This is a genomic window from Candidatus Omnitrophota bacterium (assembly GCA_003598025.1).
Taxonomy (GTDB): domain Bacteria; phylum Omnitrophota; class Gorgyraeia; order Gygaellales; family Profunditerraquicolaceae; genus Profunditerraquicola.
On the sequence record QZKH01000005.1, the window covers coordinates 1 to 57,671 of the forward strand.

General features: G+C 41.3%; 1 protein-coding gene (running past one end of the window). It reads left to right on the forward strand.

Annotated elements, in window-relative coordinates:
- On the forward strand, window positions 1-57,671 hold part of the coding region annotated (locus tag C4533_05260) for an HAD-IIIC family phosphatase (GenBank protein RJP28364.1) (this coding region is incomplete at its 5' end). Its footprint extends 18,329 nt past the window's final position; 57,671 of 76,000 annotated nt are visible.

Here is a 57,671-nt window from a genome sequence, read left to right on the forward strand (position 1 = left end):
TTATGACAGTAAAGCCTCTGCATCCGAAATCATATTCAGCAAATCATTTATAAATAAGCTATTATCCTTACCAAATAATCAAGCTATTCTTATAATTGCCGTTAGGTTATTGCATCTCTTTGGCCAATCAAGATTCGAAGGCCAGTACGGCTACTACCGCAAAGAATACGAGCTTATAAAGAAAGACTTAAAGCTATTCCAGGTATTGCTTAATACTTACTCAGAAGAAGATATCCTGGCGGTATATCCTCAGCATACACTTAGCATGTTAAAGGCATTAATTGATAACCCTTCAGTATTGGTTGATTTAGATAGTGTAATTGAAGAAATTGAGCGCGATGAGCAGGAGCTAAGGGATATCTACTCTCAAAGAGCTGCTATAAGCCTTGAAGACGAAAGCGTGCTTGCCGCAAGAAGAGACCGTATGCAAAACCGTATATTCCATATTGCTGATCCAGATGCTCCGGGATCCACGTTATCTAAAGTAAGAAAGCTTAACCTCTTTAATGGTACATTCCTTGGAGAATATATTGAAATCCTTGCCCACAGGGGTATTGCCGCAGGAAGAGAGTCATTTTTCTTCCTTAACAAAGAGCAGTTAGGCAGGATCCCTTTTAGTCAGCTTAAGAATCCGAGAGTCCCCTGTCCTTTGAATGCCTCCTGGAAACGCCAGTATTTTGCATTCCATAAAGGAAGGCGCTTCTCTGATGGTATAGGAGTAACCTTTGCCGAAGATAAGCCTGCATATGTGCAGACAATGCACAGCCACCCGACATTTGAGCGCACCGTATACCTCTGTGACAATAAAGGTGTTTATTTTAGCGCTGACAGTTCGGTACAGGCAAAGATAAAAGCATTCCTGGACGCAAAAGACCAGGCAGGGCTGCTTAGATACATAAGGGAGACAGGGATATATATTAATCCCGCATTTGCCGATGTAACTATTGTCCCTCCTGGATTGAAACATTCGTTATTTACCGATGATGAATTAAAACGCAGCGCAGACTTTACCATAAAGGACCCGGTGACCCAGATCATTAAGGAATTCGTGTCCGATATAGAAGAGGATGTTGAAATAGAGGCCGATAAGGTAACTATAAGTACAGATGAGGTCTCTACAGTTGTAAGAGACGGGGTTACCGTTTACAGGAGAGGATACGGTACATATAATTCCAAGCTTTTAATCGATGAAGAAACCGCTGATATGTTTATGGCATCTGATGGTAGCGGAAATCCCGTTCCTTTTATGTACAGGCCGATTACCATCGCTAATAACATAATAGTCTTGGAGCCCGGTGCAGTTACTCCTCAAGATATGGATATCTTCAGGTTCGCCCCTATATATCCCGAAGAGAAAGCCCAGGTGATACATATCATTCCTTATCCCCGAAGGCTCCCTGAAGGTTACCAGGATAAATGGTTCCTTGATTTTGATGATGCCGAACAAGAGAAATGGCCATGGGTACATGAAGATAAGCAGACAGGCGAGCAGCATGCTGCCGAGATATCTAAGCTTAAAGAAGCAGGTTACATTGATCACTCTTCCATAAAAGCCGAAGTAACCGTATATGATGCCCAGGGCAGGCCTATAGTCGTCACATACGATGAAGAGGGCAGGCCTGTAGTCACAAAGGAATACAAAGGTGGTGATACCATTATTTTAGATAATTCTGTTGGCCAGGGTAATATCGCCAGCTTCAGCGTAAGGAATATATCAAGGCGCCCTGAGCTTGAGATAGCATTTTTTGTGGTAGAGGTGACCAAGAGATTACCTGAGACAAAGGCTATCCCGGAAATACTGGATAGGAACTCAGGTGTGGTGCAGGCGGCTAGCAGCCCGGTTGATAAAAGCAATAGATCTTATGGCGTGATGACTACTGATAAATGGTTAGCGCATACAGATAGGATGGAGCAGGTTCTTCATGGCGATTTTTATGGGGTAAGACCGGTTACAGTCCAGGTTGTTCCTTCGTTGTTGTGTGATTACAAATGTCCAAGTTGCAGTTATGGACATTCAAAAGAAGAAATCAGGGCATTGATGGAAGGTGATGATTTTGAGCGCGATACGCTAGTAATGGATGAAGAAGAGATAAGGAGCATATTGTTACGCCTTAAAGAAGGAGGGGTTAAAGCTATAGTAATTACTGGAGGCGGTGAGCCATTTGTTAATCGTAAAGTAACTTTAGAAGGTATACGTTACGCAAGAGAAATTGGTTTAAATGTCGGTGTATTTACCAATGGTAGCTTGTTAAACGAAGAAGCATGTGAAGAGATTATTAGGGCTGGTATCAATTTTATTCGAATCAGCCTAAATGCAGGTACGCCTGTTATACATAGATTATTTCATGGTATAGGATCAGAACAAGTATTCTATCGCGTGCTTGATAATATTTACTGTCTCGCAAAGGCTAAAGAATCAATTGGTTCTTCTGTTGGTATTGGTGTAGGTGTTATTGTTAACCCTTTAAATATTATTGATTTAGTCGAAATCGCTAAAAGGGTTAAGGAAATTGACAATCGCGTACCAGGCATGATTAATTCTCTTGCTTATCGCCCTACGGTACGTTATGTGGGTGGCTGCCAATTTACCCCCAGTACATTTGAAGCGATAGAGTATGTAAAGAATCATGTTAAATTACAGCGTTATTATCAAGCTTATTATGATTTCTTCTATAAAGGGGCTCAGTTACCAGATGAATTTTTCGTAGAAGCTTTACAAATCCTTCAACATGAAGTTGAACCTGTGTTGCGCGGAACGAGTGTTCAGGTTCCAATACCAGTTGATAGATTCCAGGGTGTAAGTAATGCCGGTAAACCATTTAAAGAATGTTTAGCTTGCGGATGGGTTAGTTTTATAGTACCTGGTGGGAATATGTATCATTGCGTTGAGCTAGCGCTAAATGAGCGTTTGGTTATTGGTAATTTACATGATCATACTCTTGATGAGATTTGGCAAGGTCAAAAGCGTCAGGATGTAATAAAGTACATCAATGAAGAAGGGTTATTTACAATATCACCCGCGGTTTGTATGTTGTATGAATACAATCGCACACTACATCAGCTTAAAGAAGTCTTTGAGGGAGATCCTGTCCGTGGAGAAGCGGTAAAGGAAGAAATTAGATTAAAAAGCCAGCAGTTTAGGGCCGATATCCAGAGGAAGGTACAAGAAGAACATTTTGAACCCGGATTTGAGAATTTTATGTATCCGCTTGCCGTGCCGCAATACGCTCAGCAGCAAACCGAAGCCAAATACGGAAAGGAGAGAGCTATTATCGATATACAGGTATCAGGTTTGACCTTGAATCACTCTAACTTCCTTGACAGCCACTTCGAAGCCTTAAGCCAGAGGTTACAGGAATTAGAGCGTCTTTTAGGTCGCGCACCGCCTGTTCTAAATCCACAGTCCACAGTCCACAGTCCACAGTTAAAATGGAGATTAGTGATTACTACTAATCTGGAATTAACCCGGGGCAATGTGGCTGCCTGCAATATCAATACCCGGAGCGTATTTATCCATCCTTACTTCTTCGAGTGTCCGAATACCAAACAATTTGAGATTATTTATCATGAAGTTGTAGTTCATATTGCGAAAGGAATCTTAGATGAAGATAAGGCTATGCAGGAAACAAGAGATTTCTCTACTAGCAGAGCAGATGTTTTAATAGCCAAGAAAGTAAGCAAGAACGGTAACGAAGAAATCTTGGCTAGCAGCCCCATTGGCACAATCAAATCTGGTAATATCCTAGAAGGTTGGCTTACGCTCGGAGAACTTATTAATAAGCTTACAACTAACAGGGAGAGTGGTAATCCGTTTAAAGTTCTTTTGTGGGGATATCCGGGGAATTTTAAGACCAGAATAGCTTCTTTGATTAAAAATTTTGGTATTGGCCAAGTTTCGGCTGAAGAGGTGGATGTTTATATTGAGGCTAAAACCGATCAGTTCTTGGGTGATTTAAGAGATGCACAAGGCAAGAAATTAATTATAGCCGAGGGATATTGGGCGCCTTATTGGTTTGTAAGGAATGGTTTATTTCCGGATTTATTTGTTCTTCTGAGGTCTAAGAGAGCCGAAGATATAGCCGATCAGGAAGCCTTAGAATACTTCTTAGAAAGAGTCAGGCCGTTTGTTGTAGCCTTTGTCCGCCATCTTGGGAAAGACCCGAATCTCGATTCAACATGGGATATGATTATTAATACTGAAGATGTAGGTTACGCTACAATGTTAGAGGCACGCATGAGGCCTAGGAATTATGAAGCAGCACAATCTTCCAGCCCCATTGATAATAACCCTACTAACAAGGAGAGTATAAAATGCACGCATTTAATCTACAAGATCTTGAAGTGGTTGAAGTATTTGCCTCAAATTATGGTATTTACGTCTTTGCAAAATATCCGCAATGGTTTCACGTTTATAATTTCTTCATTGACTCACAAGGTAAGGTCAAAGGTAAGGCAGATTCAGGCGAGTGGCTTGACCTTACTTCAGAATCTGGCAGTTTCATCCAAGCGAAAGTTCAGTCAAGGCTTCTTGAGGGTTACGAATTTCATTAATGAACATAGGTTCTTAATTACATTAGTTGGAATCGATATCATGGTTGCAGTTTTTGCAATATTCTGGAACAATAATCATCCTCTCAAAGGACCGCCAGCAGTACTTAGCCAGGGTGGGAAAGAAATTAAGGTCCAGCCAGAGCAAAAGCCACAAGGAAAAGTTTTTATTTGGCCGCAAAAGAAAGCGTTTTCCATATACGCTTTAAGTATTTTTGGCATATCAACCCGTTTATTAATTATCGGTGTTACTTTTTCCAGCATGCCTTTTATTGCTCTATTGGCTTCAGTAAGCTTGATACTCAATACTATATATTATGTACGTTTAATCCGTATTTATAACAAAGAATATACAAATTTAAATAGAAATTCCAGTAGCGATAGCGGGAAATCTTCTAGCCCTATATCTAATTCGCCATTCGAGAATAATAGTCCATCGCTGCCGCCATTGGGAGGGCCTATTTTGAGCCATGATATGAGCGAGTATTGGATCCTTGATAAGGAGAAGACAGAAAAAGATTTTATTGTTTTGGGGTTTGGTTTGAAAAAAGGAGTGTTAAATTTAGGTAACGCCGAAGTTATTATTACGCCATGGGCAGTAAGCATGAACTCCTGTTCGCTATATTCAGTTTACCGAAGCCAGAAACTTGCTCAAGAGATAGTCGTTCGTGCATATCAAGGAGCCTTACATATTGCGCGTAGGCTATGGTTGGACCCACCGCTTGTACATCGTTTCTTCGGGCTTTCTTATACAGAATACATTAGGTTTCAAAATGACGAAGGTGCAGTTGAACCTGAATGGGCAGAATATCCTACTTATCCAATATTTAAGCACATAGGGTTATCCTATGGGCAAGATTTCCACGAGATATACGGTAACGCTGATATTATTAATCTTGATACTATTTTTGAGCAAAAGATTGGATTCTATCATCAGGGCGGGAATATGTATATGCGCACAGATGAATTTGAGCGCGTAGTTGAAGCATCTTGGAGGCAATGGTTTTATATCGATAGGGCTCATGCTGTGTATGGTAATAAGGTTGACCAGTATCCCTATCTTTCTACTTGGCCGGCACCTATACTGTTAATAAACGCAAGAGAAAAGGCAAAAGACCATAGAAACCATTTCTTAAAAGATAACGAGGATGATTTTATGCGGTTGCTTCCTGGTTCAGTTGATTTTAGTTCTATCTCCTCAGATATTCTGCATAGTCATTTAATGAGAGAAGAGTGGAAGATTGAAAAACATGCAATCTCGGAAGAGAGGAGGATATCGGCAGAAGGAGATTTCTATTATGGCGTTATATATATTGGCTCTATAAGTATGGTTATTACTGATAAAGCAGTAGAATTTTATGTTTGTTCTGATATACATAGAGGGACTAATGCGGTAGGCGCGGGCAGAGAGATGATCACGCGGGCTTTCATTACAAGTTATTTTATTGGTAAATACTTAGGTTTGAATCCAAAATGGGCGGTTGCCTATTATACTGTAGGCGAGAATGATGAGCGCGAGGAAGATAAGAATCCAGAATATCTCAACAGGCTTATTCGGCCTTGGTATGAGTTATTTTCCGAGCTCGGTTTTATGGTAAAAAACTTAAATGATAATTTAGCCAGAAGCTTTTTTGGAGATTCTGTAAGAAGGGGTCAATATTGGTATCGCGGCCTGGAAGATTTTATATACGATGCAGCAAACAATTGGATAGTTTGGTTTTATACAAACAAAATAAGAGCTTTTGAGAGAAAGACCGGAAGTACTTCTATCAGCCATGATACGACGATGTCTGATTCTGATGTTGCTACTATTAGGAATGAGCTGGATGAGAATTTAAGAAGAGTGTTGCGTAGGTTAAATTTTGTCGAAGCAAATACTGTATCGTTGTTCTCAAGTGGGAGTTCTCCCTGTGTTTCTAATCATCCTGAGCGAAGTGGAGGATCTATTCATCGTCGAAATTATTCGGCCTTCGGTATTAGAATGATATTAAATTCGGAGCTTCGCAGTAATTCTGTTATAAATATAAGACCATTGCTTAATCCACAGGGTAGTTCACCTTCCGTGCCCCGTTGCAAGATATTTTGTATTCGGTTATATTCTACCTTCCGTGGCTGGTGGAGAATATTTCCAATTTTGCAACGGGGCGTGATTGGTGGGGAGCATTTACTCTCTTTACAGAGAGGGCGTTTCGGTACGCAAGTATGGCTGCCCGCCTACCGGGCAGGCAGGCCTGCCTGCCGGACCATCGGCTTCGCCGAGAGGCGAGTAGGTAGGGTGGAGGACAATTGCGAGTTCTCAGCGGGTTCATCAATTTCATCATCGCCAATATCCGGATTAAGAATGCATGTATGGTTGGAGTGGCGTGCTTTCCTTGCCGGACTCCCTAAAGTTAAGCTAATCAGTAATGACCCCGTGTCTATGGAAATTGCCTTACGCAGGTTAAATCACGGAGAGTACCCTGATCCATGCGGAATTGTTACTACATTCTCAAATCATCTTAAAATAGCAGCTTTAAAGTTAGCAGCGATAGATAGTGATGAATCAAGAGATATATTAAGAGACCTTCAGGAGAGCATTGATTTCTTTAACATTATTTCAGATACAGCTGCGGATATAAAAAACATAAGCGCAAGGTTTATACATTACCGCCGTTATTCGCGCAGGTATTTACCACAGTTATGGAATGAGCAGGCAAGATTAATTCGGAATTTAATCAAATGTACTCTAGCCTATCTTGAGAATAATAGAGAATTAACCATGCAGGTTTTTAATTTAACCGGTTTTTCTAATGAGATTCCGGTATTAGAAAGGGCGTTGTTGTACTTTCAGGATACCTTAGCACTGGCCCAAGGCCAGGCAATGCCGATAGAATGTAACGTGGAAGGCTTAAAGGCACAATTTAAAGACTTAGTTTCGGAGTATTCAGGTAGATGTGATAAGTTGAAGCTGAGATTTAGGACTTACCATGGTGCGCGCCCTTTATTCATAAACGTCCCGAGAGTAATAGCTGTTGTTGCTAACTTGATTGAAAATGCGCTGGATGCAAGAGTTGAGGGAAGGCCGTCTAAAATAGGGATCACTGTTAGTATGGATTATAAAAATGGCATTATAAGAATCGCCTGTAAGGATAACGGCAACGGGATGGATAAATATGCCCTTACCCGGGCAAAGCACAGGGATTTTACCACTAAGGCCGAAGGCACAGGCTTAGGCCTAGCTGAGGCTCTGAATGTAACAGAAAAAGCACATAACGGCAAGCTTATTATCAGGTCGTTATTCGGAAGGTGGACGAAGGTAATATTAGTTTTGCGTTCATCAGATCCACTTGATTCTATATTACATTCTTCGGATGATGAATTTTCTAATGACTATGAGTTAGGGGAAGCTTCTTCGCCGATATCCTATATGGATAGAGAGCAGAAGGCAGGGATGCAGAAAGAAATTAATGATACCGGTGAGAGAATAAGCGTAATTCTAAAAGCCATTGGTATCAATAAGGTGTTATTAACGCTTCAAAGCGAGTTTGAGCATTGGAGGATAATTGGCTGGCTGCATGATTTAGGACTAATGCATACAGATGAGGTTATAAATCTGGCAACGATAGATTATCATTCCGATACTTACGATGGCCTTGATTTAGCATCAGGAAATTGGGTAAGGTTTTTAATAACCAGGTATCATCCTAATATAAGATTATTTTGGTTGAGAGATAAATTTCACAGCGAAGGAAGAGAGTCTGATAGTTTCTTCTCTAAAGTTTGGGCGTTGCCATCTGAATGGGAATATGGTTGGGAGGGTTATGTGACCCTTGATCTGGATTATTTTATGCCAGTGGCTGCTATTTCTGAGGAGGCATTAAAGGCAGAAGTAAATAATCTTGTGGATGCCTGGGTAAATAATCGGATAAGAATTATTGGCTTGCATATAGATAGAGGCGAAATAAGGCTGGAGCATACTCTATCGGCCTTAATATTTTTGGCAGAGGCGATTGAAAGAAATGCTAAAGAATTATCTCTGGCACATACAGTTTCTTCCCCTGTAACTATACTTGCCTCAAGCAAGACAGCCAAAGATTATTTATTTACTTCTCCCGGGCAATTCGGCAACTTAACCCAGGAATTAGTAAGGAACCAGGGCCTTCATGGCGGTAAGGGGAATATCTTCTCTAATCATAGAGGAGTAACTCCTCCGGGTACAAAAGTAGTAGATTATAATGGCCGGTCATTCCAGATTGACGGCGTAAATCTTTACAGGACACCCCGTATAATACCCCCTACTTCAAATAAGAGCGATTCCAAGCTTTCCTTAGAGCGCTTTCTTGAGTTGATTACTTATAGCCCGTATCAATTATACGTCTGGGTGCATAATAAACCGCGAATGGCAGTTGCTCAGTGTTTGACCGATAAGACTATCCTTGAATTATCCGAAGGTTCAGTTGCTATGCAGCAGGCAACCGGTTCAACCAATGAAGAGATAAAGATATTATTAGGTAAGATAGGGTTTCAGGCAGATATAGATTGGTGGGATTTCCTTGATGATTATGTTTTCTGGGTTAAATTCGGCAAGCGCCTGTTAGCAGAGAGAAGAGAAGCTTCTTATTACAGGATACACCGTTCAGCAGTTATTGACCCTCTTGGTTTTGACCCTGCCACTATCATTGCCCCAAGGCTTGACGTAGAGATAGATAAATATCTTAACGCAGGGTTTAATCTTGAGATGGCAGCAGCAATGGCCGGCTATGAAGCAGTCCAGGTATTCTCTAAGGAACTCAGCGAGCGCCTAGGCCCGGATAAGACCGCAGTCATTGTGCTCAATGAAGGGATCGGTATGGAAGGCCATGTCGGTTTTAGCCACAGCGTATTAGTATTTGTTTATACGGATCCGGCTGCCGCTGAGATATTCCTTAATGCAATTCGTAAAAATACAAGGATAGACAGGGACCGCATATTCCGGTTTGGCCTGCGCTTATACGGACTTATCTTGCGTTACAACCGAATCCTTGATGCATGGTTTAGTTTATATGGCAAGAATATGCATAGCCAGCTTCTACGTCCTGATTTCATGGCGCCGATAATGTTTGCTACCGCAATAAATAACTTCTGGGACTTCCTTAAAGACGGTGAAAAAGATATCAACCCTTCAATCAAAATTCTCATTGAAGAATATTCACTTTTCAGATTTGATGATTTCTTGCGTTTCTGCGCTAACCCTACATATAAGGCAAGGGCAAGGATAGAAGAAGCCTTTGGTTCTTGGGATGCATTTTATGAAGAGCTAATGCGTGTAATTGAAATACTTGAGCGTGTTCCTGAATTCGGTCCTACTCAAGGGCCTTTAAGCGCCCTGTCCCGCGGAAGAGGTAAAGTTATCCTTGTTGCCAACGGGCCGCACAAATACAGAGTTGCAATCAATTCCATGTTCGCAGAATCAAGCGCAGAGCATCCTTCAGGTACGAGCGGGCAGGTTGGCGATCGCGTGGTTATAATCACCGAAGATATACTTGAGACTCTGGCCAAGAATGACCTTCCACTTTACAGAGAGTCTATGCCTTATATATGGCACCTTGATTTTGATTTCCCGAAAGAGTTAGATCCTGATTTGGCGGTGGCTCAGTGGAAAGCTGCCGGTTACCATGAGAAGATATATGAGCAGGCCCCGCTTAAGGAGGCGAGAACAAGTAAAACAATAGCCATACCGAATCCCTCAGAGATAGCAGCTTTTGGGCATAGCTCATCAAGTCCTATTGAATCCAATGCCCTTATTTTTGACATTATTGAATTAATAGAAGATGCTGAATCGGAATCAGCTACTAAGTATGATTGGGCAGGCAGGCTTTATGAAGAATATAAATCAAGAAGCCAAGAACCCGGGTTTGATGTTGCATTCAAGGAAGCCATGCATATCCTTTTATTCCATAAGAGCAGTGATGTGCGTATGGGTGTTGCTTGGATTATTTCGCACGATGAATTTCTAGGCCCTGTACCTCATCCTTCTGTAAGCGGTTATTCTGATAGATCTGTAATCAACGTTATGATGCATTGCCCTTCAACGGAGACGCCGCGTATGATTGTTGATTTCTTTAATAGCGTAGACTCGAATGAAAAAAGAGATTGGATTGTTGACCAGCTGATAAGCGCAACAAGCATAAGCCAGAACGACGGGGTAAGAGAAAGGATCCTTGATACGATAATAAATATATTTGAATTCAAATTATATCCTTTAAATACATCTGTGCATGATGGCCATCTTTATGAGGCTTTAAGCGCGGGGCGCTTTCATCCTCAAGAAGAAGGGAAAGTCGCAGTTACAAAATATGACCCATTTAATATAGAATTAAGGCATAAGGTAATAAATGGTTATACCCCAAGGGTCTATGTAAATGCGCTTACTGCAAATGGAGCAAAAGTGAGGCTTCCAAAGAATGCCGCTGTTGTCCAGGAGGGCAAGACAAAAGTTTATTCTTGGAAAATAGATACTTACCGATTTGAAGATTATATAGACGTTGAATTAATCCTGCTTGATTCTTCCGGTAAATTCAGGCTGATAATAGAAAACAGGCACTTTTTTTATATTGATAAGATACCTCCTGTTAGTATACCTGAACAGAAGGTCGATTATGCGCCATTCTCTCAATTGACCGGTAAAAATGTGCTCGTATGCAGCATGGAGGCGACTTTACTTATGCATTGGCTTTATGGTGCCATGGGTGGAGGCTTGGGTGTATTAATGGGGAGTTTTTTAAGGGCTCTGCGTTATTGCGGAGCCACATTTTATTTTCCTTTGCTTGTTTATCGTGTCGGGCCGCAACAGGAAATAGCTTCAGGTAAGGCAACAATGAATCCAAAATCAAAGTTAGATTATTCTGTAATACTGAATGGCTTTGAAGATGATTTAGAGAAATGGGAAAGAATTGATTCTAAGGAAATATCGCTTAATCTACAAGGCAGAGCTTTCAAGACAAATGTAATATTAATGCGCCTGACAGTTAAGGAGATAGAAGTTGTTTCATATGTTCCTTTTATAGAGATACCTGATGGCATTGCTGATCGTTTATATCCGGGAGATTCAGCCTCTTTGGAAAGATTCATACAGGCATCTTTCTATTCAAGAGCGGTATTGAAGACAATGGAGGCGTTTGATATCACCCCGGATATTATTCAGGTACATGAATCTTTTCCAGCCGTATCTTTAGTGCCTGATCTCTTCTATAATCCAGAGTTTAATGCTGACCAGCGTTTTGAAAGAGGCAGGCAAAATCTGGTAGGATTTGCACATACAGTAGTCCCGCAAGCTTTTCCGTTCTATGAGCCGTATTTCATAGATATGGTTCTGGGTATGAATGTAGATCAGTATGAAGGTTTACTGACGGATAGGCTAGTAGACGGTAGGCCGCGCAGGTCTTATGATTCATTTTATGCGCTAAGCTTAAAAGCTAAATGCGTCGGGACTGTAGGGCTTGAACACCGTGGAGTTATGGCTAATACTTTTCCTGAATTTAAGAAGAAATATTTCGCAATAGAGGATTCAATATGGCCATTTTTCTGGATGTTAAAAGCACAGATCGCAGATGGCGGACAAGTCTTGCCTCAGAGTGTGCTTTGGGAGCAAAAAGAGGCAGCTGAAGCAGAGATGGTAGAATATATAAAGTTTATCTTTGGAATTGAATTAGAGGCTGGTAGGCCTACTATAGTACAAGCCAGAAGGTTTGCAGATTTTAAGTGGAATACGTTTGTAACTGGTTTGCCTGGTTTCTCGGACTTAACAGGTATATATTATTTATGTGCTGATCCAGCAGAAGGAGGGTTAGGCTTTAATTTTATTGTTGGCGGCAAAGCGCATGAAAGAGACAAGCTTTGCCAGGACTGGATTGAAAGATTAAGGAATTTTGCTAAAGATGAAAGTCTTAAAGGCAGGTATGCATTTTTGAATTGGACTACCGAAGACTCTCAGGTCGTGATAAGAGGAGCAAAAGCAAGCCTTCAAACTTCAATACCTCCTTATGAGGCAGCAGGCATGAAAGATAAGAAAGATTTAATTTGCGGGAACATTCCTGTATCAAGTTATACCGGAGGGCCTGTCCAGCAACTAACAAACATCATGTCGCATGGGTTAAGAGGCAACGGCTATCTATTTGAACCATTTTCTCCGGCAGAGTTGCAAAAAGCCTTAGAAGATCTTTCGGCACGTTTCTATGCGCATATTTTTAGCCAGAAAGGCTTATCTTTCGAAGAAATACAGAATTTGCCTAATAAGAAATGGGTAGAGTTGGTTCTTAAATATATGCAGGAAAAGCCCGATGGCATTGTCGACATAATGCATAACGCAACCCGTATGCTCCCTGTTGCTGATAGCCGTACTGCAGCAATGAAATTTGCTTTAGTTTATGCAAAGTTGCTCGGAGAGCAGCTTGATTATTCTCAATACCCGAGTTTTATGACCAGGATGCTTGATAGGTTTAATATGAGGATTGAGAATATCAATGGGGCTTCTTCGCCTTTAGAAGGAGATAGTAAATTTAATATCGATAGAGAGATAATTAAGATTTGGAAAACTTTGAGGGGTGGGAAGATAGTTGAAGCAGGCAGGATGCTGGATGAGCTTAAAAGGAGAAATGATAGTTTTCATTTCTGGTTGATGACTGATTTTGAAAGGTTCGTTGAGCAGCCGCAAGGCGCGCATGAAGAAAATACAATAATTGCTACTCGTTTTACACGCGATGGAGCATGGTTACTTAATTCTATTATCGGGGTTATTGAAAAGATGCAGGAAGATTTAAGAATTCTTGTTTATCGTGATAATGTTGAATTATCCAGCCCGGGAAAGTTTGCAGCATCTGAGATAATTTCAAATATGTGGAAATTTGCACACTCAGGAGTTTTTGTTGCTTACTATTTATTAGGCATGGACGGTAATATTTCAGGGTTAAGGCTTATTGGCTTAGATAAAGGGCCCGGGATCAAAGACATAGAGTCTGCTTTAAGGTTAGGGTTCTCAACATACGGTTCGAATGGTAAGGGTTTGTATATTTTGAGTAATATCACAAGCGCACAATTTACTGATTTTAAGATTGAATCAGTTGCCGGAGAGGGTATCATGGTTTCAGTTGATATATCAGTACCCGGATCATCAAGCCCTGTTACCAGCTTAGGATCTCTGCCCAGACTAATAAAGTTGAATCCGGATATTTCGGCGAGCAGGTTGTTTGTTGATGTCCACAGATTAAGCCGTATAGGTTTGATGGGATATGCTTTGATACGCGCTCCTCCGGCAGCAATCTATTTTGTTCCCGCATTATTGAGCCAACCGCAAGCACGTAATATTAGCATCTCCTCCAGCCCATTAACTAGCAGGGACGGTTCTCAAACTAAAGCAGAAGCGTCCCCTATAGAAAGGGACAGTTCTCTCATGATTTCAGAACCGTCCCTTCCTAGAAAGAGTTCCAGCCCGATAGACCCAGAGAGATTACCATCAATCACAGTTAATAGATTAATTTCACATGAGATAAACTCGGATATAACCGATTGGTTGAGGAATATCTTCTCATCATACGGAATATTTATAAAATACGGAATATCATATCTTGAAATAGACAGAATTCACATAGTAGGTTTAAACCGAGAGCCCGGAAGGGAGATTCTCCTGGTTGATCTTTTCACCGGGGAGCGCATTCTCCGTTTCCATGTTGTTTTCTATAAATCAGGGTATAACCTTGATTATGGTATTGATGACGGGTTTGAGAGGATAAGCACCAGGCTTATAGATATGCACAGAAATTTTAAGTTGATGAAATATTCCGAAGAATTAGCCGTATCGGGCATAGATACAGCCGAAATCGTCAGATTGAATAATGAAGCATTCAGGGAGTGGATTGCCGGGCAAGAGTTTACATATTTCAACGGAGGCGGAGATGCTGCAGTCTATATAAATGATGAACGCACTTTAGTGGTAAAAAATGTGCATGATTATAATAAGGAATTACTCAATATGCCTGCGCCTTTTAAGGGATACCTTCTTGCAGCAGAAAGATTAGGCCATTTAGTCGTGCGCTATGTGACACTGGAAGATTTGGTTGTTAAGGTCAGGAATAAAGACGGAGTGGTTGAAGAGAAACTGTTTAAGAAAGCAGTAATACAAAAATTCGTTTACGTGTTTTTCAAAGAAGGAGTCTTTGATTCTTCTTTAGGCAAAAGAAGGTGTGAAGGTATATTGGCCGATACTATTGGGCAGGGCGATATGCAAACAGCGAAAATGCTGATTGATGAATTCTTATCCAGTATAAGGGCGATTATGGCAAGAGGAATCGCTGACTGGGACATTAAAGCCGAGAATTACGGATATGACCCTTCCGTGGGTTATGTCTGTTCTCTGGATATGGGTAAATTTATTGAAGCTTATAACCTGGATTTTCGTATGGCCAGAGTTTTTATAAGAAACCTTCAGAGGACAAGAAATGAGATATATTCCTGGACTAAGGATGTTTTAGGGGAGAGAGAGGCAGTTGAGTTGCGCGATCATTTTACGGAAAGGGCAAAGGAAGTTTTTAGAGTCAGAAGCGATTTTACCTTTGACATAACAAGAAGTGTCGATGATCTTGAAGCAGAGAGCGAGTTGGAAGAAGATATTAAAGATATGTCTGATTACGAATTGAAAGAATGCCTTCCGGTCTGTTATACCGGTTTACCTGATATAAGAAGGATTGCCGTAAGAAATATCGCCGGGTACTTAAGGGGGTTAGGCAGGGCTCATAGAGGGTTAGCATTTGTATTAGCAAAGATTGGCTTTAACGAGAACGCAGCTACGTATGCAATGTTTCAGAATCTGGAGGTAAGATTTGTAGATTCTAAGATCCTGTATTTGCCAATTTATGACAATGATACTTATTGCGGTGTAAAGTTAAGAATGCTTGATAATGTTGCAACCGTTGAGGATATACATGAGAGAAGGATTTGGGATAGGCTCAATGTAAGGCGGTATACAGAGGTGCTTAAAGAGGCAGTTAAGACGATAATAAGGTTTTATTATCCACAACAGGTCGTTTATAACACATTAGCAAGCGAATTCAGTCTTAAGATGGTAGACGTAGCTGACAGGCTTGATACGGCAAATCAGCTTGGCCGGATTAGCGGCGAGCTGGTGAATACTGAGCGCAGAAAAATATTGCTTAGTAATCTGTTTGGTATAACTGATACAAGTAATTTGGGCCCAAGGGTAAGATTAGCTTTTGATAACTTGAGGGAGAGAAGAAGGTACCCCTTTGATGTAGAATTACGGGATATATATGTCCGGGAAGAGGCAGGCAGAGTGCATACAGAACTCGTTGCTTTTGGTATGACTACCAGAAAATGCCTTGAAATAGAGATGTTTTCTGACCTTATTAACCGCCTGAAAATACCAGAGAATATAGTTTTCCTTGCCATTGAGGAAGAATTAGGCCAGAGGGGAGGAGCAATATTCCTTGAGAAAGTTTATTTCCAGGGTACCCACGATGATCCTATTGTTCAGTCTGTATCAAGGCAGTTAAATTCTCTGTATTCAAGGCAAAGAATGGGTATAGTTTCAGCGCTATTAGTAAAAATGGGATTAATTCCAGCTGAGCCAGTGGAGGTAACCAAGGCCAAAAGGCTGCAAAGAGAAAGATTAGCTGGTTTGCTTGAGCATTTAAAGAAGGTTAACGGAGGTAAAAATGGGAATGGTAAAACTTCGTCAAGCCCGATAAATAGTGTTATAAATATTTTAGTTGTCAGGAAAGCGTTTTCTAAGTTGTTTGTATTATGGCCGTTGCGTGTAATTAAAGGATTTTTGTCTACCTTCTCCTCCTTCGCCCAGCATTTATCATGCAGTGCTCCGGAGGACAAGATTACAGGTGCGCCTGAGTGCCGAAACAAAATGTTCTACCTTCCGTGGCTGGTGGGGAGCATTTACCTTCTTTTACAAGAAGGTGTTTCGGCGCTCAGGCGTGGCTGCCTGCCTACCCGACCATCGGCTTCGCCTAGAGGCGAGCAGGCAGGGTGGGAGCGAAAACCTCGTGCAACCGCGATATTTGCAACCACAATAGGCAGCCTCATAGCTGAAAAAGCAGGAGTTTCTCTTGATGCGCAATATATAGGTAAAGGATTATGGTTGCCTGTAGTGTTAGAGCGCATGATAGAGGGTCATAACATATTAAATGGTTGTAGATGTCCTTTATGCACTTCAAGCTCTAGCCCGATAAACTCCAGTATCAGGCTTGATGATACCACAAAAGGGAAAATCTGCCGCCTTATGCGCCTTTATAAACAGAGTAAGATCACTATTCAAGAATTATCATTCGGGTTAAACAGGCTCACAGATATAAGGAGGTTAACGGCTTATTTCTTAAGCGGGATACAACTGGCAAACCAGCTTGGTGATTGGCGCTCAAGAGATACAATGGAGCAAGTTATCTTTATGACTAACATACAGGCCGGTGTTGGTAAAGGAGTGCATTATTTCGTAAGGCTTTTACATTCCGAATATAAAGAGGATATCGCATCAGCCCGCCGGGTATTTAAAAAATGGATGAAGCAAGGGGGCTGGATTACTACAGAGGCTGTAAGGGCATTGACCGATAAAGGAACCCGCGACAGCCACGAGCATACAAGGGATGCTTGTTTTAGGCTTTTAGTCGAACTGGTCAAAGATGATGCTGGCGCATACGGCCTTATCAGCGCTTATGGCGATTATTTGCACTATGAAACAATGAGGCTAAATAGCGAGCAGGATAGAATAAAGTTTATACTTGATGCGATTATTGCGGTAGAAAAAGAAGGCATTAGGAACATACTTGAAGAAATTGGAAAAGGGCAGGTTTTACTGGATGCTTTAAAGGAATATAAAACAAAGAGTGGCGGTGTTGAGTCAATATCTTCTCCTGTGCCGCAGAAAGAAGCTGCCGGTTCCTATCCAAGAGTAGCTATTTGGGATATGGATGAGACTCTGGGTTATTATGATTCTGCAATTAACGATGTTGTATTAAGAAGGGATATTTTTCTTGCGCTGGGCTGGTTAGGAAAAACAGGTGTAATGAATGTGCTTGCTACATCTGCGCCGGAGAAACACATGAATAGGTTTTTAGACAAAAGCGGGTTAAGGGGCTCTTTTAGCTTGCTTTATTCCAGGAAAAAAATTATGCCGTTTAAAGGGGTTAAATATTACTCCGAAATATTCACAGAGTGTGGTTATCCCGGCATAGAGTCATCTGATCAAGTAAAGAGGGAAGCAGCCAGAAGGTCTATCGTTATAGGAGATAACCCGGGATTGGATATCGGATGTGATGTTATCGTAGATGACTTGGGTCCTGTTTTTATTCATCTTGATGCGCTTAGTAAGACCGTTCCATTGATGCAGGCTTTTGGGACAGATTTAATCAGCGTTTGTGATGTGCTCTTAAGGGAAGGTCGTGGATTTTTCGCAGATGGGTTCAACAGTATTTTAAGGAAAGTCTTGAGTGAGCATTATTGGACTTGGAGGGTTTTCCATAATCCTACTTATACTACTGATCATGTCCAATTTAAGCTTAGCTACGAAAAATTAGAAGGCGATCACATTCCGGTTATCTCTGCAATTAATAGAATAGGGCATGAGAATAATACGGACCAGGCCAGCAATAATAGCTCAAGCCCGGTTTCCGATGGGCATCCACAGGAATATGTTATAAATCTCTGGGAGCGTTTATTGGATACGGACAAATCTAAACGAATGACAAAGCCAGAAGCCATGTCTGAATTAATAAGGCTGATCAAGAAAGATTTTAATGTCAATATTGGAGAAGAAGGTGTTAGCTATGACTCCGAAGAGTCAAGACAGCGGATATTTACGGATATATACAAGGCTGATTTTCCTGAAGCAACCAGTGTTGCTTTTATGCCATATGCTATTCTCCTTGGCTATCTTGAGCAGCCTGAAAGATTACTGCTTAAATTCTTTGACAGCACGGTCGGAGCAAGACAGCCTTCAAGCATAAGCTTATTGGCAGAGCGTTCTATTAGTCAGATTGTCGGCAGTTCCGTCCATTTTCATAGCCATAAGTTATTATGGGAAGGAAGAGAGCCAGTTTATTCAAGAGCAGCCGCTAATATTACAAAAGAAGAAGATATCGAGCTTTCCTGCGATAAACTAGCTATGCAGAAAATACATGGGGCAATCGAAATCATCAAAAGAAGAGTGGCGCATTTGGGAAAACAGAGTTATGAAGAAGCCTTATCAAATGCCTTAACGCATATGACTATTATAATGCTTGGCGGGATAAGGCTTGTTTTCGTAGATTTTGACAACATGATCGTACGCCCTATACATGCCGGCAGGAGAAGGCAGGTGTTGTATTTACCTGAAGGGTTCTTATCAGATTTTGATTTAGATTCGGATGGTGATATGAATGAACTCGCAGAATATATTTTCCATACAATGCTCTGGTTGAATACTTACCGTAAGATAGCAGAAAAGAAGAGGCGTGGGAATATGAGGCTTGCGCTTAACAATATCGTAAGGACCTTTACGGAAGATGGAGGCTGGTTGGGGTTAGTCGAGGAAAGCCAGATAAAGAACAGATTATTATATCTGATGCGTGAGACTGCAGTTGATATATCCAGGGAGGTGGCTCATGCAATACATATTCATGACGAATGCCTTACCAGGTTTGACCAGATGGTAAACAGCTTAGAGTTTGGTAAAAGGAGCGTATATGATAAAACTTTCAGAGAATTCGCTAATTCTTTAAGAAGAAGGTATGCGAGAGCCGGATTTTATTGTGAATTATTAGGCGCAGATAAAATTGCCGAGACTTGCTATGAGCGCATGAGGGAATCAGTAAGGCTGATACAGCGCTTTGAGTTAGGTGTAAATCCGGTACAGTTACAATACAATTTGACTATGTTTTATCTTAAGAGGGGGATGTTTAGCGAATTCTTAAGGGAGCTTGATACATTGTTAACCGGGAAAGATTATCCGGAAGCTGATATTTCGGTGAACGTTTTTGATGCGGCCAGGCAGGTAGTCCTTGTTATGCCGCTTTTAGTATCCGGAATGATTGAATTCCTTGAGAAAGAGATTGATTACACATTTACTTATTATAGATCTCAAGTTAAAACCAGCCAGGAGATCCAGCGGTTAAAAGAAATACAGGAGAAGGCCAGAGCGATGATTTCTGATTTCCATAAATATAGCAAGGCTGTCGAGGAGTATCAGGCAAGGCACCCTAACAAAGAAGCGACATCATCTCCTTTGACGAATTCAAATGAGTTTAATAAAGCCTTTACGGCAATATCAAAACTAGACCCTGGCCAGTGGTTAGGAGAAAGATTAATATCTGCTGTTCTTTCCTGCAATAATAAACAACCGCCTTTCGTAATTAAGATTTCTAATGCCGATGATGTAAGGATCCATAGCCATCTTGCCAAAAGATGCCAGGAGAGGCCCGAGCTTGATCACGAAATAATTGTGCTTGAGGTAGTAAATGTTGAAAGCAGGGCAAGGGCAATTATACGTCTGATGGCCGGGACACGTTCTGATATTGAGGTATTATTCAGCGACATCCCGGACCATAATGAAGAAAGAGCAAGAAGGCTATTTTTGGATCTTGAGTGTGCTTTTGATTTTAATACAGAGGTTATAGGCATTGAGAAATTAATCGGGAGTGAAGCACAGAATATGCTTACTGTGCTTAAAGCTCTATTTGCGGGAGTAGGTTTTGGCCGGGCCAAAGTTATGTTTAGGGTGCAAGAATTCAGGGATATGGTCCGTTTTCCTAAGGTATTCAATGGGAGAGCTGAAGAAAGCTTGTCTAAGGATTTTCTTGATAGGGCAGCCAGGGTCATGGCATTGATAGGAAATACAGGATATGCGGAATTGGATGAATTAGAAGGCAGGAGCCTGATTGAGCGTATTTGGTATAGGTTTATAGGCTTTGGTGTCTTAAGGGTAAGATTAGATAAACTCGCAAGAGTAGATATTAAACAAAGAGCAGCGCAGTGTTTGGCGTTATTGAGCGATGCACAAATAAGCGAAGCCGAGCGTAATTCGTTGAACTCCAGCATTGAGGCAGAAAGGAGAAAGCAGCAGGAAATAGACGGACAGATTGCTGATATTCCAGGTAAGCTGAGCTTACTTCAGGCTGAGGTTGAACGCATCAATGCGGAATTAGCAGAAGAATCAGGTCATTCAGATACGTATAAAGCTAAAGCCGCGGAGTTACATGAGATAAATACCCGGGGTGTTAATACTAAGAGAGAAATAGAAGGGCTAGAAGCTTCTTTGGAAAGAACTTTGGCTGGTTTAAGCCCTGCAGACAGAGAGTTATTTGATAAGGTTGCCAGATTTAAAGCGAATGTTTCTGATTTAGAAACCAGGGTACAAAGAGGAGCAGAAAATAAGGCAGAATTGGAATCAAGAGCCGTTAGGATGAAAGAAGCAGTCACTCATTATGAGGCACAACTTAAGCAGGCGGCAGGAGAGGAAGCAGTTTCTCAGATAAGAGACATCGAGCAGCGTATATCAGAACTACAGCCAGCTTATACTAGACTTGGTAAAAGGTATCAGGCTTTAAGATTAGAATGCCAGCAGATTGAGCAGGAAGAGGTTTCCCGGAAGGAACAATTACAGAGAAGGGTACTTGATCTACAGAAAGAAATTGAAAGGTCTTCCGGGGACAGGCGGAAATTAGAAGAAAATCGAGCTTCTACTCAAGAGGCTTTAGAAGTACTTTTGAAACAATCCGTAGCGCTTGATGCCAAGATAAGTTCTTATCGGGATAAAATTAACCAGTTTGAGAGTGATAATGCGCTAATGGGCTATGTGCGCCTTAAGCAGGAACTCCAGGTGATAGAAACGCGTTATGCCAGCCAGCCACAAACTGGGAGGCGCTCGCGTTTCACGGAGTTAAGAAAAAAAGCACAGGACCCGGAAAAGAATTTGAGCCAACAAGAGCGCGCAGAATTGGATCAGATTATTGCTGATCGGCAGAAAGAAGCAGAGCTTCTATCCGGGATAAAATCCTATTATTCGGAGGCTGACGTTGTAACAAAAGTCGTTGATGACTATTTTGATAATCCGGACAAAATCATGATGTTCTTTGATGCGGGATTGGAGGCTGCAGACAGACCTGAGCTGAAAGATTTAAAAGAGCAGGCCAAGATTTTAAGGGCAGAGTTGTTGGCTGCAACCGCAGAGCGGGAGCAGTTGCAGAATAGATTATCTGAGATTACAAAGCGGATCTTGGAGTTATCTACTTTATCTAGGGTAGTCGCAGATGTTGAAGCAGTAATTACCCGTTTATTCAGGCAGGGCAATCAGGCTATCCCTAGTTTAGAATATACTAAAAGTGATGAAGCAAGCGCTTTTTCGCACGCATCAAGATTATTTGGCAAGCTGATAAGCGCACATAAATTGGTATTGCTCGGTTATTTGGAAGAGCCAAAAGATACTCCCAGCTCAAGCCCTATCTCTGTTGACGAGGTTAGGTCAGCATTAGATAACGGCCGCATTCGCAAGACAACCATGCTTTTAAGAGAAACCGACCCCAAGGATCAATCGTTTGATGCCTTAAGAGAACGCTTAGCGAATAGAAAGAAAGAAAACAGGCGTGTTCTGGAATGGGTACAGAGGATGAGGGAGTTTAGAAATGACGGCAGGTTGCATTTGGCGATAAGAAATGCCAAAAGAATACTTGAGTTGAGTCCGGATCATCCGGAAGCAAATGAAGTAGCGGCTATAAGAGGAGAATTAAGGAGTCTGGACTTAACCGGGATGAATAATGTTTATGTAAGAGGTTTTCTTTACCGCAGGCTTGACGAGTTCCGCGGTTACCTTCATGAGAAAGGCTTAAAATTTACCAAGATAATGCTTGTTGAAATGAAAACGAAAATTGAAATCCGCCTTACTTTAAAAAACGGCAGGATTTTGACTTATTCGATAGCCCTTGATAACAAAGGCAAGCCCAAAGGAACCTTGCCTAACCAAAGAAGTGCGGACCTACTTTATATCTTACTTATCCATGGCCAGATTCCGTCTATAGTGAATGCGGATAATCCGTATTTGACGAGGTCATACGGCAAGAATCGCCAGATCCAGCTGGATTTTGTTGATTTCTTCAAAGTCGTAGGCAACAAAGAATTAGCTGTATTTACGAAATTTGCCGAGGGAAAAGTTGAGGTATATATAAGTGATGAAGACGAAATGGGCTTGTACGTTTCGATAATGACCAAGAACGGTCTACCGGATGTTAAGGGTGCTTCCAAGAAACAAAGGCACTATATTGTATTGAATGTTTTGGTTGAGCAGGAAGCTGTATCCAGCGAAGGAATCAGTCTTAAAGACTATAAAGCTGATTGGTTGTTAGAGAGAGCAAGAGTTGCTTTAGAAGCTAATGATTTCAATACCGCAAGGCAGAATATACGGGCAGTTTTTGATTTCTATCCTGGATCTAAGAAGGCAGCTGAATTACTTAAAGAATACGAAATTGAGAAAAGCATGTATTACCACCGGAAAATAATGGCAGAAAAAATGCTGGTCGGTGAACTTAAGCCATGGCGTGAGCGTGTAATAGATGACGAAGGCAATGTTTATATTTACCTCCATCAGGATAATGGCAGGCAAACCCAGGGGATCGCGCTTAATTTTGCTCTTATACCAGACTTGTCAGTTGGTTCAACATTGCAAATAGTGCCTATTGTTTCCCAGGAAGCGTCTTATAGCCGAGTTTCAGTATTAGTTTATAAGGATATGACTGCAGAAGAAATTGCAATAGGGGTATCTCCATTAAGAACCTGGAGCTACGATCTTGAATCTGATAACCTTAGAATAATAGGTGATGGCACGGATCTGCATATGAAACTGAGAGAAATTGACTCTGCCAAGTTATCCGTAGCTAATACTATGGCTGCAATAGGCAGGATAAGGGGTGAAAATTTTAATGGGGTTTATCGGAGACTTTCCGGGCAGGTAGAACAGGTATTATTGCTAATATCAAATGATGCTTCCAAAGAGACAGCTTGTGCATATATGTTCGGCCTCATAGATAAAGCAAAAAGGAGGTACTCTTCCAGCAGGGTATTGCATGTTCTTCTGGATAGCATATTATATGACCATTTCCTTTATGATGAAGACTCCATTAGAGAACCCGAAGAAGAACAGCTGAAGGCGCTAAGCAAGAAGCAAATGAAAGAGTTAATGGAGTTTGGCGTCAGCTCTTCTCCCATTGATAATAAAGGCGAATTTTCAACCCGGGTTACTGTAATTGCAGATGCTGTAAAGGCCTGGTCTAAAGAAATGTTAAGTATATTCTACTGGGTTTGTTTTGAGCATGCCGGATTGTTATATTCGGCCTTTTCGGTTAGTAAGCTTGTCCAGGTTAGTGGCGCAACTTTAAGGGTCATAAGGTCGGATTTGGGTAAGCCCTATGTCCATTATTATGTGGTTATATCGTGGCCTGAATCTAGCGGTTATTTAGTTGATATTTTTCCTGAAGGTAACAGCAGATTAGATCATCTTAACCACGAAGAAGATAAAAGAAGGTTATTTACAGAAAACGGAGCATTGGTCATTCCTCTATCTGAATCTGAAATAATAGAAGAGGGTTTTGGCAGGCCCTCTGATATGGAGATAGTCTATTCTTTAAATGATTCAGAAGAGTCTATTGACCCGGAGTTTATTATTTATTTGGGTGAGGCCAGAAGATCGCTGGGAGACTTATGGAGTTTTAACAGAATAGAAGATGAGCATATCGGAAGGAGTATCCTTCGTGAAACAGGGTTATCTCATGAGATAGGAAGGAGAAAATTCGTATCAAGCCCTATTATGCCTATTGGAGGAGTATCTTATGAAGGAGCCGGCCATAACCGCCCTATAGACCTTGGAAATAATTTGTATAGGCTTGTTAATATTAAGAAGCCAAGAGAAATAGTGGTTACATTAGAAAGGTCAAAAGATGAGGATGTAATCAATCTTAATGAAGCAGTTATTTCGGCTGTTGTAGCATATTTATCCGGGTTGATTGAGGAAGATGTTAGGTCCCGCAGGCTCGGTGCCGAATTGACTGCAAGGATCAGGTTGCAGAAAGAAAGAATAGAAAAGTTGCGTTCAATACAGCCCGTTTCAGGGTCCGCCCCTTCTTTGACAGCTACTGAAACCGGTAAATCTTCATTTAGCATGGTTTTAAATAGTGAGATTACTAAAAGGAGAGGCAGAAATACCTCTTCTCCTATTAATCTGGATGAAAGGCTAAACAGCCGGATAGTAGACATGCTTTCTGCGGGATTGAGGCCCGAGTCTACACTTGTTATTACGCATGTAGGCAGGCATCCAGATTATGGCGAGGTGGCAGATAGGATCATATCCGGCGTGGATAAGCTTTACCAAAACCAGAAAATAGATAGTAGGTTAGTATTATTTTCAAATACGCTTACTTCTCCCTACCCGGGAGGTTATCATTCCGATGGAGGTGTATTGGCTCCTGATGCTAAAATAGAAGTAAGCGGATCAGGCGACGTATTCGTCATTGCCGGATCAACCGTGGGCGCATGCCATTTAATAACTTACCAGGAGATAGTAGATATTGTTGCCTCAAGGCACAATACAAGGGCTGTGATTTTTATACCTTTGGAGGCAACGGACAGGACAATCAATCCTACCGCAACGGATGAAGCCTATTCCATGTATCTTGCATCAAATATTAGTATAGGCGGATATGAGGTCTTTGATTTTGTTAATCAGCATTTTATCCCAGGCCCGGGGCAGACACCGGAAATAATATTAGTATGGGTAAAAACATCTCAGGAGGCAATAGAATGGATAGGCCGGATTAAAGAATTATCACAATCGATTGAACGGGCATCTGTTCTCCTGGGCGCAGTTTCTCAATTTAAGCATGATGTCAATAACCGTCTGACAGCCATAGTGGGCAATATTGATATGGATTTGCTTGATGCCGGTATTCAGGAGTCATCTATGAAGGGTAAGCTCAAGCAATTGATAGATAGTGTTCGGGTTTCATTTATAACTATCCCTAAAGGGAATACGCAAATTGTTGACATTACGCAGGCAGTATCCATTATTTGGCTATGCCAGTGTTTTATAAGCGAACTTCTGGCCTGGTCGAAAGATACTGATGAAGATGCGATCTTTGAGGGATTACCATTAAGAAAAGACCAGTTTTCTCCCAGACGTTTTGGTTATGTACGCAGAGAAATAGGAGTCATTAAGAAGATGATAGATGTGCTTAAGCGCGCCGGTGAAAGCAGCCCTTCCATCATAAATAGAGAAAGAATTGATATAGGCAGGATTATTAAAGAAGAGCTTGAACATATTGAAGGCATGAGGAAAATAATCTCTGAATCCGAGCCAGGGTTGTTTGTTTGGGGTGATGAACTGTTATTAAGGAATATTTTACTGAATTTATTTGTTAATGCCAGACAGGCAATGGCTTCTTTGATAGAAGTGAAGGTAGGCAGGGTAGAGGCTTCCGGAGAGATAGATATAACTATTCAAGATAACGGCCCCGGGATACCGGAAGAAGATATTCCTCTTGTATTTGATTTATTTTTTACCACTAAGGTTGACGGTAGCGGCATGGGGTTATATATGGCTAAGAAAGCAACAGAGGCAATGGGTGGAAAAATTTCAGTTCAGTCTGACCATGGCTCAAGATTCAACATCCGTTTAAACGCAGCATCTTCTCCTTTGGAAAGATTTGGATTTAGTGCGCATGCAATCAACGGCCCCCCGGCTTTATTTACCGGTTCTGTTCTAAACCCGCATCAAGCAATTCATTCCAGGGGGGCAGTTCTCCGATTACCCGGAGAAACGGTCCTGTCTTCAAGCCCGGTTAAATATAAAATCGTGGTACATGAATTTACAAGACTTAATGATAATCAGCCTCTTCTTACTCCCAGAGACGGAGTCTATTGGGAAAAGGGAGGGGTTTTGAATCCTGCTGTTGTAATACGCGATGTAAAAGGGCTAGATGGCAATATCCATTTTATTTATCGCGCTGATGAGGGCGGTTTGCATCCAAGCGGCAGCCTTGGCTATGCCAGATTTAAGTTTGATGAAGCGCAAAGAAACCTTATCTTGGTTGACAGGTGGGATAAGCCGATAATGTCATGCCATGACCACCAGTGGTGGGAAGACCCCAGGGCATTTATTTTAAGCGGGGCTTTATATGTCAGCTCTACGCATTGCCAGATCTTTCCAAACAATAACATAGTTACCGAAGGTTGCATCTCACACGAAATGAATTTCAATCACGCAGTAAGAAGCCGAAATTTCAGATGGTTAAACAGGTACGTAATAACAGGCAATAAGAAGAAATTTGATAAAGATGTAGTCCTTTGCCCTCGGAAAGTAAATATACACGGCAGCCAATATTGGGCTGCTTATAATCGTCCATGGCCGGATATAGGGGTAATAGTTTCTCCAAGCGCCTTTGGCCCGTGGTTCAGGTTCAAGGAACGGGTAATGTCTCCCAGGCAAGGGGATTCTCATATAGGCGCAGGCTCAAATATGGTAGAAATTAAATTTAATCATCAACATATGTATTTATTCTTCATACATAGTGTCTTTTATAGGGATAAGGCTGCTGATACCAGGACATATTACGGGAAAGCCGTTCTTGCCCAGGCTGACAGGCCATGGGAAATAATTGATGAAACTGATGGCATCGTATATCCGGAATTAGAATGGGAGAAAAATGGCCTTGGCGGTAAATTAGACTGTATTTTTATTACCAGCTTTGCTCCTACCTACAGGAGAGGAGCGCGCGTAAAGGGGATAGTTGGCTATGGGGCGGCTGATAAGTATGTAGGTGCTGCCTATGTTGATTTAGAAATTATCAGGGACGGTTCTCAAAACAAGGCAGAACCGTCCCTGAATGAAAATGCTTCTAGTCCGCTTACTATAGATGATATACAGCGATATTCGGATTCTGCCGTGAAATGGAGAACCGCAAAATCTATAAGGTATATCGGCGGGTTATTCAGGGATTCATTTTCACCGAAAAGGAGAGAAATAATCCATACGGCCCTTCTTTCCTTGCTGAAAAATGAGCATCGCGTAGCTTTAAATGAAGTGTTAAAAATAATAGGCATGGAGCAGCAAGATAGAGAGGTGATTTTGGCTGGCCACGAGTATGGAGTGCATGCAGTCAGGGATATAATCATGAGCCGTGAATTCAGCATTGAGATAAGATTGCGTGCGTTAATGTTTATCTCTGCTTGGTTAAAGGATTCAGAGGATAATTTTAGGGAAGAAGCGGTGAACAGTTTTTCGGTTGTTGAATTAAAAGATTTCCTCAACCGTTTAAGAAATAAAAGCATGCTTAAGAGAAAGCTGGAATCCGGGTTGCCGCTAAGATTTTCTGATGATGTATTAAGGCTGGGTTATGCGGCTGTAGCGCTATTTATTTACCATAAAGGAGCGGGTATTTCCCTGGCTACACTTTTTGAAATACTGCATAGGATTTTTATAAACGCCAGGATTTCTCCCGGGTATGAAGATGCTAACTCAGGGTTTAATTTCGGAGGCAGGTTTGCAAGAAAACATTCAGGAGGAGTAGCAATCGGGACCTGCGCTCATGAAATCATGCATAATATATTGTCAATCGAGACAAAACTGGATTCATATGAGAATAAAGATGTAGCATCAATTCATGAGTTTATGAGCGATGTAATGGCTTTTGCTTTCTATAGATGGGTTTATTGGCCTATGGAGATAGCAAAAGAACTGGAATCTTTCCATTTTGTTGAGCACCTTAATAGCTGCCCTAATTTTATAGCCGCTGAACAGCACCAGGCTGCCCGTGCCCAGCTAAAGATAATTATTGATGAGTGCTCCGGATACGAGAATGTTGATTGGCCGCTTCTTTTAACAGCAGGGATTACCGTTTTAAGAGGCTGGATAGGCGGAAGCTTTAGTCTTTTTACAGAACGAGTTTTACACACATATTTTTTAAATCTGCGGCAAGCCCCCGGGGATAGGCCTGGAGAAGGTCCCGGTTATGGCCTAGTGACAGAAAACTTGTTAGGTTTGCCTGCCGGAGCCAGCAGTAAAGTTGCCACCAAAATCTTATTGTTGCCTAATTCAGGAGTACGCCGTATCCTGCAAGTTTATAGCATTGGAGCATCATCTCCCCTGGATTCATCAAATATCATATTGGAAATAGATTCTAGGGCACTCTGCGCTACTTACGGCGGGACTATAAAAGATGTCCCGCAGGCATTCTGGGATTGGCTTAGTTCTTTAGGTGTAGGCGTAATATGGTTTAAAGGCGTGTGGAGGAAAAGCCCTCTTTCACACCGATTGATGAGGATCTGGGGCAGAAGGCACGGGGAAACATTAAAGCGTTGGGCAAGCGCATATGATGTTTATGATTATGAACTTGATCCGGATATCTCTGCTACCGATGATGAGTTTATAAGAGTTGTATCAATGTTTAAAGATAGAGGTATAAGGGTAATACTTGATTTTGTCACTAATCATATTGCTTTTGATTCTCCTCTTGTAGAAAGAGTTGAGGGATTAGCCTTAGCGAACCGTAACATTTCGGCATATGAGAATACGGAGATATGGCTTGATAATGCTTTAAGAGGCGCCTCACAGCCGATTAATCATCCGATATCATATATATACCATGCCCGTGTAGGCGAACCCGGGTACAATCCGCCGATGATGAACCTAGCTCAGATTAATTATATGGATAAGAGAGCCAGGGAATATATGATCAAGACCGTCCTTCATAAAATTGCAAAATTAACATTAGGTGGTGGCTTGCGCGCTGATCTGGCATTCTTGGCTTTCAGATATAATATTTATGATACCTGGGGCAAACCTTATGGTATGAGCTGGGAATATTTTGAGCGACAAATGCCGAATGAATTCTGGAGAGAATTTATGGATGAAGTTAATGCTGAATATCCAGGTATGCTGGTAGTCGCTGAGAGCTATGAATTCGGTGATAAAGAAGGCTGCCCTTGGGAAGGAAGGGCCGGTGCGTTTACCAGGTTAGGCATGATCCCTTACGAGAAACACGCATATGACCTTCTTCGGCTTGGTTATGCCGATTCATTCAGAGGGTATACTTTTGTAAATTCTCCAACTGATTTCATGCATTCAACCGTTCATTTCGTTGAGAATCATGATGAGCCGGCTGCCGTAGAAGCTTTTGGGCATATGAAAAAGGCTTTAGCTGCTTCAATAATTTCAGCAGGATTACCGGGCTATTTCCTTATACCTTTAAGACAGGTGCTAAATATGACCGGATATGGCGTTGTAAAGGAAATGAAGTCAGCTGATGCCGGTATCTATGAATATAAATATCCGCATATTAACGAAATACTTAAAGAGCGATTAAGCATACCGGGGTTGGCATGGTTTTTGGGATTCTTAGGAAGAAGATCTTATGGTAACGGAGAATTCTTTAGCGCTTATCTTGCTAAAATAGAGAGAATGGTGCCTGAAGGATGCCTGAAGTTAAGCCCGGAAGCTACCAGGGAACAGGTTTTGGAAGCAACCGGCTGGAGAGAGGATTCCAGGGGCAGGGTATGGGAAGATGTTAGCATTAACAACAGTGGGATTATATCTTTTATAAGGCATACACCGCAAGCCGACCTGCTTGTTGTAGTAAATTATTCAGGAGAGCATTTTGATTTAATGATCAACAGAGATTCAGCGTTTTCATATTATAACGATAATGAGAATGCGCCGAAGAGTTTGCTTCCTAATTTAGGGGATGCAACAGGATTATGCGAATATATTTATGACGATAAAACGGGAAGCTTGGAATTAGAACTCCCTGCCTGGGGTTACGCACTAATTGAATTTACATCTTCCTCGCCCTTAAATCCAGATAAAATATTGTTTGGGAAATCTAATGTTGAAAGATTAGCTGCCGATTTTGATGAGGACCCCGGTATTATAGAAGGTGACTTAAGAGCAATTAGCGAGGCCTTAGGTATATCCGGTTTAAAGAATGAGGCGCTAAGTTATCTTGATAGCGGAATGCAAGTTGATATTGATTCAATGGACTTAACTGCGTTAGAAGCGTTTGCGCAAAGGACTCATAAACGGGTTTACAAGGTTAGTTTTGATGTTTATCCCAAAGGTCACTCTTTTGAAATGTTATTAAAAATTGTTAAAGAGAAGGTCAGGAATACCATGTCGGGGGTTCCGTATGATATGAATTTCATTAATCGAGTGCACCTTGTCGGAGAAAGAATCCGTTCTTCCAGGGAATGGCTGCATCCACGTTCGGGAGAGCCGATAGAATGCCGCAATAGCAAGCCGAGAATATTATTTACCGAGGAATTAATCCGCTCTCAGGCAACAGGCTTAACTACCCAGCTTTGCCGTGCGCTAAAAGTCGCTTCTTACATATCTTTATGGGAGATACTTGGCCATAAAGGATTTGTCCTGGACCCAAATGAGTCTAATGCCGTTATAAGAATCCATCAGGGGCATCCTGTGGCTACCATAATTGATTTAGACGGGCTTTCAGAGAGCGAAGGCGGAGTTAATGAATTAGAGGTAATTGACAGCCTGTATGATGAAGGAGATATGGCCTTTGAGCCTATGGCCCTAGGGATTATCCACGCTTTAGGCAGAGAAGGCGCGGTGCAGTTTTTTGGAAACCTGAAGGACCAGATAATATCAGTACCAAAATCAAGGTTAGCTTTTCTATTTAAAATATTTGAAGAGGGTATTCAAAATCAACCCACCTTATCTTCTTCTCCGGTAAGCCCTGAGTCTGAAGCTACTATCAGGGCATTTGTGGCTGGCCAAGAAAGAGCCGACTGTTTCTTCCGGTTTACAAGAGAGATTTTGGCTAACAGATTATCTTTAAGAGATGTAGTTTCATCCAACGCATTACGTCAGGGTGTGGCAGATTATCATCTTGACCAGATAGGTTATTTGGGAGACGAAAGAGCGCTTATCCTGAGGGTTAACGGCGAGTTTTTTGCAGTAAGGTTATCCGGAATAAATAACACCGATGAGATTGAGCCCGTTGTAGCTATTAACAGCGGGGATTTAATATTGCAAGTACTTTCCCGCGAAGATTTTCTTAAGTTATGGAGTAAGGCTACTGGCTTGGATCCAAGTATTTATAACACCGATAGCTCGATATATGTTTTTATGCAGGCATTGGTTAGCAATGTACCTGTTAACGGCCATGGTTTAAAGCTGACGATAGAAGATGTTTTAGGCCAGGGGCTTGAAGGCACGGTATTTTTGGCTAGGGATTTAAACACAGGCAGAAAATTTGCTTTAAAAGTCGCATACAAAGATTTACGCCGGATGTATGAGTTCTGGGCAGATAAATTTGATATTTTGGAAAGAGAAGCAGCACATCTTTTAAACCACCTTGTGAGATTTCATTCGTGTGAATTTCATGCTGAGTTTGGCTCTTCGCTGCTCATGGAATACGTTGATCCGTATTCTTCCATTGAAGATCATATTAAAGCCTTAAACCCGCAGGATAGGCTTAAAGAGGGCTTAAAGATTCTAGGGGAGTCTAGCAGGGTCGTTTCGTCCTTACATGGTTTTGAAGCGCCGGTTGGAGATATAGGCCTGCCTAATACTCTGGTTACCGGTTTAGACAGGAGAGGGCCTGTTAAGCTTATCGATCCTTTCCCCGCTGCAATAGAATCACCTGAACAATATAAACGGCAAGACATCTTTCAACTCATGCATATGCTTTATTGGCTGGTTACTGGCATTGTTTGGCCCAATGGTACCTATGAGTACAGGAAAAAGGTCATGGCTGGAGAGTATGACCCTGAAGAAGGCAGAAGAATATTTTCATCCCTCCCGCTTTTAAATAACCGGGAATATGAATCACTGCATAGTATTGCTGTTAATGCCTTATCAGGGACATGGGACAAATATATAGAAGGCATTAATGCGTTAGAGGATATTGCCGCATCGTCTCCCATAACTATAGCCAGGACGATACCGGGATGTTCTATTGCTGAAGCTCAAGCAGGCAAAGAAATGCAGGCAGCGTTAAGAATGATAGGTAGTGGTATATTTTTGCCTGTTTACTCATTGCCATCATTCTTTGGCGAACCTAAGCCGGGGCAGAGAGAATATGGTATAGGGGATTTAGGCGATGCCGCAAAAGAATTCGTTCTCTTGCTTGCCCAGGCAGGCCAGAGGTATTGGCAGATATCACCGCTTAATCCAACAGACGGGAATAATTGTTCATACCGCACGGATAGCGTTTTTGCACTTGATTATAAGATCGTTCCTCCGGGCAGCCTTTTAAGAGATGGTTGGATAACAGAGGAGGAGCTTGATTCGGTACTCCCTAAGCTGGAGCCCGCTAACAGGATTGCTCTTCCAAGAGGACAGCTTGAATATAAACAGAAACTTTTGTCTTTTGCGTTTGAAAGATATTTAAGAGATAAATTATATAGAGAAGAATTTAATCAATTTATGGAAGAGGAAGATTACTGGCTGCAAGATTATGTTTTATATAAGGCAATAGAAGCCGAGAATCCCGGGAGATGGGTGTCCTGGCCGGAGGAATTAAAACAGAAAAGGGCACAGGCTACGGTAGAATTCCGTAATAAAAACAAAAATGAAGTTCTGCGTTATGGGTTCTATCAGTATCTTTTGCAAAAATATTTGGATGAACTTGTGGATTTTGCTGAAGCGCACGGAGTATATATTATCTCCGATTTACCCGCTTATTCTATGCACGGCAGTTGCGATGTTTGGGCTAATCGCGATGTGTTTGTGCTTGATAAGAATGGCCAGAGGACATTAGTTGCCGGTGCGCCGGCTGATGCATTTAAAGGAGGAGATGGCCAGGCCTGGAACCATCCTATGTACAGATGGGATAGTAAGCGCACGATGGATTTCTGGATTCAGAAATATAGAAGAATGAAACGCCTATATAAAAACGGTTTTGTGCGGGCAGACCACATAATAGGCCAGATTACTCCCTGGGGTTATAAATTTGGTACACCTGCAAAATACGGATGGAGAGTCAGCGGCCAGTATCTAGCAAAGGTATTTTTTGACAGGCTTAGAGAGATATTCCCTGACCTTGAGCGCTTTTTAATCGGAGAAGACCTGGGCATTATCACCGAGGAAACAAAGGAATTGATGAGCCATTACGGCTTCATGGGAATGAGGATATTCCAATTTATGCCGTTTAATAATTCTGAATCAGAAGTGGATAATGATTGGAATAATCCTGCAAATTATTCAAGAAGAAACGTTTTGTATATGGGTACCCATGATTTACCTCTTATCAGGCAATGGTGGAGGCATAGGTTGAGCGGAGAAGGAAGGGCGCGCCTTAATCATTTTTTCAACGACTTTGTAGATGACGCAAATGTCGCTTCAAAGGTGGTCAGTTTTATTATGGGGCAGAACACAAATATAACCGTTCTCTCCTTGCCGGATATCATAATTGATGAAGGAGTTATGGGGTTACTTGATGGGCAGATAAATGATCCTGAAGCCAAAGATGGAAATTGGTCGTGGCGTTTGTTGCCGCAGTTATTTAATGATGTTACGAGGAAGAGTCTTTTGTCTCTGACAGAAGGGTCTTATAGAACACCGGCAAATGTAATATTCAGGCTTAATGCGCTTTCTCCGTCTTCAGCAGAGGTTATGTTAGCAGAAGAGGTGCTTAAAGGCTACGCTGACAGCGCTTCGGCCAGCAAGCTTATTGAATTATCTGCGAATGGACTGATAAGAATAGGTGATATTAAAGGAATGCTTTCTGTAATATATGAACATAACAACGGGAAAAAATTTATCATATTGTCCGATAATAAAGATAGCCAGCGTCATCTGTCTGTTGAAGAAAGGGCAGTAAGTTTAATCAGGGCTATAGAGCGATATGATGAAACAGGCAGTGTTTCTTCGCCCTTAGAGATTTCCAATGAGGATTTATTGAGCTCTGCTAAAGAAGCTGTTTTAAGATTTGAATCAAGCTTAAGAGTTTTGTCTGAAATCAGCCCTCAATATCTCCGTGAGCAGATGGTTGCTTTTATGGGCGTATTGCTTGATCCTAAAATTAAGATTGAAATATTAGAACCTACCTTAAGAGCCCGGCTTACGAGGCTTGGGATAGAACAACAAGAGAGAGTTGCTTATAGAGAAAGTCTTTATGCACACTGGAGAGACTTGTGGATACATTATGAGCGCGCGGGTTATTCCAGGAGAAGAATTATTAAAGGCATTATTGAGGGCGAATTCCCTGAAGCCAGGGGGTTATTGAAAGAAATACGCTGGTTGCTACTTAGTGCTTTTGCCGAAGAGTTGAAGATATTAGAGAGTGATAGTGCAAATATTACCAATGCGGTAAATTGTTGGGTCGATATTTTGAGCGGCGTTGAGATTGAGAAGCTGCTTTTTGGATTTGGTTTAAACAGTTTTATGTTGGGTAGTTTGAGTGGCCAGGGCATATCCGGCTTGTTGGCCACTAAAGCCAAAGCAGAAAGAGTTGGGGTAGATACATTTTCTTATAAAGAGCGCGGAGATTTCATTAATTATGCTCAGTGGCTGACAGGTTCGGCCGGCAGAAAATCAGCTGAGCTAGACAGGATTTCTGAAATATTAAGGCATATCAATCAAATTAGTGATGCCGAGGATAGGGACGACAGATTGATGTATTTACTTTCCGCCATGGAGGATAAGTTATTACAAAGGCTTGCAGTTATGCATGCACCGATAATCAGGGACCCGTTGTATCCTTCGTCTGTAGATATGCATCTGCATTCAGCATATTCTGACTGCGCTTCGGACTCAGTCGCGCATATGGTCTATGAAGCTTATCGCCGGGGATTAAAGACAATCGCTATCAGCGATCATCAGAGTTTTGATGGGGTGATGAAGGCGTTAGCTATCGGAGAGTTATTCGGTGTCAAGGTTATCCCAGCCGTTGAACTTTACACAGGTGTTTATAGAAACGGAAGTGTCCAGGAAAGAAGGGATATATTGGTTTATTTCCCCGATGTCGATAATTTTAAGAGTTGGTATGAAGGCGGGTTTGATGATAAAACAAGGGAGATATTCAGCGATGGATGGGATAGGCATAAGGATCAGTGTTTGTGGGGTAATGTTGACGTGCATAGGGTAGTTGCCTGGGCAAAGGAGCATGGCGGCATACCGGTTTTAGCCCATCCCGGAAAATGGCATAGAGAAGTTTATGAGACTAGCTCATGGCCATACAGGGACTTTGAAGAGTTATTTATTGATACAGGGCTTTTAGGCATAGAAATCAGCCATCCATTTATCCCTGCAGAGAAAACTATATTTTATCTGGATATGATAAGGAAATTTAACAGACTGCACCCGGAATCGCCGCTTATTTTCACCGTAGGGACCGATGCGCATAACACCTATAATATAGGTAAAGGAAATATGTCTTTAACTGTAGTCAATATGATTAGCCGGTATCTAAGAGATAATCCTTCTCTGGTAAATCCGTTTTTGGGGGATATAAACCAGGTTCACTCAAGCTCACCGATACTTACTGATTCAGTCAGAGCGCAAGATGTATTAAGGGCATTTAGCCTGGGGCCGGATCATGCCAGTTTAGAACTATTAAAGTTTTTTGACGGACAATTAACTAGTAGATTGACAAGAGCTGAGAGAAGGGATTTGCTTAAAGCCTGGGAAAAAATATTAGTTTCTTACCCGGAGCAAATTATTAGCACCAGAAGGCATGCTTTACGGACAGCTTTAATTGCCATCTTTATTGCCAGGCATCTTCCGTTGACAAGAGAGAGCCTTATTGACTTAGTCACTGCTGCGCTTGCTCATGATTTAGGCAAGGGTTATGATAGTGAGATGATAGAAGTGGTTAACAAAAGACGCAGGCTTAACGAAGATGAATATGCAATCATAATCAGCCATGTGAATAAATCCTTCAAAGTTTTGGGCAGGAAGAAGATAAGAATATCGGATTCTGCCGCCAAGGCAATATCAAGGCACCATCCGCGCTATTTAGAGAAAAGAGAAAGATTCAGGGTTATTGATTGGGTCTTGCATGTAGCTGATGAGATTGATGCGCGCCAGGATATGAGCCGGCCATGGAGAATAACCAAGAGAAAACTGCGCAGCTGGAACCCCGAAATGATACTTAATAATATCTCCGGTTTGAGCCTGCCGGGTAACATTTATATGGCGGTTGCGGCTTTAGTGCTGAACAGGGATAAAGAATATATCGCAGTCATAAGCGATACTTACCGTTGGTGGCAATATCTTTTACTAAAATATTATTATCTGTCTGGGTTAAGCTGGTTAAGAAGGATCTTCGGCAGGAAAATCATCGAAATCGGGATGAAATCTGGTGAAGACGAGGAAGATGTTAGTGCTTCTTCTCCAGTTAAGGATGGGATAAGTGAGACAATGCTCATATCGGGAAAATCAAAATTAGGTAGGCTTAAGTTTCTACCATTAGATGAAGAGGAGAAAACGGATGCTTTAAGAGGTTTAAGCTTGGTATTACCGGCCGTATTTGATGGAGGGAGGCATTTTCTTAAAATATCGCTTCGCAGAGAAGTTGGCGGGCGCGAAATAAATATATTACGAGAGCTTTATAGGTATGAATCGTTAAGGAATCATCTTCCTGATCGTTTTTATTCCGGGATACTTGATAGAGAAAGCAGGAGGGTCGTTTCCCGGTTTATGGATTACAACATAGTATTACAAGCCAAAACGGGATTTATTTTATTAAGCAAGGCCAGAGGTCTTGATTTATGGGAAGACCAGGAGAATATTTATGGAAGAGATGACTTAGATGCCAGGTCTAAAGAGCAGATGGTTCTGCAGCGCTTAATAAACATCGCAATGGCATTAGGCGATTTTCATTCAAAGGGTGTTTTCCATAGGGACTTGTCAGAAGAAGAGGTATTTATAGATCCAGCCACCGGAGGCGTAAGTTTTATTGATTTTAATATAGCCGTGACACCGGCTATAGGCATTGAATCATTAAAAGCTTTAGGTCTTGAGCAAACGGCTAAGTATAAAAATGGTAAACTTATTGATCCGAATTGGGACAGCCAAAAAAGAGATATAGCTCAATTGGCATTAATTGCTAAATCTTACTCCTATTTATTGCCAGCTGATTCTTTAGCCCGTCAGCGATTATATAGTTTATTTGGTATCGTTGCAGAAGAAAACTTTAATATCCCCGGTTTCATTGGGTTATTGCAGGCAATTAGTCGGTCCGTTTCTCCATCTCCTCAGGGACCGTTTCTGTCACTGACCAGAGAAGTGCCCCCTGAAGCCAGTTCTCCTGTAAGTGCCCCAAGCTATAGAATGACAAAAGAAGAAATTGATGCCTATACTGCTGGTTACGGCCAAAGGTTAGCAGAAGTACGCAGCTTACAAAAACTTTCTAAAGAAGAATTGAGTTTTCTGCTGAAAGAGAAAATAGAACCCTGGCAGTTAACCAGGTGGGAGCATGAAGCTGCGCCACCTCCGGCATTTCTATTAGAGCCTTTAGCTGAGATGTTAGGGGTTTCGGCAGGATATATCAGGGAGGGGGAAGGTCAAATCGACCGGGAAGCGTTAGAGGAAAGAGGCAGGCGCCATTTAAGGATTAAGAAAGTAAGAGAGTTATTCGGGTTGACTCTTGCAGAAGCAAGCCGTATTGCTAAATATAGAAATTACGCATATTTAATGCGTATTGAGGGGGGCGGTACCTTCCCGCGTTACAGCGTTCTATTGGACATGATCAATAAAATATTCGACAGAGAAGTAAGCGCCCAGTATTTGATGATCGGGACTGATGAGCCTGATTGGTCAATGGTGGGGGTTGTTGATGGCTGGGCAGATAGGATTACTAATGTAATGAAAAAACTTGGTTTCTCGCAGGATAGCATTACTCGGGAAACCGGAATTGATGAAGGAAGATTTCGCAGGATTATAAGGGGGATAACCAGGCCGGCGATAACAGAGTTAAGAGATTGCGCAACCATTATGGGCATTACACCAACATATCTAATAAAAGGTACAGATGAGCCTGACTGGCATTACGGCAGGAGAATAAAAAGCCTGATGGATAACTATGGATGGAGTGCTCCAAGGCTTGCGAGAAGACTTAAGGTCAGCTCAACAACGGTTTATGCCTGGATTCATGAAAAATTCCCGCCTAGCTTCGGGCAGGCAGTTATTATCGCCGGATTATTTGGAGTAAGACCGGAATATATATTAACCGGAATAAACCCTCCGGAAATAAAAGTTAAAGAAGGCTATGGTGATAGGATTGCCAAGGCAAGAAAAAAACAGGGATATTCTCAAGCATATGTCGCCTTGTTAGCCGATATGAATCATCTTACATTCTTTAAGCTTGAAAATGAAAGTTATGGTATGTCCGTACGAATAGGTCTACTTAAGCGAGTCGCAAAGGCATTGGGCGTAGACAGCCAATATGTTTGCCTTGATTTAAACCCTCCTGATTGGGATAAATTCGGCGTAACAAGTGGCTATGGTAAAAGGATCAGAAAGGTGAGGGAAGCGCTAAGGATGACTATGCCTGATTTAGCCGCAGAAATGGATGTTTCAGCAGAGAAGATCTTAAAATGGGAACAGGAGCGCCTTGAATGGCCTAACCATAATGTGATCGCTGAGTTTGCCCAAGCACTCTATGTGCCTGTAGAATACTTGAAAAACGGTTCCTGGAGAAGCGCATATAAGGATTTTGGTATAAGCCCAGGATGGGGGGAGAGGATCCGTTCCTATAGAGAATTAAAAGGCTTATCAGAAGATGATTTGGCCGATAGGCTGGGAGTAGATGTTTATACAGTACAGAGATGGGAATCAGAAAAAGTTAATACCCCATACTCCAGGTTTAAAGCAATGGCAGAGATATTTGGCATACCCGTAATTCTTCTTATTCATCACACTGCCCATAAAAAGAATTTTCAGTCAGTTTCTGACAAAATATTATTACTAAAACTATACGGAATAAGATTGAATTCCGCTCTCTTAAATACGAGCAACGATGAAATAAATGAGTATATTGATAAACAAGTCGTAGATTTATTAAATGACGGTAATGGCAGGCTCGAGAGCATGATACTTGGGCCCCTGTTTAAAGAGCCGTCAGTTGATATCTTCAGCGATCGTTCAGTGGCTTACCGTGTACTTATGCGCTCTGTCGCCGTTGATCCGGGGTTGATTCATGTGAAAATTAAAGATTTGCTTAGCGGCAGGAATGGACGGCTTTTAACCGGGAGAAAGCTTTTTTTCTTTCTTGGGCAACCAGCGGGAGAAGCTTTCTTGGCTGCTTTGAATTCACGCGGATACTCCTTGGACAGTGATTTGGATAGAATAAAATCCGAACACAAGGCATCATCGCCATTATCGAGGGTTGCAGGGACCGCAAAATTCAGAAGAACATTGACAAAGTTGGAATTACCGGCAATCGTTGCTATTGACGGTTCAAGCAGTGTCGGTAAGACTACCTTTTCCCGTAGTATAGAAAGAGGAGAAATAGACCTCGGCATAAATAACAGAATTTTAGTGATACACGGAGATGTGTGGGATAGCATAGCAAGAGATGCTTTATACTACAGGTTGGATTATCCGATAGCGAAACAATATAGGCCTATAGAAGAGTTATATAGAGCAGGATTGATAGATGATCGTACCCAAAGAGGGGATTTATTCCGCATGTTTTTTGATGCAGGGTATGAACAATTATTTTCCGTTCATAATATTGTTATTTTTGAAGTGGCAGGGGCAGTGAGCTTAATAAATGATGCTCTTTTGCATCATCCATTTGTATTCTTGCCCGCGAGGATTTTAACTTTTCGCATGAGCAAGGATGATAACGGGCGCAGGAGCATTGTCAAGAACGGCAGCTTTGAATCTATTGCTTACCGAAGGCTGAAGAAATACGGCCCTGCCGGGCTTGAGATATTAAAGCATAAGCGGTGTATAAGCTCGCCTTTAGATGCAGAACCTGCGTTAAGAAAAAATAAGCATCATAGCCATGAACATAGTCTTTATCATACACATATACATACTGACCACTTGGGTAGATTGCGTTTTATCTTTGCTATAACTTTTGGTTTTGCCTGGGTTGAGCTTTTTACAGGGATTATTTCAGGTTCGGTAGCCCTAACCGGAGATGCAGGGCATATGTTTACGGATGCGATGGGCATAGGCGCAGCTTTGTTTGCCCATTGGGCAAATGCCTGGAGCAAGCCTCCTCCGAAAAAATACAATGGCAATACAATTTACGAAGTATCCGCAGCATTCCTAAATGGCATCACAGTACTAACAGCCTCATTTTATATCGGATACGAAGGTATCCGCAGGCTTCTGGGGCACCCGGCAGACCACCTTACCTACGAAATATTCATAATCGCTACATTAGGCTTATTAGTGAATACGGTTTCTGCAATAACCTTGCATTCCGGAAGAAATCATAATCTCAATTTTAGGGGAGCTTATAAACATATTGTCGCAGATATTGCCGGCTCTTTAGCTGCGATGATTGGAGGTCTGTTTATTTGGATTTCTGGAACATATAAAGTAGATGCCATATTGGGGATGGCGGTTGGCATCTGGATTTTTTATGGTTCTCTCGGGCTTTTAAGAGAATCTTTATCCGCAATAAGATATGTAAATAGTAAAGAGGAGGAAGAAAGTGTATCAAGCCCTGCTAACTCCGATAGCAGGTTAAGAGATGACAAGCTGAGTTCTCTCAGCAATATAATAAAAGAAGGCCGTATATTTGAAACCGACAGGATTTGGAGTAGCCTGCCTGCAACTTCCAATGATTCTATAAGGCAGGTTATGTTGCTGCAAGAAGATAGCCAGGGCGGTATTACAGTTACAGCCAGGAACGAAGATGGGCTTTTATTAGGTTATGTTGTAGGTGTTCCGGAAACAGTAAGATGGGGCGGCAGCTATGGCAGGGATAATGTTTTTTATCTTTATTCCTTATCTGTCCGCGATGATTATTCGGGAAGAGGTATAGGGACTGCTTTATTAGGGCATATTTTAAGCCTTGCCAAAGACAAAGGGTTTTTAACAGCTACCGGAACTGTTGAGGGCAAGAACAGATTAGAGAGCGGAGCCGAACATATATTAACCGATAAATTTGGCGCCCGCCAGGTTGATTCAAAAGGCCTAAATCCTTTAGAAAGATACTGTTCATTAATGCTTGGTTTGCCGCAACAAGATGATGTTGAGTTGGAGATATCGCTTGCCAAAGACTCGCAGTGGTGGAGTTTAGTCAGTTCGCCATTAGGCAAATTAGGAAGCAGGAGAAACCCAGTTGCTTTAACTTCGGGAAAAAGCGCCGTAGTAATTCTTCCTACTTATGAAGCAGACCATAATAAATATTTTTATAGGCCGGGGCATTCGGTTGCGATTGAGATTATCTCTCCTCTGGAAAGAGCAGGCTATAAAGTTAATACTATTGAAGTAAGTTCTTTAAATGAAGGGCTTGCGGCAATTCTAGCGCATAGTAAAGATGAGATCGATTTGTTTGTTTTGGCTATACATAGGTCTTTTGTCACCCCTGAGTTAATATATCAATTTCTAGACATTGCCAAGACAAGATTGAAGGATAAACCTACGGTAATTCTTTATGTTTGCAAAGGAGAAAAAATTGCCAAAGCCGCCAGGAGCATCCTTCATGAAAGCCGTATTTATTACGATAGAGGTAATATTAACGGGGTGGAGTTGTATTTTTCTCAGGATGGCATGGTTAATGATGTGGTCTTTAATAACACGCGTTCAAGGACGGCATTGATTGTATTTGTAACATTGGTGCCTGTTGGCATTTTTGTCTGGGCCCTGGTTAAAGGAAGCCTGGTTTGGATGTTGTTATCAATAATAGGGGGCATTTCATTTGCTGTGGCCTTGTGTGCCTGGGGGATGTCAGCCAGTATCAATTACGAAGCTCTGGATGCTCATATCCTTGAACACCAGCGCAAAAATGATGACCAGAGTAGCTCCCCTGTTACCGCAGCAGCTATGTTTAAAGCAGCGCAGAATTTCCCGGATTTTAGGGAAAGATTTGGATACATAGGTAATGCGTTGATTTATCTTGTTAATGAAGCCATTAAAAGAGGGTTGATTAAAAGCCAAGCGTCTACTGCACATTTTAAAGTTGCTGAGCGTTTAAAAAATGGTGTTATTGCCTGGAATATCCCTGAGCAAGAGATAAGCAGGATTCTTTTTGAGAAAGATTATTTTAATCCTAACTATATAATCAGCCAGATCGTACTTCATGAGTCGCAACCAACAGAAGCGCAGGGGCTGCAAGCCCAGATAGATACTTTTATCAGTCAGCTGTCCATGGTAGAGCCGGTTAATAGGTTAAGAGGAGTGATAGCGAAAGTTAAGGCTATTGTATTTGGAGACGGGCATGCTAAATTGCAGGGATTTCGTAATGCCCTTGAGAGAATAAGGTATATTAAAAAAGGCGATTCCTGGCAAGGCGATTCCTGGCAAGGCGATTCCTGGCAAGATGATTCCTGCTTGGGTGAAAGAACACTTATCCAACTCGGAGATGTTATCTGGGGTGGGATTGGAGAAGAAGCTATCCAGATAGATTTTTACCATTACCTTAAATCTCTGTCTAATCAGGCACAAAATACTGGGGGTAAGGTGGTAAGAATTCTAGGAAACCACGAGTATGATTTATACGTAGCATATACTAGGGGAGAGGTAAAAGCCCCGGAATTTATTGGTCTTGCCAGAGAAGTAGAGGAAGATATTTTATCAGGGCAAGCTTTGCTGGCAAGCGAATGTAACGGAAGAATTTTTGTTCATGGCGGAGTATTACCTTATGTGTTAGTGGAGGCTTTTAGGCAAATGAATCCGCATCTTTTGAATCCAGAGATAGAGTTGAATGAGGCTGCTGAGTATATAGTTAGTAATTTAAGTCAGCATACGGCAAAAAGCATCGCTAAAAAACTGAATGAACTATTGCGTATAAGTGTTGAGAAGAGAAAACCGAATGCATTGGTGGGATTAGTATTACGTACTCCTTTTGATAACCTCGCTTCAGTGAGTGAAAAATTTCTCATTCCTCAGGTAGTAGGCCATATCCATCTTAAATCTATAAAACAGAGCCCAGGTGGCAAAGTCATCGATGTGGCTTTATCGGAGACAGATAATTTCTTCGGCCGGTCATATGAGGCGATTGGATTTGATGGAGCGGATTGGGGGGTTGTTTCGTTAAACTCTATAAGAGAAGAAAACAGTGTGTTAGTCAGCTCTCCAGTTTATTCAGGAGATCTAGATAGCTCTACCTTATCTTTACGTGCCATGGGTGTAACGGCGCTTATTTGGGCTATGGGCCAATTTTTATTTAATACCAAATACGGGATAATGAAAATGCCTGGCATTGCTTCATCTCCGGTAAAAAATGTTTCTGCCATAGATGATAATGCAAGAAAGTATTTTTCATTACATATCGATAACGAAGGCAGGATCACCCGGGCCTTAAGGATTATAAGCGGGATATTTCTGATTTCTATGTTGGCAACCGGGATGATTGATTTAACCATTCATACCAGCAGAACATTTATTCTGCATTATAGCCTTGTTTTTGGTTTTGCAATGTCCTTAATAGCATATTTTATAGCCAAAAAATCAGATTCGAAACGCATATCCAGAGAGTTGATTGCTCAGAATACAATCAATCTTTCAAGTATTGAGGTAAAGAGACTGATTGGAAGGGCCTTAAGGGATAAATTTGACGGAAGTATGAGTTTTGTGATGAATGCAAGTTATATCCACCCGTATCCTGTTGAGAGTATTCAAAGCAAGATAAAAAGCCTGGCTTCTTTTATCAGGTATTTTATAAGTCTTACAGAATTCAGGCTTTTCTGCCAGGAATATGAAGGAGAGAGCGATGACTATGGGATCATCCATCTCCCCGATATAACATTGGGAGCTAATGAATCTCAATTCCTTCCGTCGGGAAGGCTGAAGAAAATAGAGATTGCTGATGCAACTTGGCCTGAAGTCAAAAGCGAATGGATTGTATTGTTACGAACTGAAGTTTTACCGCGGCTTAAACAGATATGGCTGAGTTTGCAAAGAATCCAAGGGCTGCCTGAGAATAGCGAACAGATCTGCCACAATATAAGCCTGATAAACTCGTTAAGCCAGGAAGTCGGCGATGAGATAGGAAGATTAGCCAGGAGGTATTCAGAGATAAGAAGGCGCCAAGGAGCGAGTTCTCCGATACCCGGATGGGATAGGGTAATAAGGATAGCCAGGGCAATAGCTCCATCTTTATCTTCTAAGCCTGCTATTGTTGTCAGCAGGCAGGAAGAAGAACCCATGGAGGAACCAAGTGGAGAAGTGCAGAACCCGGAACCGCCGCCTACCATAATAAATAAGGAAGAAGAGAGAAGAAGGATAGCCACGAAAGTAGCCAAAATTGTGTTTGGGCTTATAGATAATTGTTGGTTTGAAATAGCGGTTTTAGACCAGTCAGGCCCGTGCGCAGCGCTAATGAATTACAACGCAGCCGGTTTTCAGCAGATGGATGTATGGTCTAATGAAAACGACTGGACAATAAAAATTGCAAAAGAAGTTCAGTTGAGAAACAAAACAAAGTCAACTGAGATCAGGTCTTTTGAGATGGATTGGAATTCGGCTGATAAAACTCTGACAATTACTAATACTTTCGGAAGGAAACAAAAGAAAACTTTTAAGTTTTCCAAAGACCCTCTTTGCAGGCTGGATTTCTCTGCGCGTAAGAATAAGCTAAGTGTGGTTTTTTCAGCGCAAGCAGCCAGGGCTATAAATAATTCAGGCTTAAGCCTATCGGCTTTATACAGCGAAAGCGATAATTTCGGTTTAGAAATCAAAACTTCCAATAGCTCTAACCATAATACAGCCAGCAGCCCTCTAGATAATAATTCAAATGCGGGCAGCATGCCAAACAGTAGATTTTATTATTATCCAGTTACAATACGTCCGGTGGATAAATACAATAAATTTAATCCTGCCAAGGTTAAAGTTACATTTATTTCTGGAGAAGCTTATCTTGAAGTTATAGAAAGGGGCGATTTAAGCATAGAAGGGGAAGCGATATTAAAGCAAAGATTGCGGGATATGCTTGTGTATAGGCCAAATGCTCCTCCTGCGGAAATATTGATTACCCCGGAGACTTCTATTATTGAGAGGCGCAGAGTGATTGCAGAGTACGATTCTGAAACAAGGGAAATACTATTACAACCATTATTTGTGGATAAAGATGAAGAAATCATTAGTTTATTTAATATTACCCCGCCGTACGCTCCTAAGCTACCCGATATCCTATATTTTACTAGTACAGGTTTTGATAATCTTAGGATGGAGACTATAAATTTGTTCAATGTCAACCCTTTGCAGGCCAGCCAGTTTCTAATGTCTGTCTTAAGAACCGAGTTTGGTTATCTTATTGGTTTAGATTGGGGAGAGGGTGAAATTGATACTTTGGGGTGGTTACAATCACCAAATAATTTAGATTACCTGGAAGTTAGCATAACGATACTCAGAACTCGTAGAGAAGTATTGGCTGTTGGGGATTGGTTAAATAAATTATTGCTAATGCGTTTATCCCAAGAAGCAATCGGATTATTCCCGGTTTTTCCGATACAAGAACGAGGATCTCATATTGTTAATGGCAGCATATTAATGGGGCCAGTGGAGGGCGTTGATTATATAGATGATAATTGGACAGGCCTATTATGGGATACAGATAAGCGGATAAAACCCGAAGAATTAGATAGGATGATAACCGAAGTACTTGGCGTATTTGGTTTTAATATGTTGCAGGAAGATAATAGATTAGTGCAATCTATAACCAGGATAAGGTCGTATTTTACAGAGCGGATTAACTGTTTAGATAATGCTTTAATGTTGAGCTTATCGGAGATTGCCAATGCTTTACAGGATCCTGAGAGATTCGTAGATGTTCTACTAATAGAATTTGTATTTTTTCCATTATTTCTTCAGAGGGAGAAAATCGGAGATTGGGAGCATTATTGTCGAGATTTTGGTACTAGGCTAGATTCAGGATCTTGCTATGAGCTTTCTATCCAGAGAACAGCATTCTCGGTCTATAGCCAATTTTTCCATTCCCGAGAACAATTAGGTGGCTTTGTTACTGATTTTGCTCAAAGCATTAGAAATGATCCTAATTTAAGAATGAAGCTGGATAGTATAGATAAATTTACTGATTATGTAGCAGGGTTTGCGGTTTTGCCGAAATGTATCGTGTTGGATTGCGACGGTGTATTATGGAGTGGGACGATAGATGAAGACGGTATTTATGGTGTAAAAGTAACCCCAGCCCATCAGGCTTTTCAGAGGAAAATACTTGAATTGAAAGAGAGCGGAATGCTACTCGCCATCAATAGTAAAAACGACGCCAACGACGTAGAGGCCGTTTTAGATAATCATCAGGATATGGTTTTAAGAAGGAAGGATTTTGTAAATATAAAAGCTAATTGGCAAGATAAGGCTACAAATTTAAGAGCAATAGCCGAGGAATTAGGTATCGGGATTGACAGTTTGGTATTTTTTGACGATAGTCCTCAAGAACGCGGCTTGGTAAGAAGTCTATGCCCGCAAGTAGTTACTCCTGAGCTTACTGAAGATGTTGCAGAATGGGTGAATATATTAAGGGAATTAAATCTAACCCCTACCCAGGCGCTTACTAACGAAGATAGGATAAGGACTGAACTTTATGCTGCGCAAAGACAAAGAGAGGATGCCAGGGTGCAGGCGCGTAATCTGGAAGAATACTTGATGTCATTAGGTATAAATATAAGGATATATGAAGGATTGGGTAATTTGCCTTATCTTCAGAGGTTATCTCAGCTTACTCATAAAACAAATCGTTTCAATTTAACTAATAGAAGATATAGCGATAGTCAAATTAGGGTGATGATTACTAATCCCGCGTACCGAGTATTTTCTCTTGAATATTCTGATAGGTATTTAGATAAGAAAGGGTTTAAAGACCTGGTAGGTTTAATTATTGTTCATAATGGGTATATTGATACATTCTGTTTGAGCTGTAGATCTCTTGATCTAGGGGTTGAGAGAGCGTTTTTAAGTAATGTTGTCGGCCGCCTGAAAGAAAGTGGACAGAAAAGCCTAAGAGGTATATATATAAAAACAGAAAGAAACCTTTCTGTTAGAGACTTGTATCCAAATTTAGGCTTTACTCAGCATGCCTCCGGTGCTTATGGTAATGAAAGCACTCTTGCTGAATTTTGGACAGCAAATCTTCAAGAGATTGTTTTAGAGAAGCCAGCGCATATTTCAGTTTTGGGAGATAGCCAAGATATAGAGCATCGTGGCGATGAAATGGAATATTGTCAACAGGAAGGGAGAACAATCTATAGCTATTTTATCGGAGAAAAATGGGGAATAGAAAGATTGAGGCAACGCGATTACTATTTAGTAGATGTAGAGTTTCTTTATTCAGATACGAGAATAGGCGGTTATAGTTTTGCCATAGAACCTACCGGTGTGTCTATCCATTACTGTTATTTTAATGGTGCGGGAAATTTGGGAAAGGAATTTATCGCAAGGGGTTTGTTAAGGGGCATAGCGATCAGTAGGATGCTCGGGTATGATACTAAACATATGGCAAGTTATTACGCTTGGGGTATATCTGAGAGAATGATAAAAGAAATGAGTGTAGAAATAGGAGGAGATACAGAAGATCCGTGGATGGTAGCCAGAGGCAAATTATTTATCGAATTAGGTTTTGCTGAAGATGGAATAGATGACATTGTAGATTTTACCAAAACACACGATTTGATCCTTGGAAAACGTAGGATAGCCGTAGATGTTTTTGAGGCCTCGCTAAGAGACAATTTTTTAAGATGGTTTTATGAAGATAGAATTAAAAAGGTTGAAGGGGAAAGTGCCTGGGAATCTTTTAATACACCTGAGAACTGGGAAGAAGTAACAAAAATAGTAGCTTTACGAGAAAGAGCGATTTGGCAAGCAATTGCTGTTGAATTAGCAAAAACGGGACATGAGGCATTTGCAGATCTTGAGCAAGTCATTGAAAAGGGCCTTCAGGTAACTCTTCCGATATTGATAGGAGGCATGATTTCCAGCAGTCCGCTTTCTAGCTTTGAACCTAGCAAGGGTGTTAATTATCTGAATAGAGCTACCAGTTCTCCATTGAGGTACTATCCGGCTGTGATTTCAGTGTGTGAAAAGACTCAAAATATATACGAGGATAACATCGTGAATCTTCAAAGGTACATTGAGCGTGCTTTTAGTGACTTAGGTTTTTCAAATCAAGATTCAAAAAGCATTGTTTTCTTTGATGCCAATTTGAACTATCTTGCTGAAGAGATTGAAGAGGGCATAGCTATAAATTTATCCTTAGCAAGTGTTGCCCCGCCGTTTAATCCGAGCCAGGAGGAATCCTGTGATTTTCAAATCTTGATTAGTGATGTTCTCCGTCGCATGTTGCATGGCAATAGTCATATTCAGGTATCTTCATCAGATAGAAATAACAGTAAGGAGCCCTACGCTTATTTTATAGACAATTTAGATGAATTTATTCATGTGTGTAAAGCTGGTAGGAATATCGGGCTGGTTGATTTAGGCTACATACGAGATACTGTCAGAGGAATTTTATCAACGGTATTTCTTGAAGGATCACAAAAGAGAAATGTCCTGGCCCAAGATATCGGTGATTTAGTTGAATTGATTTACGATAATATAGAATGGATACCTTTTTTAACTGAAGAATTGAGAAATGCTGTTGCTTTAGATTTGGTTTTACGCCCCGCTATATTGATAATAAAGAATTTAATTTCTCGGGGTACAGCTGAAAATGCAACGCAGTTTAGGCGCGTTTTAAAATCCGCTTTCACAGTTGCTTTGTTGGGTCGCAATATAAAAAAACGAGGCTATTCTGATGAAGCTTTTATGTCAGGAATGATTTTAATAAGTAATGGTAAGCTAGCTTCGTGTTTAGATGATTTAGACCAAGTGCTTCAGTTGGAAGGCAGGTTATTATGCCGTATAGTAGAAAATGTTTCAGTAGCCTTAGAAAATATCTATATGTATGCAACTTGTTTGGATTTGGTAGAACGTTTAGAAGAAGCCAGGGAATATCGCAGAACGAATACAAATGGTGGATATGAATTCGGAGACGTTCAATACTTCCCGATAGGTACAGATTATGGACCGGATGAAACTGTCCAAAATTTCTTGATAACTATTCCAAGGTTTAGGCGCGGAATTATGCCTTTAACAATAAGTCTAAAATTGCTGGATTTGTTTGATGGAGATGTATCGGATACTATGCGAGAAATCTTAAGGCTGAATGAATTGGAAGATTCTTCTTTAGATATCGAGTTTAATCGTTTAGGCTTGGGAACAACAAAAGATGGGCCGAGAAGAGACCAATTATATAAATGTCTTGTTCTTGATTGCGATGGGTTACTTTGGGCGGGGATTGTTGGAGAAGACGGCTTAACAGGTATTCAGGTAACTGCATCACATCAGGATTTTCAGAGAAAAGTTATGGAGTTAAAAAATAGAGGAATTTTGTTAGCGATAAATAGTAAGAATAATCCCGAAGATATAGGCAGCGTATTAGATAATCACCCAAGCATGATCCTAAGGAGAGAACATTTTGCTGTAGTAAAAGCAAATTGGCAGGACAAGGCTGAGAATTTGAGAGAGATCGCCCAGGAGTTAAATATAGGCACAGAGAATTTAGTATTTCTGGATGATTCTTTGCGCGAAAGGGTATTAGTAAGAATGCATTGCCCAGAGGTTTTTACTCCGGACTTGCCCGATAAAGTTAAAGACTGGGGAAATTTTTTGTTAAGTTTAGGATTTTCCGAGCAGGAGCCGTTAACAGCTGAGGATTCAAGAAGGACTGAGATGTACTCGGAGCATAGATTAAGATTAGCTTCGAGAGTACAAAGTATTTCTTTAGAAGATTATTACCTTTCGTTGGGGATGAAGATAGTAATCAGGGAAGGCAAAGCGAATTTGAATCATACCTTACGCCTGGCCCAGTTATCACAAAGAACCAATCAATTTAATCTTACTTTTCGTAGGTATAATGAGTGTGAAATAAGAGATAAGGTGATGCATACTGATGACTATAATGTTTTCAGCTTGGAGTATTCGGATAGATTCGGCTCAGCTGGAATAGTAGGTTTAATTATTGTTTATGTAGGAAGCGGCAAGCCCGAGATACTCGAATTCTGCTTAAGTTGTAGGGCTATTGGTTTGACATTAGAAGAAGCATTTATGGGTTATGTGATTAACAGAATAAAGCAGGCAGGTTCGCAGGAGTTGACCGGAGAATATAGGATTGGGCCTAGAAACAATTTAGTGAGTACTATGTACCAGAGGCTCGGATTTAGCAAACTTGATAATGGACGTTGGAGTATTAATTTGAATGAGACTGCTATTGTTATTCCAGAGTATATTGCTGTTACCAGTCTAGAGGAAGAGGCAGTTGATGAACCTTCCGAGGAGTTAATAGAATTCACTATGAATAATCCGCCACGTACTTATATAACAGATTGTTGGAGAAACAATGGACCATATCGTTGGGGAGAAATCGGAGGAGTAGTTTTATTTGAGGATAGCTCTACTGATTATCGTCAAGATGATTCAGGGTTTGTTTGTGCATATACTGAATATACATTTTATTATTATGATCTCTTGGATTTAGAAAATCTTAGGTGCGAATGGTCGCCTTATTTGTTATGGGAAGCATATAAGGAGGGGATTAAGAGGAATAAGAACGGAAGCAAGGAAAATGTAACCAGCAGCCCAATAATTCCCAGGTCCGTTTCTCTTGCCCCTCAGAGACCGTTTCTGCCACTGACCAGAGAAGTGCCCCCTGGAGATTTTATAGTTCCGTTGAAGCGTTTAATCGTTGAACCATTGATCGGAGACAATAAATCATCTTTAGCAGCTAATGGCCTAGATAATTTCCTTATTTCGGTTTTGCACCATGGGCCGCCACTTGGACAATTTATACCTGCCGTACAAACAAGCTCTCCGTTAAAATTAGACATTAATTTAATAATCCACTCTTTAATATTTTCTTCAGGAATATATTTGGCAGTTGGCAATCAAGGTGTTTCTCAAATAATCGGCGTTTTCCTTGCTTTAGTACCAAGTTTTTCTTATTTCAGCATAAAAGATATTCAGATGAACGACGAAGAGATGCCTGAATCAAAATTCGCGTTCAGGATGATAACACGGGCAATTATTGTGCTGGCCGCATTATATCTATGCGTAGCTATCAGCAATAAGATAAACGATTTCAATACAGAAAGAATCAAGGTAGAGCAAAATTCAGGCGTAAATCAAAGCAGAAATTCAAGTTCACCCGTTTCCTGGCGCAGTATAATTCTATTGACCGCATTACTTATTACAGTAAATTTCGATTGCGGAAATATTTCTAAAGAAGCTGCTGAGATTTCTTCCTATCATGAAAGTTCTGTTCAGGAAACAGAGAAACCTGACCTGATGGATTTAGTCGAACGTTACGGTATCCAGCTGCATGAAAACGAAGATGCATTCGTTAAATTTAACGTTTGCATGGATTCTCTATTCAAATACGCCTCGCAGGATATCGTTGATACATTAAACAGGCTTCGCAGAGAAAAAAGAATCGCACTTTTTATAAGCTCCAATATGAGTGGTTTTTACAATGGCTTGCTTAATCTGGGCAATGCTACAGGAGAAAGGGGAATAAGCAATCAATACGGTATTACCCTAAGGGTTGAAACAGCGGAAGGGAAAGAAATATATTTAACCATCTTTGATAAAGATATTTTCGCTGAGGCCGAGTTAACTTCAGCGACGGTTTTCCATGAAATGGCCGGGCATGTCGCCAGAACCGAGCTGGAAGGTGAATTGCCGACGATTGCGCTAAACGAAATCAGGGCCTACCAGACGGAGATGGGGCTTATTAAGGAATTACGGGATGATATAAGGCAAACCTATAGCCGAGATGCGGAGTCTAACCCGCGAATAAAAAGTGAATTAGAGGCAGGGATTAAAAGATTCGACTCATTAATTAACGCTGCTGCGGAAAGAATCCAGGATTATAAGAATAGCGCATCTTCGCCTTTGTCTTGTGAAGAGGAAGAAGAAATAGAATTTCAGTATTATAAAAAACTCGGGTTAATTGATGAATTAGAGGACGGCAGGATTATTTTAATGTATGATTGGGAGCCAGGTAAACCGATCGATGCAATAAGATTCAGGATAACCCTTGATAGTAAGCACGATGCAGTAGCGGAAGCCCGTCATCTGGCAGCAGGCGTACTTACATTGGAACAAATGCAGACAATCCCTATGCTATGCGCCTTTCTTATGAATTTAAAGACTATTAAAGGAAGCAGGGGGATATATAACTGCCAAGACATAGTTAAAGTGATTCAGACTCTTCATGCATTCGCCAGGAGATTGCAAATTATGCCTGGGTTGGCATTGACAACTTTAACTAATGCTAAAGATACTCCGGCTGAAGGCCTAAGAAGCAAGGTTAGGGAGTTGTTAGAAAGAGAGATTGACCGAAACACAACTTCAGCAGATAGCGCTGCTAAAGATGATAAATCCAGTTCGCCGGTAGGATCTGAGCGATTAGCCAGGCATAGTTATACTGTAAGGAAACTTCACTATGGCGAGGGAATACGCTTGGGAAGATATTCTGCTAAGTCGCTGGATAGTGTTTTTCCAAATGCGCGCTGTGAAGTGCAGGTTGATGGCAGTATAGCCGAGCTCTCGGATTATGCATACGCCCTGGTAACCGGGCAAGAGAAAAGATTTTATTTAGGCACCCATCACCATGGTGCATATCTTTTTACGGTTAAGGCATTTCAGGATGGGTTTATTACCGGCAAGGAACATTTCCTGCATATTGATTCCTGGGGGCATGACGATAACGGGAATGTAAATACCCGTATGCTCAATAATAATTCTTCTTACCGAGCACATCTTTCTTTTGCAAACTTAACAAATGTCGGCATGCCAGGGCATTTATCCGTAGGAAATTACGTCCGAGCCTTAAGAAAAATTTTTCCAGCTATGAAGTTTTCTTATCTATACGACGGTGGTAATGCACTCTTTCCTGAAACCGGTTTTAGATGGCAGGGCAATATTTTTGATTATCGCTGCCGGCCACAAGAAGCTATTACAAGTGTCGACCTTGATATTTTTGACAGTCCTATTGAAAAATATCGGACATTAATGGATAAGATATTTGAACTGGCTGCAAATAGCAAATTAGTAATGATTTTTACCAGCCCGGGTTATATAAGACAGGCCAAAGCCGTACGCGCCGCCGAGCAGCTTTGCCGCAGGCTTCTGAATGTTTATGATGGGGCAAGAAGATCAGATCAGCTCAGGTACAAAAAAGGCAGCAGTTCTCCGTTATTCCTTCGGCACCTTGCCTTTCGTTCCATGCAGCAGCGACAAAGAGTAATGCAGGAGCTCGATATATTTGAAAGATTCATCGGCCCGGAATTAGAAGAGATTCTAAAAGAAGACGTAGCGGATGAGCGCATTATCCTAAGCACGGCAGATAGATTATGGGAAGTGCCGGATACCCTCGAAAGGGAGAAACTTGCCCAGCATATATTAGAAGTAGCAGAAATTTGTTTCCAGTGGCAAACATTCTCTGAAAATTCCTATAAAATATACCAAGCATTAATCCGCCGGAACATCGACCAACAGCGATTTTATGAGCACCTCGATCGTATTGCGTATGTATTAAGCAGGTATCTGAAAAGGATAATGAGGCAACACGGAAACAGAAAAGCATTGTTTTCAGCACTAAATGTTACGACAGTGTTACAGGCAAGAGGATACCATAGATTATTGAGCACTCGTAAAAACTGGGTTTTTGATTTAGAAATAAGCTTCATGAGCGGCGAGTTCTTTGATCCAGAGATACCTATACTTCCTAATGAATACCTGTATTCCCGCGCTCCTCTAGAGATGCCTGTATACTATGCTGAAGTTGATTTTGTAACAGGTGAATTATTCTTGGTTTTTAAGAAAGCCGAAATGCATGGTTTGCCATGCGTGAAAGAACATGGGATCACCAGAGGAGAATCAAGCTCGCCCCTACAGGATGGTTGGCAAATGCCGGAGGAAGAAAAAGCAATTATAGCGAATTTGCCTCCGCTTCGCCAAAAAGTATACGAACCTAAAGTATTGTTTCTTGGCCCGGGGACATGCAATTTAAAATGTGAACCTTGTTTGCAGAAAAGGGTGCTTTGTACGCATCTAATCAATAATCGCGATAGATTTATCCAGACACTTGATAACGCAGACGCAGCAGGGATTGAATCTTACGCATGGTGTATCGGGGAAACCTTTGTTAATCCCGATTTTCTTTTTGAAATATTAAGGCATATGGTCAGCCTGGATGGTTTTAAGAGGGTATGGTTCTTGACTAATACCTCATTCGCCAGAAACTTAGATAGGGCAAGAAGTATATTAAGAGAGGTAAACAATATACTTAGCGCCAAGAAGGATATAGATATACAGATGGACTTTAGTTGGGATAGAGCCCATAAAGAAGCCGGTGTGACTACGCAGTATATCGTTAATTTCTTAGATGCCCTGGTTCTTGAATGGGGCCAGGGAAATGTCGGGATGCAGGCAATTGATTTAGCCTATGACCATACTTTCTCGGAACTGATGAATTTTTTGATTACACAAGGCCTTTTAACTGAAGAAGTTGACACCCATGCAACTAAAATTCAACTTACTAACGGTTTGACAATCAGGCCACGGAAGATACCGTTATTTGAATTCCCATCCGAGGCTAATTGCAACGATACTTCTTTATGGAGCGCACAATCTATCGACTATAAACTGGTCTATACTGATGAAAGAGATGACCCTTTAGGGTATGTACAGGAACATGTAGATGACGTGCCAATGCGTATTAGCCATGGTATCGTCTTAGGTCCGGATGGCAGGCTATATCTTGATGACGGGTTTATGAATTATCAGGCTATACCTTTGGCAGAAATGCCTGATGTGCAGGGAGCAATAGATATGGTTAATAGCCACCCATTATTAAGGTCGTTGGTTTCGGAAGGCAAAGGAGTGGCATATTGTTTCGATGCTTTTGAAACGCTCACTCCGCAGGAAAGGGGAGGAGTGGAGATATTCCAGCTGGCAAGTAATTTTGATGACCGGATATCGGCGGTGGTATATTGTTTCGTGAATAACGAAAGAGCAAGATTACAAGCCATAAAAGCGCTTGTGCGTAACGAATTATTAAAAGGGGAATTAGATGGATTTGATATGCAGGATTTAGAGGCTTTACGTAGCGGGCTTAAGGCTGTGGATTTTGATGCGGAAGGCAAGCTCTATTTTAGAGATGTTGCCTTTGGTTCATCAGAGGCGTTTCTTCGTGCTTTGGCCGTAGCGCGCCTGGATTTTACAGAAGCAATGTATTCTGGAAAGTATCCGTTAATTGAAGCCCAGGATAAATGGGGAAGGTACTTTGGTTTGTTGTCCCAAGAGCGGTACGGAGAACTAGAAAGTGAAGTTGCCAGGAATATAGCTGCCATGTGGGCCAGGTATTCTCATTCGCAAATATTAAGGCGCAGGAGAGACGTGCATGAGTTTTTGGGATTTTTAATCTATCAGTTTGAACAAGGCCAGAAAAGAGGTGTTAGCGTTAGTTCTTCGCCTCTCATTGAGCATGATGAAGCCGCCAGTTTAAATAGCAGGCTTAAGGAATTACATTTATATCTGGATAAAGACGGTGTATTACGTTTAAACACCGCCAGTTTGCCGAATATTGATCCTTTGGCCAGATTTTTGTCTGCATCGGCAGGTATTATCTTTGATGGCAAAAAGTTATTGGATATTATCGGCATAACCGGAGGAGCAGTTATTAGGGCCTTGACAGGTGATTATACTGAAAATGGAGACTTGGATTTCTTTGCGCATGACATAATTGTGCCTAACTGTAAGATAGATGTTTTAGTCGAGCAATTAAGGCAATACCAGCTTCATTATCTTGGAGAATACCAAACGTTGATGGAGTTGTTTGATAAGACTGTTGATCTTACGATTAAACGTATAATCATACGGCCGGTTGGAATTAACCAGGACCCTGTTATTTCAACTATCGGTATAAGCGGGGTAATTGATCTGTTAAACCATAGAGGAGAGTTAACGAAACGTTCTGCCGGCGCAACATTACATTTATCCAGGGCAGCAAAAAGCGTAACAGTTATGCGCAGGCTTAACCTTGTGCCTACAAGAAATGCGCTTTTAATCTTGAATGATTTTTTGAATGAAGCTAAAAAATCTTCACACACCTCAAAAGAAGCTGTTTTGTTAAGGGATATCAGAGCATTTTACCAGGAGTATATTTTATCGGATTCCGATGAAGGCACATCTTCTTCACCTATTAAGGATAGCAGAGAATACGGAGAATTGAAGGGCAGGATAAGCGATATACAGAGGAAAGAGCTGAATGCGTATTCTTCCGAAGATTTCGACGAGCTTAATGATATAGCCTTCAGGTTTATCACTCTATTAGAGAGTCGCCAGGATATAAGCGCTTTTGTCAGGCGGAACGGTAAAGATTTTATCCTTGAATTGCCCGGACAGGCCCTTATAGAGTTGAGCGAAGCAGTAATGAAATGCGCAGAAGAGGAGCAGGAAATGTATTTCTCAATACTTTACACTGCTCAAAAGGTATTGGATATCGTAGCTCACAGAAGGGACAGAGCAGAATCGGACTTAAGAAGAACAGATTACGAACAGGTAGCCGCGCTAATTACCGCTGCTTTAATTGTCAGGCCGCAAAACAGGGCTTTATTATGTGACCATGCAACAGTTCTTTTCCATGTTGGAGAGTATGATCAGGCTCTGGAGATATTCCGCAGATTAGTTACCGATGATCCTGCTGATAGAAGGACAAACTCCGGTATTGGTTATGTTTTGCTTGAGAGGGCACGCAGGCAACTTGAGCCTTTTAAAGAGAGGCTGCGGCTAAGGGATTGGGACAGGGCATTAGCTTACCTGGAGGAAGCAAAAAGATTGCTCAGGGATGCTGCTAATTACTTTGAATTAAACGTAAGGGATTATGAGCGTAATCGGGCGCAGGACCCAGGCCAAATACCCCGCTCTCTTT